Here is a 56,680-nt window from a genome sequence, read left to right as displayed (position 1 = left end):
TCTTCAGGTCGTCGATCGACAGATCGTAGCCGGTGAGGTGCAGCAGGGCGTAGATCAGCATCGAGCCGTGGCCGTTGGACTGGACGAAGCGGTCGCGGTCGGCCCACTTGGGATTTGCCGGGTTGTGGCGCAGATGGCGGCGCCACAGGACTTCGGCGATCTCGGCCATGCCCATCGGGGCACCAGGGTGGCCGGAGTTGGCCTTCTGGACGGCGTCCATGGCCAGCGCGCGAATCGCGCCAGTCAGGGGGTTGAAGACGGGCGGCTTGACATTACGCGAAGAAGACATCTGGGAACCTTCGGCCGGGGAGAGCGGCGCGCAAAGACCGCAATTATCTTTGATTTCCCGGGGCTTGGGTAGCCTTGGCGGCTTGAATCCGCCTGTTGGGCCCGTCACGGCCGGGATGGAAAAACTCCGGCATAATCCCGTACGCCTTACATTTTCTTACATCGCGCCTGCCGATGCGTCTGCTCTCCCGCTGGACCTCCCTGGTCGTCGTCCTTGTCGCCCTGCTGCTGGGCGGTTGCGGCGGCATGAAATACACCGTTGACGATGGCCGCAAGGTCAATGAGACGCTGCTGGGCAACCTGCGTGCCCTGGGCCACGGCGAGCGTGCGCTGCGTCCGGCCATCGTGCGCTCCGCGGCCCTCAAGGACCCGGACTGCAGCCACCAGTGGGAGCTGCCCTTCAGCGTGGCGACGAGCTACGAGTGGGAAGAGGACGACCGGGTGGCGTGGGTGCGCGCGCTGCAGGTGGATGAGCGGCTCACGGTGGTGGCAGCCGCGCCGGACATCGGCCTTGCGCCCGGCGACAAGATCGTCGAGATCAAGGGCTACAAGAAGAACGACGCCAACAAGATGCTCGCCGAGCTCGCCGAACTGCGCGACGACGGCGAGCCTTTCCCCATCAGGACGGCTGCCGGCAAGACGGTGACCATCAAGCCCCTGCAAGTGTGCCGTGGCTATGCCCGGCTGGCGCCGCCGGTGACGCCTGGCTACCAGGATTTTCACTGGCTGATGAGCATCCATCCGCTGGAGATCTTCGGCCCCCAGATCACCCCCGACGAAGCCCTGTGGATGGTGCTGTGGACCCAGGGCCTGTCGGAAGAGGGCGGTGCGCGGATGAAGACGTATCACTACAGCAAGGAGATCGTCTCCACGCTGTTCGAGATCGCGTCCCTTGCCACCGGCCTCAACGCCGCGGCACAGGCCGCCAAGGTGGCGGCCAACCAGGCAGCCCAGGCGGCGGCTGCGGCGGCCGCCAAATCGGCATCCGAAGCGGTCGCCAAGCAGGCGCTGCAGGAGGCCGCCAGGAAGCTGGCCGAACAGGCCGCCCAGGATTACGTCCAGAAGATTGGTGAGGAAGTGGTGAAGTCGGTCGGCCGCCAGGCTGGCAATGTGCTGCGGGACACCTTCATGGCGCGGATGGGGATGGCGGTGTCGAGCCTGTCGTGGGTGGCCACCACCGCTTTCGACGACGCCGACCGCTGGGCCTACGACCGCATCGGCAAGCTTGGCGGCGACCCGCTGGCCGGCGCAACCCTGCATCAGAAGCTCCTCGACCAGAACCGCATCAGCAACGTCTTTGTGCTGGATGAAGAGCGGCTGGCCAAGTTCGTGAACCTCGCCCGCCAGACCCAGCGTGAAGAAATGCTCGCGGCCGTCCTCAAGGGCGCGTCGCTGGAGGCGTTTACCTTGAAGCTCTCCGATCTGCCCAGCGCCTCCGACGAAATCGGCGGCATGGCGCTCGCCTCGGACAGCGAGGAGATCAAGCCGCCGTCGGGCCTTGGCCAGACCGGCCTGATCGATGCCATGCTGAGAATGCCCCTCGAATCGGGCGACGAATGAGTCATGAAGAAGATGCGAATCCTTGATCTGTGCGGTGCCCTGGCCTGTTCGCTCATCACCGCGGCGGTCGCCCAGACGCCGCCGCCGGCTTCGTCGATGCCCGACGACTCCGGCGCCCAGCTGGATTGCCCGGCCGCCATGCAGCAGGCCGAGCTGACCTTCGAGCGCGGCCAGCAGGTGGCCGCCGCCAAGCGCTGGAAGGACGCTCAGCCCCTGCTGGCCGAAGCCAGCGGCGCCTTTCTGAGCATCGCCGCCAACTGTCCGGCGGTGGCGGCCCAGGCCAACAGGCAGGGCGACAAGGCCGCCGCGCTCCTCAAGCAGGCCGAGGCGGCGTCGAGCCATCAGAGCGAATGCCTGCCGCGCCTCGACAAGGCCCTCGACCTGGAGGTCAAGGTGGCCGCGGCCCGCGGCGAGAAGGGCGATCCCGCCCAGATCGAACGCCTGCTGGCCGACGCCGAAAATGTGTGGCGCGAGGCGGCCGACCTGTGCCATCCGCCCCACAAGGAGAAAGCCGAGAAGAGCCTCGCGGCCACGGTGCGCGCCCGCGCGGCCAACGCCGAGCTGCTCAGCTCCGGCCCCGCCTGCGATGCCGCCTGGAAGAGCGCCACGTCGCTCGGCGACTACGCCCGCGTGGCCTGGAAGGACAAGCGCTGGGACGATGCCGCATCCCTCTACAGCAAGGCCGTGCTGGCCTGGGAAGGCGCCGCCGATAAATGCGCCGGCAGCCGTCAGACCCAGGCCATGCGCAAGGTCGAGCAGACCCAGATCGACGCCCACAACGCCGAGCACTGCGGCCCCCTGTGGGATGCCGCCACCGACCAGACCCAGCAGCTGCGCACCACCGGGCAGGCGGTGTCAGCCACCGAGAAGGACGTGCTGTCGGTGAAGGCCGAGGTGGCCTGGCGCGACGCGGTGATCCAGTGCCGCGGCAATCCCCAGAGCCTCGCCCGCACCAACGCCGACGCGATCTCCCGGGAGCGCGGCACGCCGCTGCCCCAGAACGCGATGGCCCTGTACGGCAGCCGCAAGGCGCCGCCGCCGGCCATCGTGACCAATCAGCCGGTGGTAGCGCCGGTGGTCGTCCAGCCGGCGGCCACGGCCGTCGCCAGGCTGCCGGCCGCCGCAGCGGTGACGGCCACGGCTGCTGCCGCGACGACTGCCGCCCCAGCGCCGGCACCGGCACCCAAGCCTGCTCCGGTGGCCGAGAGCAAACCTGCCGCTCCGACCCCGGCCGCTCCGCCGGGCGAAGTGGTGCTGGTGGCGGGCGACACCACGTATCGCGGCGCCTTCACGCTCGAGCGCCAGACCGGCGCGGTGAGCGGTACCGGCACCGTCGAATGGACCAACGGCGAGCGCTACGTGGGCACCCTGGTCAATGGCCGCAAGCACGGCAAGGGGCGCTTCGAGTGGGTGGGCGGCCAGTGGTACGAGGGCGACTGGGTCGATGACCAGGCCGTCGGCTACGGGGTGATCCGCTTTGCCGGCGGCAACCGCTACGAAGGTGCGGTGAAGGATGGTGAGCCCAATGGCCGCGGCACCCAGATCTTCCCCAGCGGCGACCGCTACACCGGCGACTTCGTGCGCGGGGTGTTCCACGGCCAGGGCTCGTACGCCTGGAAGAACGGCAACCGCTATGACGGCACCTGGAACATGGGCCGTAAGCACGGCCAGGGCCGCCTGACCTGGGCCAGCGGCGAAGGTTGGGAGGGCGAATTCCAGAACGACCAGCAGACCGACAAGGGCAAGAACCTCACCGCATCGGTCAAATAAGGCCGGGTGTGGACATGAAACGGGGCAGCCGCGGCTGCCCCGTTGTCGTATCAGGCGCCGGTCACACCCACTGGCGACGGCGCTCCATCAGCTTCCAGATCAGCGGGGTGAGGATCAGCTGCATTGCCAGATCGAGCTTGCCGCCGGGCACCACGATGGTGTTGGCGCGGGACATGAAGCTGCCGTCCACCATCCGCAGCAGGTAGGGGAAATCCACGCCCCGCGGGTCGCGGAAGCGGATGATGACCATCGATTCGTCGGCGGTGGGGATGTCGCGGGCGATGAAGGGGTTCGACGTATCCACCATCGGCACCCGCTGGAAGTTGATGTGGGTGTGCGAGAACTGGGGGACGATGTAATGCACGTAGTCGTGCATCCGCCGCAGGATGGTCTCCTGCACGGCTTCGAGGGAATAGCCGCGGGTTTTCGTGTCCCGGTGGATCTTTTGTATCCACTCCAGGTTGGTGATTGGAACGACGCCGATCAGCAGGTCGGCGTGGCGGCAGATGTTCACCTTGTCGGTGATCACCGCGCCGTGCAGGCCTTCGTAGAACAGACAGTCGGTGTCGGGCGGGATGTCTTCCCAGGGCGTGAAGCTGCCCACCTTCAGGCCGCGGCGGGCGGCTTCTTCGGAATGGTGAAGGTAATGGCGCCGCCGGCCGCTGCCCGATTCGCCGTAGGTGCGGAAGAGCTGTTCGAGGTCTTCGAGCAGGTTGGCCTCGGGCCCGAAGTGGCTGATCCCGCGCTGGCCCTTGTTTTCGGCGTCGATGATGAGTTCGCGGATCTCATCGCGGGTGTAGCGGTGGAAGCTGTCGCCTTCGATGATCGCGGCGTTGACCTTCTCGCGCCAGAAGATGCCTTCGAAAGTGTGCTTCACGGTCGTCGTGCCGGAGCCGGACGAGCCGGTCACCACGACGATGGGGTGCTTCATGGACATGGATTGCTCCAGAAAATGAGTGTTTTTGGAGCAGGCCACGGGGTCATGAACTGTTCCAAAAGCACTCCAGCAACTTTCCGGAGCGTGCGGAGGCTAGCCCAGCAATATCTGTGCCGAGTCTCCTGGGCGCCTCATGCGTGGCTGTGCAGCCAGATGCGCCACTCTTCAAACAGGGCGGGGCTGGCGGCGGCGATCACCGAGCGCTTGATGGCTGGCCCGGCGGTGAGCGGCGTGCCGCCCAGGGTGCTGTAGGCGCCACCGGCCTCGTCGAGGATCAGGCGGCCGGCGGCGTAGTCCCACAGCATCTGACCGCCGTGGATGTACACGTCGAGCCGGCCGGCGGCCACGTAGCACCATTCGAGGGCGCTGGAGCCGAAGTTGCGCTGGGAGTAATACGGCGGGCGCACCGCGAGCTCGTCGCCCAGGTGGTGGCTGATGCGCTTGAAGTCGACGCCGGCGACGGCGTCCTTGAGGCGTGCGGCCGGGCTGCGCAGGGGCAGCGCCACGTCGTTGAGCCAGGCGCCGGCGCCGCGGGCGGCGTAAAAGGCTTCGTCGGTGATCGGGTTGTAGACCACCCCGAGCTGGGTCTTGTGGTCGATGAGATAGGCCACCGCCACCCCGAAGAAGGGAATCCCATTGGCGAAGTTGGTGGTGCCGTCGATGGGGTCGATGACCCACAGGCCGCCCTTGCCCAGGTGCCACACACGTCCCTGCTCCTCGGCGCTCATCTCTTCGCCGAGCACGGCGCCGGGGATGAGCCTGGGCAGGCGTTCGACCAGCGCGGCCTGGGAGGCCAGATCGGCTTCGGTGAGCACGCTGCCATCGGCCTTGTGCTCGCGCACGGCGCTGAGGTAGCGGGGCAGGATGGTTTCCTTGGCCATCTCGCGGACGAGTTCGGCCAGGGCGCGGGCCTGTTCGAGGCGTTGGGCGGCGTTCAGCATGGGGCCCGCCACTTGATGGAGCAGCCGATGCTGGGCGTCTGCTCGGCCGGGCCGTGGCCGGTTTCGGCCACCTGGCGCATCGCCTCGAAAAGCTCGCGGCGGGCGTCGTCGGGCGCCGGGTTCTTGCCCGACGCGTCGAGGCGGCCGCGATACTGCAGGCCGAGCCCGGCGTCGAAGCCGAAGAAATCCGGTGTGCACACCGCGCCGTAGGCCTTGGCGACGGCCTGGCTCTCGTCGAGCAGGTAGGGGAAGGGGAAATCCATGGCCGCGGCGATGCGCTGCATGTTCTCCGGGGAATCCTCGGGGTAGTCGGCTGGATCGTTGGACATGATGGCCACGCAGCCGATGCCGAGCCCGGCAAGCTCGCGGCAGTCGCGCACGAGGCGCGGCAGCACGGCCTTAACGTAGGGGCAATGGTTGCAGATGAACATCACCAGCAGCCCGTTGGGGCCGCGGCAACTGGAAAGGCTGTGGGACTTGCCGTCGACACCGGGCAGTACGAAGTCCGGGGCGGACCAGCCGAAATCGCACAGGGGCGTGGTAAGACTGACCATGATCTTCGTTTGGTTTCAATCCCGTGGAGGCACGCGGATAATAGCATGATGAACCCGCGCTTCTTTTGCCCCGACGGCCTCGTGCCCGATTCCGACATGCCGCTGCCGGCGGCCGTTGCCCATCATGCCGAGCGCGTGCTGCGCCTTGTGGTGGGTGACGCGGTGACCCTCTTCGACGGCCGCGGCGGCGAGTGCGCGGCCACCCTGGTCGCCCTCGGCAAGCAGCCGCTGGCGCGGCTTGGTCCGCGGCTCGATGCCGAGCGGGAGTCGCCGCTGGCGATCACCCTGGTGCAGGCCCTGGCGAGCGCCGACAAGATGGACTGGGTGGTGCAGAAGGCCGTCGAGCTGGGCGTTGCCGCGATCCAGCCGGTGGCGGCCGAGCGTTCGGTGCTCAAGCTGTCGGGCGACCGGGCGGACAAGCGCCTCGCCCACTGGCAGCAGATCGCTGTGTCGGCCTGCGAGCAGTCCGGCCGCAACCGGGTGCCGGAGGTGGCCGAGATCCTGCCGCTGGCCAAGTACCTGGCTCAGGATTTTGCCGGCACGCGGATGATCCTCGCGCCCGGTGCCGCAGGCGCGCTGGCCCGCAAGCCGCGTCCGGCCGGGCCGGTGGCGATCCTGATCGGGCCGGAGGGCGGCTGGTCGCCGGCCGAGCTGGCCCTGGCCGATCGCGCCGGCTGCGAGCCCCTGGCCCTCGGGCCGCGGGTGCTGCGCACCGAAACCGCGGGCCTGGCGGCCATCGCGGCCATGCAAACCCTGTGGGGCGATTTTCCGGGAGACCTTGATGTTTGAGTCAGCCGAGCTGGGCCACAAGCTGTCGAAGGAGGAGTACGCGGCCATCGAGCCGCAGCTGCGCACCGACCTGCTGAACACCCAGTTCGACCTCCTCGAACACAAGGATTTCGCCGCGGTGATCCTCATCAACGGGATCGACGGCGCCGGACGGGGCGAGACGGTGAACCTGCTCAACGAGTGGATGGACCCGCGGCACATCGAGGTGCACGCCTTCGACCAGCCCACCGACGAGGAGCGCCAGCGCCCCCCGCTGTGGCGCTTCTGGCGGGCGCTGCCGGCCAAGGGCAAGATCGGCATCCTGTTCGGCAACTGGTATTCCGAGCCCATCAACGAGCGCAGCTTCAAGCGGATGAAGAAGGCGCATCTTGATCAGCGTCTGTCGGAGCTCAACCGCTTCGAGGCGATGCTCGCCGCCGAGGGCGTGCTGCTCATCAAGTTCTGGTTCCACCTGTCGCAGGCCGGGCAGAAGAAGCGCCTCAAGGCGCTGGAAGCCAATCCGGACACCCGCTGGCGGGTGCGCGAGGCCGACTGGGAAATCTACGAGCACTACGACCGCTACCGCGAGGTGGCCGAGCACGTGCTGCGCCGCACGAGCACCGGCATCGCGCCGTGGGTGATCGTCGATGGCAGCGACCCCCAATACCGGGCGGTGCACGTGGGCAAGACGCTCCTCGAGCGGCTGCAGCGGCGCATCGAGTTCGTCCGCAAGGGCTTCCGCACGCGGCAGACCGCCGCGCCGCTGGTGGCTGCGCCGGACGAGCGCAACCTGCTCAACGCGCTGGTGCTCGACCAGCCGATGGACAAGAAGGACTACGAGAGCCAGCTGGAGAAGCTCCAGGGCCGGCTGGCCCTGGCGGTGCGCAACGAGGCGTTCGCGAAACGCAGCCTGGTGCTGGTCTTCGAGGGCATGGACGCCGCCGGCAAGGGCGGGGCGATCCGCCGCGTCACCGCCGCGCTCGACACGCGCCAGTATCACGTCATCCCGATCGCCGCGCCGTCCGACGAGGAGCGCGCCCAGCCTTATCTGTGGCGCTTCTGGCGGCGCCTGCCGCGGCAGGGCAAGGTGGCGATCTTCGACCGCTCCTGGTACGGCCGGGTGCTGGTGGAACGGGTCGAGGGCTTCTGCTCCGAGGCCGACTGGATGCGGGCCTACGCCGAGATCAACGATTTCGAGGATCAGCTGGTGTCTGCCGGGGCCATCGTCGTGAAGTTCTGGCTGTCGGTGAGCGACGCGGAGCAGCTGCGGCGCTTCAAGGCACGGGAAGAGGAAGCCTTCAAGCGCTACAAGATCACGCCGGAAGACTGGCGCAACCGCGAGAAGTGGCCCCTCTACGAGCCGGCGGTGTGCGACATGATCGACCGCACCAGCACCGAAAATGCCGCCTGGACCCTCGTCGAGGCCGACAACAAATATTATGCACGGGTAAAGATTCTGCGCGTCCTGGTCGATAAGCTCGAATCGGCTCTGAAACACTGACCTGGACAAGCGGATTGCCCGATCACTCCCCAAGGCTGTGGAACATCCCGTGAACTCACCCGACAACTCGCCGGCGCTCGCGCCCAATGATCTTTCCCAGCGCTTCGTCGCCTGGGTGCGGGCGGCTGCGCCCTTCATCCATGCCTTCCGAGGCAAGACCTTCGTGCTGGGCTTTGGCGGTGAGGTGGCCGCCGGCCAGCTCGCCGAGAAGCTCGCCTACGACTGCAACCTGCTGGCCGCGCTGGGCGTGCGCCTGGTGCTGGTGCACGGCGCGCGTCCGCAGATCGAGGCCGAGATGGCCCGTCGCGGCCTCACGCCGCGCTACCACAACGGTCTGCGCGTCACCGACGCTGACGCCCTCGAATGCGTCAAGGCGGCCGTGGCGGTGACCCGCATCGAAGTCGAGGCGCTGCTCTCCCAGGGCCTGCCCAACACCCCGATGGCTGGCAGCTACATGCGCGTGACCGGCGGCAACTTCGTCACCGCCAAGCCGGTGGGCGTGGTGGATGGGGTCGATTACGGCTTCACCGGCGCGGTGCGCAAGGTGATCGCCGAGGAAATCGCTGCCGACCTGGATCAGCAGAACGTTGTGCTGATGTCGTCCCTCGGCGTGTCGCCGGCGGGCGAGCTCTTCAACATGAGCATGGAGGCGGTGGCCGAAGCGGTCGCCATCGCCCTGAAGGCCGAGAAGCTGATCTACCTGTGCGACGCGCCGGGCCTGCTGGACGCGAAGGGTGGGCTCATCGAGGCGATCACCGCCGACGACGCCGAGGCCATGCTGAAGGCCGGCGAGGGGATGACCGAAGACCTGGATCTGTATCTGCCCTGCGCGATCCGCGCGGTGCGCCAGGGCGTCGGCCGTGCCCACCTGATCGACCGGGACAAGGACGGCGGCCTGCTGCTCGAATTCTTCACCCCGCTGGGCGTGGGCACGGTGCTGACCCGTGATCCGCTGTTCCGCCTGCGCGAGGCGACCATCGAGGACGTGGGCGCGCTGGGCGCGGTCATCGCCCCGATGGAAGCCGACGGCACCCTGGTGCGACGCAGCCGCGAGCGCCTGGAAGCCGAGATCGAACGCTTCACCGTCGTCGAATACGACGGCGTGCTGGTGGGCTGCGCGGCGCTGTACCCCTTCATCGACGAGCGTGCCGCCGAGATGGCCTGTGTGGCCGTGGTGCCGGAGCACCGCCGGGCTGGGCTGGGCGAGATGCTGCTCAAGCGCATGGAGTCCCGCGCGCGGGCGATCGGGGTCGAGCGGCTGTTCGTGCTCACCACCCGCACCTCCGACTGGTTCCGGGAGCGGGGTTTCCGGCAGGCGCCGCCCGAGGATCTGCCGCGGCAGAAGCGCGAGATGTACGACGTGAGCCGCCGTTCCAAGGTTTTCATGAAAACGCTGTGAGCGGCATTGCCGCGAAAGTGACTGTGTGAGTTTCCGACTCCTTCGCCTGGTTTTTCCGTTCCGCATCCGCCAGCTGGCTGGCGTTGGCCTGGCCCTCGCGCTGCCGGCCGCACCAGCCTGGGCGGCCCTGCCCGAGGCATTCGCCTCGCCGGTCGTGACCATCTGCGCCGGCCTTGCGGCCATGCTCGGGACGGGCGGTGGCATCTACCTGATGCTCCTGCGTCGCCGGCTTGCCGCCTGCGAGGCCGAACTTGCCGCCCTTCGGGCCGCGCCGGTGGTGCAGCCCACTGCGGGGGCGCTGCTCGCGCCGCTGCCGGCGGAGGGCATCAGCCGGCATTTCCAGCGGGCGGTGGCGGACGGCCTGAATCTCGAAGGCTGGGTCGATCGGGAGGGGCGCTTCTTCTGGGTGAGCCAGGTCATCGAGCGCTACACCGGGCGATCCGCCGCCGAGGTGCTGGCCGGAGATTTCGTCGATCTGGTGGTCTATGAGCGCGACCGGAGCTACTGCCGGGACCAGATCCGCCGGGCGCTGGCCGACGAGCAGATCAGCGAGTTCGAGCTCCGGCTCATCAGCGGCAATCGCGGCGTGCAGTGGATCAGCTGTCACTGGCAGCCGATCCGCGACGGCGAGGGCCTGCTCCTCGGGCTGCGGGTCACGATGAGCGACGTGCAGGCGCGCAAGGAGGCGGAGTTCAAGCTCCTCGAAACCGTGGCTGCCCTGCGCCGCGCCCAGGCGCTTTCCGAACACTATCTGCGCCGCAGCAACGAAGAGCGTTCGCGCCTGTCGGCCCTGCTCGACGTGGTGCGGATGGGCATCCTGTTCATGGACACCGATCGGCGGGTGGTCTATTGCAACCGCGCCCTCTACGAAATCTGGCGGATGAACGACGGCGACGGCTTCGTGGGCGTACGCGACGTGGTGCTCCAGCAGCATGTGCTGCAGTTCGTGGCCGATCCGGTGGCGTTCATGGAGCACGTCAATCACGTGCTGAGCCACCGCATGCCCAGCGAACCCTACGAGATCCTGTTCAGCGACGGGCGGGTCGTCACCGACTTCTCGCGGGTCGTGCCGGGGCCGGACGGCGGGCGCTCGCTCGGGCGGATCTGGGTGTTCGAGGATGTCACCGAGCAGCGCCGCGTGGCTCGTCAGCTGCTGCACATGGCCGAGCGCGATCCCCTCACCAACCTCTACAACCGTCGGCGCTTCCATGAAGAGCTGGCGCGGATGCTGGCCGACAGCAGCCGCCATCGGGAGTGCGTGGGCCTGCTGGCGATCGACCTGGACGGCTTCAAGCCGGTGAACGACCGCTTCGGCCATCAGGCCGGTGATGAGGTGCTGGTGGATCTGGCGAGCGAGCTGGGGTCCGTGGTCCGGCGCAACGAGATGTTCTTCCGGCTCGGGGGCGACGAGTTCGCGATCCTCGTGCCGTCGGCCTCGGCCAGCGAGCTCTCGGAGCTCGCCCGGCGCCTGTGCGCGTGCATCGCCGGCATGAGCTTCAATTTCAACAATCAGCCGGCCGGCGTCACCGCGAGCATCGGCATCGCCCTCAGCGCCCGGGACGGGGACAACCCCGAAAGCCTGATCGGCGCAGCAGACCGGGCGATGTACGTGGCCAAGGCGCTGGGCGGCAACTGCTGGGAGTTTGCCCGGGAGTCCGTCGGTGAAACCGTGGCGTGATGCGGCGCGATCGCCCCGGGGCCGGGCTGACCTATAATCACGGCACCTGCCGGCGAGGGTGAAACCGCGCCGGCATCCCCAACTCATGAGGTGAAACATGGCACGGATGGTCAATTGTGTGAAGCTCGGCCGCGAGGCTGAAGGTCTGGATCTCCCGCCGCTTCCCGGCGAACTCGGCAAGCGCGTCTTCGAGAACGTCTCGAAGGAAGGCTGGCAGCAGTGGGTGCGGCATCAGACGATGCTGATCAACGAAAACCGTCTCAACCTGATGGATGCCCGGGCCCGCAAGTATCTGGCCGAGCAGATGGAGCGCTACTTCTTCGGCGGCGGCGCAGATCAGGTGAGCGGCTACGTTCCGCCCCAGCAGTAAGCATCGCTTGCCGGCCGGCCCAGGGGCTGGCGGCAGTGTCATCGACGGCCCCGTTTCGGGGCCGTTGTCATTTGGGCGGTGGTCGGTTGTCGGATTGGCCGTTCTCGATGGCGTACAGCCAGGCGAGCAGTTCGGCCACAGCCACGTAGAGTTCGGGGGGAATCCGGGCGTCCAGGTCCACCTGCATGAGCAGGGCGACCAGTTCGGGGGATTCGTGGACGTACACCCCGGCATCCTTGGCCCGGTTGATGATTTCGGCGGCGATCAGGCCGCGGCCCTTGGCCACCACGGTCGGGGCGGACTGCCCGGCGGTGTAGGCGAGGGCGACCGCCTCGGCACGCTGCTCGCCGGGGTGCTCGGGGCGGTTCACGGGGTGCTCCGGCGCTCGGCGACGAGGCCGGTGAGGGGCACGTTGGCCGCGGCAAGGGCGTCGGCCAGGCGCTGCTGGCCGGCGTCGAGGGCGTCGCGAGTGGTGTCGCTGTCGGTGATCAGGCGCATGGCCACGCCGGCCGGGGTGAGGTGGAGGCGGGCCTCGACGCCGCCCAGACCCGGCAGGGTGAGGCGCAGGGTGGTGTTCCAGTAGGGCTCGGCGCCTTCTTCGGCTGCGGCGCGATCCTGCTCCGGGTCTTCGATCTCCCATTCCATCATCTGCCCGGGCCACACCTGGCCCTGCCACACCATGTGCTGGGTGGCGATGGCGTCGAGTTGCTGATGGACCAGCGGCAGCAGGCGTTCGGGGATGGGCGACGGGCTGTCGGCGGCGGGGCGCAAGGTGGCAGCAGCGGAGGTGTCGGCCGATGCCGCGTTGCCGGTGCTGGTGGTCGCAGCCGAAGCGCTGGCCTGGGTTGCGGTGAGGCGGCCCTGGGGCTCCTGCTTCAGGCTGGCGGTGTCGATCTGCCCGGAGAGCCAGCGGGCCTGGTGGGATTCGTAGAACAGCCCGCTCTGGCTGACCGCGTTGCCGAGTCTGGCGGCGAGCTGGGCGGCGCCGGTGCCGGCGGTGGGCGGCGATGCGAGCAGGGGTTCGCCACCGGCGAGGCTGGCGGTTTCGGGGGCGGGCTGGCCGGTGAGGAGAAAGCTGATCAGCTTGCCGGCCTGGCTGAGGGCCGGGCGGCTGGCGGCGGCTGCGGCGTCGGGTGTCGGCTGGGCGAGGGTGGCGAAGACGGCCCGGGGCGTGACGTGGCTGACGACCAGCTCGAGGGTGTCGCCGGCCTTGACGGACTGGGGCAGGGCCAGGGTGACTTCGCGCCCGTCGACCCGGGCGAGGAAGGTGTTATCGGCGCTGGTGGCCTGGAGGTTGGCGACGATGCGCTGACCAGGGGTGAAATCGGGGAGGTGGTTCGAGATGCCCTTGACGCGGGCCAGGGGGGCGACGGTGGGTTCGCCCTGAAAGAAACTGGCCTCGGTGAGCATCCGGAGGCGGGCTGCGAGATCGCCGGGAATCATGACGGCCTCGTCAGCCCGCCCGCACTGGATCAGGCGTCGCCGTCGTTGTCGCCGTAGGCGTTGCGCAGATTGCGTTCGCGCACGCCGCCGGAGAGCATCTGGCGGACGCTGTCCATCCACGGCTCGGTGTGGACGCGGACTTCCTTGTCGTCGTCGAGGATGCGCCGGATCAGGGCGATCTTGCGGGCGCGCTCGTCTTCGGACATGCGTCGGGGGCGGCTCGGAAAGGCCAGGGCCTCTTCGACGCCGATGCGGTCGCGCAGGGAGGCGACCTGCTTTTCAAGGCGCGTCAGGCGATCCCAGTCGTTGGCGCGCGCCGCATCCACCATTTCGGTGGAGTAGTTGCTCATCTGTTCCAGGAGGGCGAGGGAACTCATGAAGATGTCTCCGGCAATCTAACGGTCTGCCTGGTCGGAATTGCCGATGGCGGCCCAGGCGTCTTTCAGTTCGGTGAGCAGTTGAGTGACTTCGTCCATCGCGGGCCGGCTGTTGTGCAGGTTAGCGTAGAGAAGTCGCTGCGTCATGTAGTCGTAGAGGGAAGCGAGGCGCTGGGCGAGTTCGCCGCCGGCCTCGTAGTCGAGACTGACCTTGAGTCCGTTCAGGATGATTTCGATGGCCTTCGAGATCGCCGTGCCCTTGCCGGGGACGTCCTTGTTCTCGAGGGCGATGGCGGCCGTCCCGACCTGCAGGATGGCGCCGTCGAAAAGCATGAGGATCAACTTGTGGGGGTCGGCGGTGGAAACGCCGGTTTCGACGCCTACTGCGCTGTAGGCAGCAGCGCCGCGACGGGCCGCGAGTCCAAACGACATGTAGTTGCTCTCCGGTCGGGGTTAGTTGCTGGCCATGCTGCTGAGAAGGCTCAACTGCTGTGACAGGTAACTGCTGGTGGTCGTCATGCTGGTCATGCTGGTGTCGAGCGCGGTGAACTTGGCGCGGTAGGTCTTTTCGATCATGGTCAGGCGCGTCTCGAAGGCGTCGATCTGATTGCCCATGGATTTGATGCTGCTGTTCAGGCCGTCGGTGCGGCTGGCGATCACCCCGTTGCTGGCGAGCAGGTTGGTGGTGGTCGTCTTCATCGTGCTGCCGAAGGCGCCGATCACTGCGGCGGTGGCCGAAAAGTTGGCGCTGGCCGCCTTGTCGAACTTGGCGCTGTCGATCTTCAGGCTGCCGTCGGTCTGAAAGGCGATGCCGATGTCGCTGAGGGTCTTGAAGGTGGCGCCGCTGAGCGAAGCGGGAACGCTGCCGATGGTGTTGCGCACCTGGGACTGGATGCTGCGCAGGGTCGAGTCGCCGTTGAGCACGGCCGCCGTCTTGGTGCTGGCGTTGTAGGCGCCCAGGTTTTTCAGCGAGGTGTTGAGGCTGTTGTAGGCGTTGATGAAGGTGTCGAGCTTGCTCTTCAGGTCGGTGTTGTCGCGGGTGACGGAGAGGGTGGTGGTGCCGGTCTTGGTGAGCTCGAGGTTCACCCCGTCAATGGCGTTGGTGATCGAGTTGCCGCTGGTGGCGATCGACACGCCCTGGATCTTCACCGCCGCGTCGCTGGCGGCGAGGGTCTGGTTGAAGGCGCTGGAGGCGGCGATCGGCGAGCCCGGTGCGGCAGCGTCGATGAAGGTGGCGGTGCCGCCGATGGTCACCGCGTTGGCGGTGCCGCCGGACGTGGCGGTGAGCAGCAGGTTCTGCTTGCCGCTGGTGTCGGTGACGATGGAGGCGCTCACGCCGGGCTCGGCCTTGTTGATGGCGTCGCGCACGGCCGCCAGGGTGTTCTGGCTGCTTTCCAGGGTGACGGTGGTGGTCGTGCTGCCCTTGGTGAAGGTGAGCGTGCGGCTGCTGTCGGTGCCGAAATCGAGCGCCGTGTCGCCGGCGGCGAAGGTCTTGCCCAGCGCGTAGCGCTGGCTGGTGGCCAGGGCGGTGACTTCGAGGGAGTAGCTGCCGGCAACCGCCGAGCTGGTCGTTGTTGCCGTTGCGATGGTCGAATCGGCAAGAGTTGCCTTATAGGCGGACAAAGATGCCGTTGCCGTGCTGCCGGTTGCCGGTGTCAGGGCCTTGGCGGCGGTCTGCAGGGTGGACAGCGCGCTCTTGAGCGTGCCGAGGGCGGAGATCTTCGATTCGTAGCTGCTCTGGCGCGACTGGAGTTTCGTAAGGGGCTGTTTTTCAACAGACATCAGCGAACTGACGAGCGATTCGACGTTGATTCCCGAGCCGACTCCAGCTGATGAGATTGTGGCCATGATGGACCCCTTGTGGTGCGGTGAAGCGATTGACGGAAATTACGACCGCACCCCGGAAAACTTGAGTGTGGTCGCGTGTTGTCAGTTGGAATGCATTAGTCGTGCCAGGTTCAGCTGTCCGGCATGTTGTGGCAAAAAAAATCCCACCTCGAGGGTGGGATCAAATCTGCGCCAGGGGAGGGTCTGGCGGCTTGGGGTGTCCGGATCAGGCCTGCTGTTTGACGAGCAGCCCCTGCAATTTGTCGAGCGCCTTGGCGATGGCCAGCACCTCTTCCGACGGAATCTGCCGGATGAGCTTTTTGGACTCGGTGTCCACCACCTTGACGATGGAGACGCCCAGGTCTTCGTCGATGGAGAACTGCAGGCTGTTGGCGGTCTGCTTGATGACGTCCTGGATCTGCTTGACCGCCTGGTTGAGTTGTTCGTTGCTCGGGGGCGCGACCTTGCCGGTCTGGGCGGTGCTCTGGGATGCCTGAACCGCGCCGGTGCTTGCGGCGTTCTCGGTTGCACGGGAGGCGCCGGCGCCCGTCGAGGCATTGACGGGTGGCACATACTGCGCGCTGCTTGTGCCGACTGGCTGGATGCTCATGCTCATCTCCCCCTTGTGCTGGCGGCGCCGCCGCCCTGTGGGCGGCCGCGCACGTCAGGGTTACGTCTGTATCGCGTTACTGGAGCAGGGACAGCACGTTGTTCGGCATGCTGTTGGCCTGCGAGACCATCGCGGTGCCAGCCTGCTGGAGGATCTGGGCGCGGGTCATGTTGGCGGTTTCCTTCGCGAAGTCGGCATCCATGATCCGGCCGCGGGACGCTTGCGCGTTTTCGGAGGCGACGGACAGGGTCTGCACGACCGAGCTGAAGCGGTTCTGGACAGCACCCCAGGTGGCGCGGGCGGTGTTCAGGTTGTTGATCTGGGTGTCGATGCTCGCAATCGCTGCGGTCGCGGCGCCGACGCTGGAGACGCTGCCGGACACCGCGGCGGACACGCCGGACAGGGTGACCGCGCTGCCCTGGACCGTGATGGTGTCGGTGGCGGCAGTGCCCGCGCCGACCTGGAAGGTCACGGCAGAGGTGAGGTTCAGCACGTTCTGGCCGTTGAAGGTGGTGCCGCCGACGACGCGCTGGATTTCCGACTGCAGCTGCTGGAATTCGGTGTCGAGGTTGGCCTGGTCACCCGAGGTGTAGGTGCCGTTGGCAGCCTGGACGGCCAGTTCGCGCATCCGCTGCAGGTTGTCGGTGACGGCCTGCATTGCCGATTCGGCGGTCTGCGCCATCGAGATGCCGTCGTTGGCGTTGCGGATCGCAACGTCGAAACCCTTGGCCTGGGAGTTCATGCGGTCGGCAATCGCCAGACCGGCAGCATCGTCCTTGGCGCTATTGACGCGCAGGCCGGAGGACAGGCGCTGGACCGAGGTCGCCAGGCTGGCCTGGGACGTGGAAAGGTTGCGTTGCGCATTCAGCGACATCGCATTGGTGTTGATAGTGGCAGCCATTTTGGTTCTCCTTAATTCCGTTCAAGATAAGCGACGAGGCTTAACTTTGGTTCGCCTTGCCCGGTGTGTGTAAGGCAACCGCCGTTGAATTCATTAACGGAGTTGGCTGGCGCTACTTTAGAAGAAATGTTGACATTTTCGTTTTCGTGTGCTTTGCGTTTTTTCTGCGGATTACCGCTTGGCTTTTGATAGCGGCTCAGAAAATCAAAGCTTTAGCACCAAAAATCACGAACCGGCGCGGTTTTCCGGCCGGTTGTCGATATGCTTTCGGGGTGGGGGCGATGCCCTTCAGGGGCCGTAGGCCGCAAACCAGCTTGTGGCGTGGTTTTCGAGGATGTAGCCGTCGCGCACCCAGGCCTGCAGCAGGCGCCCGGCGTGCTGCAGCGCGGCAGGGTCGGCGAGCTGTTCGCGGATCGTGCTGATCCACTTTTCGGGCTCGTTGGGCAGGCGGGTGACCGGGGCGTTCTGGTAGGGATAGATGTCGGTGCAGATCACCGGCCAGCCCATCGCGCCGTATTCGAGCAGGCGCAGGTTGCTCTTGCACTCGTTGAAGGCATGGATCTCGAGGGGGGCGATGGCCAGGTCCAGGTCGAGCCGGGCCAGGGCCTGGGGATAGGTGCGGAAGTCCTGCACGAAGCCGTGGGACTCGCGCACGAAGGGCTTGAGGGGCTCGGGGCACATGCCCATGAAGATCCAGTCCACCTCGTCGGCCAGGGCTTCGACCACCGGGTAGATGAGTTCCAGATCGCCCAGATGCTGCTGGGCGCCGGCCCAGCCGACGCGCGGCCTCTTGCGCGGCAGGCGCGGCGGGGCGACGTCGTTCCAGAGGGCGCCTTCGAGGCAGTTGGGCATGATCCGGATGTCGTCGATCATGTCGGCGCAGATGTCGGCCAGCGGCCGGGTGCTGACCACCAGCCGGTCGGCGAGGCCGAGGGTGCGGCGCAGGCGCGGGCGGGCGTCCTTGAAGCCGGCCTTGTAGAAGGAGTTCTTCTTGGGCAGCGCGGTGATCAGGTCGTCGATGGTGATGATGCGCCGCACCTGGGGCATGAAGCGCTTGTAGGCTTCGAGGGCGTCGGTCTGCGGATCGTCGAGCGGCTGGTGCATGATGATCGCGTCCGGCGCGGCGCGGGCCAGTTCTACGGGCGACAGGATGCGTACCGAGAAGGCCTTGGGCGGTTCGCAGATCATGGTCTGGGCGAGGCCGGCCTGGCCAATGGCGCGCAGCGGGGCGCGCAGGCGGTATTCGCCGGCGCCGCCAGTGAGCGGCACGCCGAGGATGCGGGGCCGGTCGTGGAAGTGGGTGTCCCAGTCGATGGGGGCCACATGCTCGGGCTTGAAGGGATCGGCGAGGCTCAGGTTGCGGTTGTAGGCCGGGTCGTGGGCGAGCTTCGGCAGCCAGCGTTCGAGCAGGCGGTCGTTGGCGGCCATCGCGCCCAGCAGGTCGGCGAGCATGCCGTCGGGCTTGCGCTGGCGGGCCTTGAGGGAGATGGCGTCGAAGTGGACCAGCATCGAGTAGGGCGTCCACACGATCTTGCTGCCGGCTTCGCGGGCGCGCAGGCACAGGTCGAGGGTGCCGTGGGAGAGCGGGAAGCCTTCGACGTCGATGCCGCCCAGCTGCTCGAACAGGCTGCGCCGCACGAGCAGGGCCGAGCCGCACACGGCGCTGACGTTCTGGTCGCACAGGGCGCGGGCCATGTAGCCTGGATCGGTGATCTCGAGGTCGTTGTTCCAGGGGCTGCCGGCGCTGCCGCGCAGGCCGAGCACCCAGCCGGTGTGCTGGACCTTGGCGGTTTCCGGGTAGGTGAGGCGCGGGCCGACGATGCCGACTTCCGGTCGCATGGCGAGGTCCATCATGCGGACGAGCCATTCGTCCTGCACGACGTGGGTGTCGTTGTCGAGGAACAGCAGGTAGTCGCCGTGGGCGGCGGCGGCGCCGGTGTTGGCCCCGCGGGCGTGACTGAACTCGCCGGGGCAGGCCACGACGCGGCAGCGGCCGGCCCAGCGGGCGTCGCTCTCCAGCCCGCGCAGGAAGGCGACGGCGTCGGGGTCGGTGCTGTCGTTATCGACGACGACGAGCTCGTAGTTCGGGTAATCGGTGCGGGTGGCGATGCTGTCGAGCAGCGGGCGCAGGTATTCCTCCCGGTCGCGGGTCTGGATGACGATGCTGACGAGGGGCGCGTCGGCCCAGCGGTATTGCACGCGACGGGTGCCGAAGGAGGCGCCGTCGTGGATCACCGCGTCGAGGCCGTGGCGGGCGAGGTGGTCGGCGAGGGCGGTCTTCTCGGCGGCCGGGTTCATGGTGCGCGCCGAGGCCCGAGGCAGGTGGGCGAGCATCTGGTCGATGTGGCCGATGGCGGCTTCGCCGGCGTGGTCGAGCACCCGCAGGGCGAGGTCGTAGTTTTCGGCGCCGCTGTGGCTGCCGTAGCGGCCGGCGGCCAGGAAGGCGTCCTTGGCGACCACCACGAAGCTGCCGAAGTAGGCCTGGGCGCGCAGCAGGTCGAGGTTGAAGTCGGGTTTGAAGCAGGGCTGGCTGTAGCGGCCGTCGGGTTCGCGGGTGTCCTCGTCGGTGTAGATGAGGCGCCAGTCGGGGCGGATGTTGATGTAGTCGGCGACGACCTGCAGGGTGTGCGGCTCGAAGGTGACGCCCGGCTCGATGCGGGCCAGCCAGCTGCCGGGCGAGGCGGCGGCCATCTCGTCGAGCACGTAGTCGATGTGGGCGGCGTCGCGCAGGGCAAGCCACTGCAGGTTGGGGATGTCACCGAGGCCATCCGGCGTGGGCAGCACGGTGGCGACGGTGAGCAGCCACTCGGGGTAGAGCTGCGCGGCGAGGCTGTCGAGGGTGTCGGCGAGGAGGTTCTCCTCGCCCGGATGGACGGCCATCAGCAGGTGGATGCCCGGGCGGTTCTTCCAGGTGAGCACCATGCGCTCGGCGAGCAGCTGGGCGTCGATCTCCTGCAGCGTGCGGCGGGCGCGCCAGGTTTCGTAGCGTTGGCGGGCTTCGATCTGGGCGGGGCTGTCGGCCGGTTTGGGCGGGCAGGCATGCACCGGCATGGCCTGGGTCTGGGCGACGAAGCGCTCGAGTTGTTGCCAGAAGCGGGTTTCGGTTGCCTGGTAGGTCTGCGCCATGCGGCCGACGGTCTGGCGGGCACGTTCGACCTCGGCCGGGCTGTCGTCGAGGGCGAAGCCGTCGTTGCCGAGTTCCTCGGCGCTCAGGAGGACGCCGTTGAAGTAGGGCGACGGAAGGATGATGGCGGGGCAGCCGCAGAGGGTGGCTTCGAGGGCGATGGCGGTGGATTCGAAGCAGTAAACCGCCTCGCTGCGGCGGAACAGGGCGGCGAGTTCTTCGTGGGTCTCGGGCCAGCTGGCGGTGATGAGCGTGGCGCGGGCGGCGAGTTCGGGATAGCACGCGAGGCCGGCCTGGTGTCGGCCCGGATAAAGCAGCACACCGCTTCGCCGGTGATCGTCGGGGTTGTCGAGGTTGTGGAAGCAGCGGGTGTCGATCGGCGGCAGGAACAGGATGTTCTCCGGATCTGCTCCCGGCGGCACGATGTTGCGCCCATAGCTGAAGACCAGCTCGGTGGATGCGAAGGCATGTTCGCCCCCGATCAGGCCGGCGCGGTTGAGGACGTAACGCACCACCGATCCGGCGTTGCGTGGGTTGCCGGGCACGATTTCGGGATAGACCACGATCGGCTCAAGCCCGGCCTCGCGGTGCTGGGCTTCAATCTCCGGGGAGAGCGTGGGCGTGTCGAGAGCGGGGTTGGTGACGGTCGGGAAGACGAATGCGTTCTCGCCAATCCGGTTGAGCGCGTGACACAGCAGGTGCAGCACCTTGATGCCGGCCGAGGTGCGGCGGTAGGCGGGGGCCTCGATGTAGTAGGGGCGGCGCGGGGTGTCGTAGAGCTTGGGCATGATCGGACTCAGGTGGCGAGGGCTTCGGCGGTCAGGCGGATGGCGTCCGGCAGCGCTGTCCAGGTGTCGAGGCCGAGTTCGCCGCGGGCACGTTGGGTAGCCGGGATGTAGCGGCTGCGGAGGGCGTTGTCGGCGGCCTGCCGGGCGATGCGAACGGGGTGGGGAGAGGCGAGGGTGTGGCGGACGGTCTCGGCGAGTTCTCCGATCGAGATCGCGCGGTCGGAGCCCACGTTGTAGGCGCGCCCGTGTTCGCCGCGGGCGAGTAGCTGCAGGAGCCAGATCGCCAGATCGGCGCCGTACAGGTAGCTGCGTAGCGGCGTGCCGTCGCCAGCCACCTGGATGGGGCGTCCGGCGAGGGCGTCTCCGATGAAATTGCCGATGGCGAAGTGGCCGTCCAGTGGCAGACCGGCGCCGACGAAGGCGAAGCAGCGGGCAACCGGGATGTTGATGCCGTGGGCCAGCCCGAACTGCAGGCTCCACTGTTCTGCCGCACGCTTGGCTTCGCCATAGGCGCTGCCGGGATGGCAGGCGTCGCAGGCGAAGGAGGTGTCTTCGGCGAGGTGTTCGAGATGGGTGGGTTGCGGGCCATAGACGGCACCCGAGCTTACGTAGAGCATCCGCGTTGCGCCGGCACCGTGGCCGTGCGTCAGGGTGTGGCGGGTGCCGAGCAGGATGTCGTCCATGATCGCCAGGGGTTGGCGGTGGGCGTCGGCGTCGGTGTCTGTCGCGGCGTGGAGTACGAAATCGATGGGCGCATTGTCGCGAAAGTCGCGCACGTTGCCTTTGATCCAGCTGAGCCACGGGCGACTGGCGAGCCACGGTGACCGGGCGGCGAACTCGTCCGGATGGCGCGAAAGGGCGCGCACCTTCAGGTCGACGCCGCGCTGGGTGAGGAGATCGAAGAGGCTCAGCAGCCAGTAGCCGAAGAATCCGGTTCCGCCGGTGAGCAACACCGTCCGACCGGCGAAGGCGGCCGCGTCGAGATGCGGTAGCAGCTCGGCGAGGCGGCCTTGGACGGCGGGGTGGCGGGGGTCGGGCAGCATGGCCAGGAACGGGGCTGGAGGGGCTACCGGGGCACCAGGGGCTACAGCCCGCGGCTGAAGATCAGCTTGCGCAGGGATTCGCTCTGGGCGTAGGGGCTGTCCACGTCGTCGATGGTGAGCGGGGAGTCCTTGCTGACGCCCTGGGTGAGCTTGAGCCCGTTCATCGTCTCGCGGCACGACAGCTGCCCCTTCTGCAGCGGGATGGCGAGATAGAAATCCTCCTCGGAGTTCTGGACGTGGAACTCATAGCCGGCGGGCAGATCCCGGCGGGCATAGATGCCGCGCACCAGACCGTCCAGGTATTCGGTCTCTTTCTTCTTGGGCACCCGCTTGGTGGTGCCGGTGCCACCGCACATCTCGATCGCCTTGTGGAAGGCCTTGAACCATTCGTCGATCTGGTGGGGGAGCGAGCAGTAGGGTGAGACCGGAATGCCGTCTTCGGCAATGTCGATGTGGCGCTCCCAGGTGCGGGCCCCCTTGGCGTAGGAGATCAGCATCGAGGAGGTCCAGTCGTGATATTCGTGTGTGGACAGGCCGATGACGTTCTCGGGGTAACGCTGGCGCAGAAAGTCGATCTGGTTGAGCTCCAGTTCGTCGTCTTCGCTGGGGTAGATGGAGACGCAGTGGTTGACCGCCAGCGGGATGTTGCGATTGGCGAAGAACTTCACCATGTCGTCCACATCCTTCTGGGACGAGCCGCCGGTGGAGACGATGACCGGCTTGCGCGTTTCGGCGATGCGCTCGATGAGGAACCAGTCGTTGATGTCGGAGCTGGCGATCTTGATGATCGGCAGGTCGAGTTCGTCGCACAGATCGACCGAAGCTTCGTCGAAGGCGGTGGCCATGGGGATGCAGTTGCGTTCCTTGATGGCCCGCACCAACGTGCGGTATTCGGCCTTGGTGAGCCGGGTGTCCTGGGTCTTCTTGATGTAACGGATGTCGTCGCGGCCGCGGAAATCCTTGTGGATGAAGTGATCCACGTCGCGGAACTGGAGCTTGATTGCCGCTCGCACGTTGTTGAAGCGGACCACCTGGGCGAAGTCGTTGACGATGCGCAGGCCTCTCTCCAGCCGTCCCCAATGGTTGTTGGCGAGTTCCAGGATGAAGAGGTTTTCGAAGATGGCGTTGTTCATGGCGAACCTCAGTACGCGTAAAAGACGGCGTCAAATCCGTTGTGGGCATGGATGCGCAAGCGCAGGCGGTAGTCCAGTCCGAGCCCGGCGATCCACTCGGGGATCCGCCACAGGTCGTCCCAGCGGTGATAGCCGGCGATCGCGAGGAGTGGTCGGTGCCGGCGGATGAGGGCCTCGGCACCGCTCAGTGCGTCGAGTTCGTGACCCTCCACATCGAGCTTGAGATAGTCCACCCGCGCATTGGGCAGGCAGTCGTCCAGCCTGACGACCTGGATGCGGGTGTTGCCTCCAGCGCCGAGTGCGCTGGCTTCTCCGTGTCCGCCGGCAAAGGCGAGCGTGCCGTTGATCGACGAGGCGCCGCAGGGCACGCAGGTGGTCTGGGGCGTCAGGTGGCGGGCACGTTCGGCGAGACGGGGAAAGTTGTCGGCGTCGGGCTCAAACGCCCAGGCCTCGCGCAAAGGAAGATGCCGGGCGGCCGATTCCAGGGTGTCGCCGTCGTAAGCCCCGACGTCCACGAAGCCGATCGGCTCAGTGGCAAGCGCGCACAGGAAGTCGGGAAAATACTGGGCGCCAGCGTCGGGCGCGTTGGGAATGGTGGCGCTCTGCCCGAGCCGGAAGCGCAGGAGGTCGGCGAGCCGCGTGCGGCTCTCGGTGTCGTCGAGCTGCGCGAAGACGCCGGTCAGCGCCTGGTGGTGCGCGGCGTAGGCGCGCCGGTCGGCCAGCCAGTAGCGCCAGCCCAGGGATTCGGCCAGCGTGGCGTAGTACTGCTGGGGCAGCAGCGGCGTTGCAAAACCTGCAGTACGGCAGGCATCGACGATGGCGGCGTAATCCGACACCGCTTCGCGATTGAAGACGCCGATCCACAGTGGGAGATTCGTCCAGCCGGCAGGCAGGCCGGTGAGCGGCGCGACGGGCACGCCGTCACAGGTGCCGGGGGTGCCCGCCGAAACGACGAAGCCGACGACCGGAATGCCGTTTGCCTCGGCGGCAGCGCGCACGTCACGGGCAAAGCCCCCGCAGCCGAAGATCAGCACGCCGTTGCGGCGGGCTGAGGTCGGATCGGTGTCGTCATCGACGTGCAGGGACGGGAAATCAGGCGCGGTCATGATCCTGCTCCGCTCCGCGGCAGCGCGCGGATGGCGGCTGCCTCGGTGCGCACGGCGGCGAGCTCGTCCGGTGGAAGGAATGGGAACATGTCGTCCAGCTCCGGGGTGGCGAAACCGCCTTCCGGGAGCGCCCGCGACTTGATGCGCGGCTCGAAGCCGGGCAAGGGGTCGACCTGGGCGGCGATGAGCACAGGGCCGCGGCGGCCGAGCGCGGCATCGAGGTCGGGCAGGTTGGCGGCGGTGACGCTGACCGCATCCAGCCCATAGGCCTGGGCGATTCGGGCAAAGTCGGGAAACTCGACGCCCGACGCCGGGGTTGCGCCGACGATGCGGCCGAAGAAGTTTTCATGGGTCTGGCGGATCGACGCGTAACCACCGTTGTCGATGAGCACGAGGGCAATATCCAGATCGAGCGTCTTGAGGGTCTGAAGCTCCTGGATGTTCATCTGCAGGCTGCCGTCGCCGGCAAAGCACACGACCCGCCGCCCACCCGCGGCCTGCGCGGCGCCGATGGCGGCAGGGAGGTCGTAGCCCATCGAGGCGGAGCCGGAGTTGCTGAACATGCGCTGGCCGGCCTTCAGTCGGCCCACCTGGAAGGGCAGGATGCAGGCCGATGCGTTGCCACAGACGACGATGTCGTCGTCCCGCAGCTGGCTGAAGACCCGCTCTACGAGGGCATAGGGGTGGAGTTGGGCGCCGTTCGCCGGGTGGCCGCCGGTGGGGTAGCGCCGGGCGATGTCGCGACACCAGGCGGCCCACGGGGAGAAGTCCGGCAGCCCGTCGGTGCAGGCGAGGGTCAGGGCGCCGAGAAAGACGCTGGCGTCGGCGCCGATCCGCAGGTCGGGCTGGACGAAGGGTTTGGCCAGTTCCGCCGGGTCGATGTCAACCTGGGCGACAAACGCGTTACGCGCAAAACTGGCCCAGTTATAGCTGACCTGGCGGATGTTGAGTCGCGAGCCGATGACGATGACGCAGTCGGCGTTCTGGGTGCAGAAGTTGCCCGCCCGGGTGCCGATGGTGCCTGGGCGGCCTGCAAACAGGGGGTGGTCGCTGGCGATGAGGTCGTGCGTCCAGGCCGTTGCGACGGGGATGCCGTGGGCTTCCGCAAAGTCGAGCAGTGCCTTCCCGGCGCCGCTGAGGCGCACACCGGTACCGGCAAGGATCAGCGGCCGATGCGCGGCGCGAAGGCGGGTGGCGAGGGCTGCACAGTGCGCGCTCAGGTCGGGATGAATCGGCGTGGCGGGGGCCGGGGCCGCGGGCAGGGGCGCGCATTCGGCCGATTGCACGTCAAGCGGGATGTCGAGCCACACCGGGCCCGGGCGGCTGTGGGTGGCCAGGGCGAAGGCGCGGGGCAGCTGGTCGGCAAGGGCTTCGGGGCTGCCGACACTTTCGGCCATCTTGGTGACCGGCCGGGCCATGGCGATCATCGGTCCTTCCTGGTCGCCGAGCTGGCGCAGGCCGGGTACCGGGGTGTAGTCGAGGCAGGTGGCCCGCTTGACCTGACCGCTGATCACCACCATCGGAATCGAGTCCGTGTAGGCGCCGAACACCCCATTGAGGGCGTTGATGCCGCCGGGACCGGTGGTGAGCATGACCACGGCGGGTTTTCCGGATACCCGGGCGTAGGCTTCGGCAGCCATCGCACAGGCTTGCTCGTGGTGCATGAAGGTGCACGTGATTCGAGGATGGGTGCCGAGGGCCTGGTTCAGATACATGGCGCCACCGCCTGTGACGGTGAACACCTGCTCGATGCCGTGATCGGCCAGCCAGTCGGCAATGCGTTCGGATGCGTTCATGCTCGGTCGGTGATGAAGTGCGGGATACGAGGGTTGCCCGGTTCGAGGCGTTGCAGCTCTGCCGCGATCTGAGTCGGGTTTACGGCAACGCAGACAAGAACTTGCGCGTCCGGGTGACGACTTAGTCCCTCGGCGGGGGAGACGATGGGTTTGCCAGCGAAAGTGAGGCCCTGCTTGTTGGGGGCGTTGTCGAGGAAGGCGCAGACTTGCTGAATCGGGATGGCGCCCTGTCCGGTGAGGCGCTGGGCCCACGAGCCGGCGCCCCAGACCAGCACCGGGCCGGGGCCAAGGGGGGGCGCAATGCGCCACGCTGATGCGGTCCGCCGCAGGCTGTCGGCGAGATAGTCCCGCAGGCGGGGCAGCATGTCTGGCGCCGGCGCGGCGCCCGTGTCGCCAGTCGCCGCGCCGGCAATGCCGGCCAGGGCCGGATAGGACGTGCCGTCGGCGAGGGTGAGGGGGGGCTCCGTGAAGCCGCGGGGCAGGAGGCCCATCCGCGAGAACAGCCGGGCGAGGGCGTGGGGGCTGAAGTGGTTGATGTGCTCGCTATCGACGTAATACAACGGCGGCCGTTCGCCGCAGCGATAGTGTCGGGGATCGGGGACTTCCACGTAGAGCGTGCCACCGGGGGCGAGTAGTGCGGGCAGATGATCGAACGCGTCGAAGTCGCGCAGATGCTCGGCGACATGCGACATCACGATGAGGTCGAATTGCCGCCCCGCCAGTACCGTGGGCGTTTCGGCGGCAAGCCCGGTGTGCACGGTCAGGCCACGTTGGCGGGCCGCCTGGGCGGCGGCGGGATCGGGGTCGATGCCTTCGGCGTGGGTGTGGCCTCGCCGTTGCAGGGTCTGCAACAGTCCGCCCGCACCGCAGCCAATGTCGAGGACGCGCGCGTCGTGCCGGGGAAGCCAGGCCGTCAGGCGGTCGGCGAGCTCGTCCAGGCGCTGCCGATCCGCCGCGTCGATCCCCCCGCCTGTACCGGTTGGGCCGCCGTACTTGGCCTGGGTCCGGTAATAGGTGTCGTACGCAGACTGGGGCGCCGGGGTGTCCGCGTAGGCGAAATCGCAAGGTGTGCAGGCCACCAGCCGGTAGCCATCCGGAAGCGGCGAGCCGCTGATCTGGGGAAGGTGTATCCAGCCCAGTTCGTCCGGCGTGGGGTTGCCGCACAAGGGGCAGGCGCGGTGGCTGCTGACGACCATGGCGACGTGGGCGCTCAGAAATCGACGCCGATGAAGCGGCGGATCATTTCGGCGGTGTAGTCGAGCTGTGCACTGGTGAGCCCCGGCCACACGCCGATCCAGAAGGTGTCCCGCATGATGCGGTCGGCCACCGGCAGCTCGCCGACGACGCGGAAGTTGCGTCCGGCCATCGAGGGCTGGCGGACGAGGTTGCCGGCAAACAGCAGGCGGGTGCCGATCTTGTGCTGGTCGAGGTATTGCAGCAGATCGACGCGATTGACGCCGGCCTCCGGGCGCAGGGTGATCGGATAGCCGAACCACGACGGATCGCTGCCGGGCGTGGCTTCGGGCAGCACGAGGAGATCCCGCGCGTCGGCGAGCGCATCGGTGAGCCGCGCGAAGTTGCGCTTGCGGGCGGCGATGAAGCCTTCGAGCCGATTGAGCTGGGCCAGCCCGCAGGCGGCCTGCATGTCGGTGATCTTGAGGTTGTAGCCAATGTGGCTGTAGGTGTACTTGTGGTCGTAGCCCGGCGGGAGGCTGCCCAGCTGCCAGCCGAAGCGCTTGCCGCAGGTGTTGTCGCATCCGGGCTTGCACCAGCAGTCGCGGCCCCAGTCGCGGAAGGATTCGGCGATCTGGCGCAGGCTCGGGTCGCTGGTGAGCACCGCGCCGCCTTCGCCCATGGTGATGTGGTGGGCGGGGTAGAACGACAGGGTGGCCAGGTGCCCGAAGGTGCCGACCTTGCGGCCCTTCCAGGTGGAGCCGAGGGCGTCGCAGCAGTCTTCCACCAGCCACAGGCCGTGGGCTTCGCAGAAGGCGCACACGGCGGTGAGGTCGAAGGGGTTGCCGAGGGTGTGGGCGATCATCACCGCCTTGGTGCGCGGCGAGAGCGCGGCTTCGAGCATGCCCACGTCGATGTTGTAGCCGGGCAGGGTGGCGTCGACGAACACCGGCACCGCGCCGTTCTGGATGATCGGATTGACGGTGGTGGGAAAGCCGGCGGCGACGGTGATGACCTCGTCGCCGGGCTGGATGGCCCGCTCACCCAGCTTGGGTGAGGTGAGGGTGGAGAAGGCCACCAGATTGGCCGACGAGCCGGAATTGACGGTGAGCGCGTAGGCGGTGCCGACGAACTCCGCAAGGCGCGCCTCGAAGGCGTCGTTGAAGCGGCCGGTGGTGAGCCAGGCGTCGAGGGCCGCGTCGATCATCGCGTCCTTCTCGGGATCGCCGACCACCTTGCCGGAGGGCGGCACCGGGTCGATGCCCGGGCGCCAGTCGCGGGGCGTGGCGGCGGCGCGGGCGGGGCGGACGATGACTTCGAGTTCCTGCCCGGCGAGCTCGGGGTGGGCGGAGAGATCCAGCTGCAGGCTGCCGTCGGCGCCGGGGGTGAGGGTCTGGCGGATGATGCTCATGGGGTGCTTCCGAAGGCGGCGATTTCGTCGAGGGTGTAGCGGTGCATGTCGGCGCCGTTCTGCCAGGCTTGATACCAGGCGAGGCTGCGCGCCACGGCTTCGTCGGCCCGCCAGTGGGGGCGCCAGCCCAGGCGGACGCGGGCCTTGGTGCAGTCGAGCTTGAGGGTGTGGGCCTCGTGCACCTGGGGCGTGGCGGCGCTGGCCCAGTGGGCGGCCGGGCCCCAGCCTTCGGCGAGCTGCTGCACGACCCAGGCGACGCTGCGGGCGTCGGTTTCGTCGGGGCCGAAGTTCCAGCCGTCGGCGAAGGCGGCGCCGTCATTCACGAGGCGTTCGGCGAGCTGCAGATAGCCGGAGAGCGGTTCGAGCACGTGCTGCCAGGGGCGGATCGCGCCGGGGCTGCGCAGGGTGACGGGCTGCCCGGCGGTGAAGGCGGCGAGCACGTCGGGCACCAGCCGGCTGGGTGTCCAGTCGCCGCCGCCGATCACGTTGCCGGCGCGGGCGCTGGCGAGCGGAATGCCCGCCGCGGCGAGGAACGAACGCCGGTAGCTGGCGACGATCAGTTCGGTGCAACCCTTGCTGGCGGAGTAAGGGTCGTGGCCGCCCATCGGGTCGGTCTCGCGGTAGCCCCAGAGCTGCTCGCGGTTCTCGTAGCACTTGTCGCTGCTGACCACCACGATCGCCCGGATGCCGGCCACGTGGCGGCAGGCCTCGAGCAGATGGACGGTGCCCATGGCGTTGGTGGCGAAGGTGTCCACCGGGGTTTCGTAGGACAGCGGCACCAGCGGCTGGGCGGCCAGGTGGAGGACGATCTCGGGCCGGGCGGCCTGCATTGCCGCGAGGAGCGCCGGGTAGTCGCGCACGTCGCCGATGGTGGAGTGCATGCCGCGGCCGACGGCGGCCACGTCGAAGAGGGCCGGGTCGGTGGCCGGGGCGAGGGCGAAGCCGTGGACCTCCGCGCCCATTTCCTGCAGCCACAGGGCGAGCCAGCCACCCTTGAAGCCGGTGTGGCCGGTGACGAAAACCCGCCGGCCGCGCCAGAAGGCGGCGTTCACCAGGTTTTCCATGGCGCCTCGCCGCTCTGCCAGAGTTCTTCGAGGAGGGTCTTGTCGCGCAGGGTGTCCATCGGGCGCCAGAAACCGGTGTGCTGGAAGGCGGCAAGCTGCTTTCTGGCGATGAGCTGGGCGAGCACCGGGCCTTCGAAGATGGTTTGGTCGCCATCGTTGATGTAGTCGAGCACCTTGGGCGACAGCACGAAGAAGCCGCCATTGATGAAGCCGCCGTCGCCCAGGGGCTTCTCGACAAAGGCGCTGACGCAGCCACCGCTTGCGATCTTGAGGGCGCCGAAGCGGCCCGGGGGCTGCACCGCGGCTACCGTGGCGAGCTTGCCGTGGGCCTTGTGAAAGGCGATCTCGGCGCTGACGTCGATGTCGGCCACGCCGTCGCCGTAGGTGAAGCAGAAGGCGTCTTCGTCCTGCACGTACTGGCGCACCCGGGCGAGGCGGCCGCCAGTCTGGGTGCTGTCGCCGGTATCCACCAGGGTGACGCGCCACGGTTCGGCGTGGCGCTCGTGGATCTCCATGCGGTTGTGGGTCATGTCGAAGGTGACGTCCGACATGTGCAGGAAGTAGTTGGCGAAGTACTCCTTGATCACGTAGCCCATGTAGCCGCAGCAGATCACGAAGTCGTGAATGCCGTGGGCCGAGTAGATCTTCATGATGTGCCAGAGAATGGGCCGACCGCCGATGCCGATCATCGGCTTCGGGCGGTTGACGGTCTCTTCGCTGATGCGGGTGCCGAGGCCACCCGCGAGAATCACGGCTTTCATCGTCGCTCCATGAAGGATGGGGACGATGTTATGCGTGGCGGTGGAAGGGCTTAGGGCGGAACAGGGGGGAAAAGAGGGGGTTATTCTTCCGGCGTGGGATCAGCGCCGGTTGCCCATGGGGGATTCGGGGGGATTGGCGCCGCAGGCGATGTAGTCGTCGTCGCGCATCACCGGCTTGATCTCGCAGGCGCTGGCCACCACCGGCAGGGCCGTGAAGTGGTTGAACCCGGACTCGGCGTTGCGCAGGGTGCGGACCGTGGGCAGGGCGGCGGTGGGCACCTGCACGGGGAGGCTGGCGACCGGCGCGAGCGCGTCGGCGGCGCCATTGACGGGGACTGCGGCCTCGCCGCCGCCGATGCGCCGGTTGGCCGCCTCGAGCCGCTCTTGTTGCCGGGCTTCGAGGTTGGCGCGGCGGATCAGGAGCGCGCTTTCCCGGCCGATTTCCTGAATCGGGAGGTGGGTGGCGGTGGCCGGCACGGCCTGGGCGCTGGCGCCCTGGATGGTGGTGCTGCGCACGGCGACGGGGCGCAGCGGGGCCTCGGTGATGCTGGTCGAGCGGCTCATGCCGCTGCTGCGACCGCCGCCGACGCGCCGGGCGTCGGCGGGATCACTGGCCACGAGGCCGAGGAGCAGGGTGGCGAGGAGCGCGGAGGCGGGGCGGTCGAGTCTGAAGCGGGTCATCGTGAGCTGCACTGGAATCTGCAAATATTTGCAAAGCATGCAAGTCTAGCGAATCTCCGCCGGTAATGCTATTCGGATTCAGTCCGCGAGCAGCGCCGCCAGCATGGCGTCCGGCGTGCCCACCGCGCGCCAGTGGGGCGGCATTTCTTCGGGCGCGATGCTGCCGTAGCCCCAGGTGGCGGCGAGGAAGGGCAGCTGGTTGGCGTCGGCGGATTCGCCGTCCTCGCTGCGGTCGCCGATGTAGATCGAGGTGGCCACCGGGATCTCGTGATCGGCCAGCAGCCGTCCGATCATCGCCGCCTTGTGGGGCAGGCGCGGCGAGAACAGGTCGAGGGCGTAGATGTGGTCGAAATGCCCCAGCCAGCCCAGGTGATCGAGGATCAGCCGGGTGGGGTGGATGCGCTTGTTGGTGGCGATGGCGAGGCTGAAGCCGGCCGCCTTGAGGCTGGCGAGCATCTCGCCGACGCCAGCGTAGGGGGCGGTGGCCTTGTAGCCTTCGGTGTCGTAGCTGGCCTTGAAGCCGTCGGCGAGGCGGTCGATGAGCGCCGCGTCGGTGCTTCCGGCGAGCAGCTGCAGGGTTTCGGTGAGCGGCGGGCCGATGATGCTGTCGTCGATGGGGATGACCGGCGTCAGGCCGGCGCGGGCGAAGGCGTCGCGGAAGCTGGCGAGGATGGCCGGGGCGGAGTCGATGAGGGTGCCGTCGAGGTCGAACAGGATGTGGCTGTAGCGGGGCATGGCGATGGGCGCGTTGGGAAGGCGGGCGTGATTATCGCCCGCTCGGGTATATTTGCGCGCTCGTTCCGCCCTTCCGTTCTGCCGCCATGGAAAACCCCGATCTCTCCGCGCCCGACGACGCCCGTCGCTTTGGCGGCCTTGCCCGACTCTACGGCGATGCCGGCCGGGTCCGGCTGGCGGCGGCGCATGTGTGCGTGGTGGGCATCGGCGGGGTGGGTTCGTGGGCGGTGGAGGCGCTGGCCCGCAGCGGCGTGGGCCGGCTCACGCTGATCGACCTGGACCACGTGGCGGAGTCGAACATCAACCGCCAGATCCACGCCAGCGACGCGACCCTCGGCCAGGCCAAGGTGGACGCGATGCGCGAGCGGATCGCCGGCTACAACCCGGCCTGCCAGGTGGCGGTGGTGGATGATTTCGTGACCACCGACAACTGCGCCGAACTGCTGGGCGCGGGCTTCGACTACGTGATCGACGCCATCGATTCGGTGCGGGTGAAGGTGGCGATGATCGCCTTCTGCCGCGGCGCGGGTGTGCCGGTGGTGACCTGCGGCGCGGCCGGCGGGCAGATCGACCCGACCCAGATCCGCGTGGATGATCTTTCGCGGACGATTCAGGACCCGCTGCTCGCCAAGGTGCGCGGGCAGCTGCGCAAGGGCCACGGTTTCACCCGCGACCCGAAGAAGAAATTTGGCGTGGAGGCGGTGTTCTCCACCGAGCCGCTGCGCTACCCCGCGCCGGAGGCGGCCTGCGAGCTGCCCGCCACGGGCCCGGCCGGCCTCAACTGCGCCGGCTTTGGCTCGATCGTCACGGTGACGGCCTGCGTCGGGATGTTTGCCGCGGCGCGGGCGATCAACGCGCTGGCGGCGGGGTGATGAAGAGCGCCGGGTCCACCGCCGCGCCGTTGAGATAGACGCTCCAGTGCAGGTGCGGGCCGGTGGCGCGGCCGCTCATGCCCGACTGCCCCAGCACCTCGCCCCGGCGCACCGGCTGGCCGGGCGTCACGGTGGTGTCGCTGAGGTGGCAGACCATCGTGACGAAGCCCTGGCCGTGGTCCACGAAGACCGTCTTGCCGTTGAAGTAGAGGTCGTCCACCAGCGTGACGACGCCGTCGGCGGGGGCGCGGATGGGGGTGCCGGTGGGCACCGCCACGTCGAGCCCGGTGTGGGGCGCGCGGGGTTCGCCGTTGAATACCCGGCGCAGGCCGAAGCGGCTCGACAGGCGGCCTTCGGCAGGCAGGGTGAGGTCGGCGCGGGGCACCGGCACGTCGCGGAACTGGCTGCGGATGTCCAGCTGGCGCTTGCGTTCGGCGTCGATGCGGGCCACGTCGGCGGGGTCGGGGGTGACCATCTTGGGGTTCTTGATGGTGAGCTTCTGGACCGGATAGGCCTTGGGCATCACCGGAAAGCTCAGGCTGCGGGCCTGGCCTTCGGGGCCGACTTCGAGGGTCTGGTCGCCGACCGGGGTGTCGAGGGACAGGCCGACCAGCGCGTGCCAGCCGTCGCGCTGTTGCTGGAGGAGCACCGGGCGCCCGCCGAAGCGCACTTCGGGGCGCGGCGAGCCGGCCGGGGCGACATGGATCTCGGCGACACCGCCGGGCACCGCTTCGGGCCGGAACCCGGCGTGGGCATTGGCGATCAGCGATGTGGCGGCGGCAATGAGGGCTATAACTTTAGTCATGAATTCAGTGGCAACCGGGACTATTTCACACGCGGCTGCAGGAAGTTGGGCGGGAACGCGGATTTGAGCATGGACAAGCCTTTGCACGGTTTAACATCTTGTAAAGACTGGTCTGCTTCCAGCGAGGGCGTTGTCGCCCTTTGATGCTGGTCCGAAAGGACTGGTCAGGTTGATCGATGGTCTGTGCCGGCAAGCCGGCCAGACTCGGGAGTGATGGATGTCGCAGGAAGCAATCGTACTGTTTGCCCACGGGGCGCGTGATCCGATCTGGGCCCTGCCGGCCCAGCGGGTGGCTGAGGAGGTGCGTCGGCTGCGTCCGGGCACGCTGGTCAGCGTGGCGTTTCTCGAACTGATGACGCCGACCCTGGCCGAGGCCGTGGAAGCGGCGGCGGCCTCGGGCGCGGAGGTGGTGCGCGTGGTGCCGCTGTTCCTGGCCCAGGGCGGGCACCTGAAGCGCGACGTGCCGGCGCTGATCGAGGCGGTGCAGGCCAAGCATCCGGCGTGCCGGATCGAGCTGGTCACGGCCGTCGGCGAGGATGCCGGGGTGGTGCAGGCGATGGCGGTTTATGCGGCGGGGGCTGGCGGTGTTGCGTCGGCCGACTGAGACAGGGGAGGTCTGGGGTTCGATGGCGAGTCGCATCTGGCTGGTGGGGGATAATCCCCAGTTGGCAGGGCAGATCGAGGCTTGGCTGGCGCCGGCCGGGTACGAGTGCAGGCCGCTGGCCTGTCTCGAGGCGTGCGTGCGCCTCACGGACGAACTGACGCTCGGCGATCGGGTGATCGTCGATGTGTCGTCGGACGAGTGCTCGCTCGCGCTGCTGGCCGTGCTCAAGGATGCCGGCGTGCAGGTCACCCTGCTGCTGGAGGCCGAGGATCTGCTGGCGGTGGAGACCGGGCTGTACGCCACGGTGTCGGGTTTCCTGGTCAAGCCGTTCGAGCGTCAGGCGCTGGTGGCGGCGCTGGCCCTGCCGTGGGGTGGCGTGAGCGCGCCGGCGGGTGGCTATTTCCCGTTCCGTACCCTGGAGGATGTCACCGGCCTGTCGCAGCTGGTGGCGGGGCTGTGCCCCGAATCCGAGATGGTGCAGATCGCCCTTTCCGAGCTGATGCTCAACGCCGTGGAGCACGGCAACCTGGGGCTGGGCTTCGTGCGCAAGGGCGAGCTGATGAGCTGTGGCGCGTGGCGTAACGAGGTCGAGCGCCTGCTCGACACGCCGGCCTATCTCGAACGTTTTGCCTACCTGCGGGTGGAGCTGCGCCCGCGGGAAGTGCGCTTCCTGATCCGCGATCAGGGCAACGGTTTCGATCCGGGGCCTTATCTCAACCTCAATCCGGCGCGCTCGGTCGAGCCCCACGGGCGCGGCATCGCGATCGCCCGGATGCTGGCCTTCCCCGATCTGGTCTTCCTCGAAGGCGGTCGCTGCGTGGAAGGGGTGGTGCGCCGGCTGGCTGCACTCGATCTGGCGGCCTGAGGCCGCAGTTTGACCGGCGGAGGCCCCGCCGGCTTGACGGAACATAATATAAGCGTATTCTTATATTATGTTCCTATACACTTCTCTCCGTCTTTCCGGTGCGTCCGGCCTGCTCGCGGCAGTGCTGGCGCTGTCCCCTGTTGCAGCTCCTGCCGTCCCGACGACGGCCGACGTGCCCACCGTGCGCATCGGCCTGCAGGCCCACGCCCAGACCTACGCCAGCGAGGCGACCATCGAGGCGATCCGTCAGGCCACCGTGGCCGCCCAGGTGCAGGGGCGGGTGCTGGAGGCGCGGGTCGATGCCGGCGCCCGGGTGCGTCGCGGCGACGTGCTGATGCGCATCGACACCCGCGAGGCCGATCAGGCCGTGGCGGCGGCCACCGCCAACGTGGCGGCGGCCCAGGCCCGGGTGGTCGAGGCCAGGGCCAGCCTTGAACGCACCCGCAGCCTGAAGGCGCGCAATTTCATCAGCGCCGCGGCGGTGGATCAGGCCCAGGCGGCCTTTGATTCGGCCGCGGCCCAGCACAAGTCGGCCGAGGCGGCCCGGGCCCAGCTGGATGCCTCCCGAGGCTTCGCGACGGTGACTTCGCCCATCGACGGGGTGATCGCCCAGCGCCTCACCGAAGCCGGCGAGATGGCCCAGCCGGGCCGTCCGCTGATGACGATCTACGAACCCGGCGGCCTGCGGGCGGTGGTGGATGTGCCCCAGTCACGCCTTGCCGAACTGGGCAAGGCCGGCCTGAAGGCGAAGGTGGAATTCCCCGAAAGCGGCCGCTGGCTGGATGCGGCGGCGATCGTCGTGCTGCCTTCGGCCGATCCGCGCACCCACACCGCGCGGGTGCGGGTGAGCCTGCCCGCCGACGCTGCCGGCGTGGTGCCGGGCATGGCGGCGCGGGTGCATTTCGTGGTGGGCGATGCGCCGCGGCTGGCGGTGCCGGCGGGGGCGATCCTGCGCCGGGGCGAGATCACCGGCGTCTACGTGGCCGACGGCAAGGGCGGCTTCAGCCTGCGCCAGCTGCGGGTGGGCAGCCCGCTCGCCGACGGCAGCGTCGAGGTGCTGGCGGGGCTCTCCGGCGGCGAGCTGGTCGCCCTCGATCCGGTGCGTGCCGGTCTGCTTCGTCAGGCGCGCTGAATCATGGGGATCGCTGGTCGTATTGCGGCGCTGTTCCAGCGCAACGCGCTCACCCCGCTCCTCGCCCTGGTGCTGATGCTGCTGGGCGTCTTTGCCACCCTCGTCACGCCCAAGGAAGAAGAGCCCCAGATCGACGTGACCATGGCCGACGTGATGGTGGCCTTTCCCGGCGCCTCGGCCAAGGACGTGGAGGCGCTGGTCGCCCGCCCGGCCGAGCAGGTGCTGTCGCGCATCGCCGGGATGGATCACGTGTATTCGGTGTCGCGCCCGGGCATGGCGATCATCACCGTGCAGTTCAAGGTGGGCGTCAAGAACCAGGACGCCATCGTGCGCCTGTACGACACCATCCACAGCCACCGGGACTGGATCTCCCCCGAGCTGGGGGTGGCGGAGCCGGTCATCAAGCCGAAGGGCATCGACGACGTGCCCATCGTCGCGCTTACCCTTTGGACGCGTGATCCGGCCCGCTCGGCCTTCGACCTGCAGCAGGTGGGCCGCGCGGTGGAAGTGGAACTCAAGCGCGTCAAGGGCACGCGGGACGTGAGCACCATCGGTGGCCCGGACCACGTGCTGCGGGTGTTGATGGACCCCGGCCGGATGAACGCCTATGGCCTCACGCCCCAGGATCTGAAAGGCGCGCTGCTGCTGGCCAATGCCTCCCAGCCGAGCGGCAAGCTGATCGACCAGAACCAGGAGGTGCTGGTGCAGACCGGCACCTACATCGAGAGCGCCGACGACGTGCGTCGGCTGGTGGTGGGCGTCTCCGGAGGCCGGCCGGTGACAATGGCCGACGTGGCCACGGTGGTGGATGGAGCGGATCAGCCGTCGCGCTACGTGTGGCACGCCCTCGGCAAGGGCGCGGGGGATGCCGCCGCCAGCGGCGAGCGCTTCCCGGCCGTGACGCTGTCGATCTCCAAGAAGCCGGGCGAGAACGCCGCCGACGTGGCCGACGGCCTGATCCGCCGGATCGATCAGCTCAAGGGCAGCATCGTGCCCGACGGCGTCGAGGTGACGGTGACCCGCAACTACGGCGAGACGGCCACCGAGAAGGCCGACAAGCTGATCGGCAAGCTGGTGTTTGCCACCTCGGCGGTGGTGCTGCTGGTGTTCTTTGCGCTGGGCAGGCGCGAGGCGGTGATCGTCGGTGCGGCGGTCACGCTCACCCTGGCGGCTACGCTGTTCGCCTCGTGGGCGTGGGGCTTCACCCTCAACCGGGTGTCGCTGTTCGCGCTGATCTTCTCCATCGGCATCCTGGTGGACGACGCCATCGTGGTGGTGGAGAACATCCACCGCTGGCACACCCTTGAGCCGGCCACGCCCCTGTGGCAGCTGATCCCGAAGGCGGTGGATGAAGTCGGCGGGCCGACCATCCTGGCCACCTTCACGGTGATCGCGGCGCTGCTCCCGATGGCTTTCGTGTCAGGCCTGATGGGGCCGTACATGAGCCCGATCCCGATCAACTCGTCGATGGGCATGTTCATCTCGCTGGCGGTGGCCTTCATCGTCACCCCGTGGCTGGCGGGCAAGCTGATGGCCGGTGGCGGGCACGGCGCAATGCCGGCCGACCACGGGCCGGACAAGTTCACCCAGCGCCTCGAAGCCCTGTTCCGCCGCATCATGACGCCGCTGCTCGACCCCAGAACCGGCGGCCGGGCGCGGATGAAGCTGTGGCTGGGCGTGGTGCTGGCGATTGCCCTGTCGGTGTCGCTGGCGGTGGTGCAGCTGGTGGTGCTCAAGATGCTGCCCTTCGACAACAAGAGCGAGTTCCAGGTGGTGCTCGACATGCCGGTGGGCACGCCTGTCGAGACGACCACCGAGGTGCTCCGGGAGATCGGCGACGAGCTGGCGAAGGTCGATGAAGTGACCGACTTCCAGACCTACGCCGGGACCGCTGCGCCGATCAACTTCAACGGGCTGGTGCGTCAGTACTACCTGCGTGCCCTGCCCGAGATGGGGGACATCCAGGTCAATCTCGTGGACAAGCACAAGCGCAGCCGCAAGAGCCACGAGATCGCGGTGTCGGTGCGCGACGTGGTGGCCTCCATCGCCCTCCGGCACGGCGGCAACGCCAAGGTCGTCGAGGTGCCCCCTGGCCCGCCGGTGCTCTCGCCCATCGTGGCCGAGGTGTACGGCCCGGACTACGCCGGCCAGGTGGCGGTGGCTGGCACGCTGCGCAAGGCGTTTGAAGCGACGCCGGACATCGTGGGCGTGGACGACACCGTGGACGAGGCTGCGCCCAAACTGGTGCTGCGGGTCAATCAGGCCAAGGCGGCGCGCCTCGGCGTGGCCCAGGCCGACATCGTCGAGGTGGTGCGCCTGGGGCTTGGCGGCGAGAACGTCACCCCGGTGCATGGCGGCGACAACAAGTATGAACTGCCGGTGCGCCTCACCCTGCCGCCGGAGCGGCTGTCGTCGGTGGAGCAGATCCTCCAGATGAAGGTGCGCGCGCGGGCGCCGGAGGCCGGCGGCGCGCTGGTGCCGGTGTCGGAGCTGGTGCAGGTGCAGCCCACCCGCCGCGAGCAGGTGATCTACCACAAGGATCTGCTGCCGGTGGTCTACGTGACCGGCGACATGGGCGGCAAGCTGGATTCGCCCCTCTACGGCATGTTCGACATCCGCAGCAAGGTGAAGGATCTGCCACTGGTGGGCGAGGGGCTGGCGGGCGTGCTGGGCGAGTGGTTCATCCACCAGCCCGACGACCCCTATGCCGCCTACGCCATCAAGTGGGACGGCGAATGGCAGATCACCTACGAGACCTTCCGCGACATGGGTGCCGCCTACGCGGTGGGCCTGGTGCTGATCTACGTGCTGGTGGTGGCGCAGTTCAGGAGCTATCTGGTGCCGCTCATCATCATGGCGCCGATCCCGCTCACCATCATCGGCGTGATGCCGGGCCATGCGCTGCTGGGCAGCCAGTTCACCGCCACCAGCATGATCGGGATGATCGCGCTGGCGGGGATCATCGTGCGCAACTCGATCCTGCTGGTGGATTTCATCGACCAGCAGGTGGCGGCCGGCACCAGCCTTGCCGAAGCCACCATCCACGCCGCGGCGGTGCGCGCCAAGCCCATCGGGCTCACCGGCCTGGCGGCGATGATCGGTGCGTTGTTCATTCTCGACGACCCGATCTTCAACGGGCTGGCGATCAGCCTGGTGTTTGGCGTGCTGGTGTCCACCCTGCTGACCCTGGTGGTCATTCCTGTCCTGTATTACGCGGCCACCCACAAGCGGCGCGCCGCAACCGAAGGAGAAGTCTCATGAAGCTCACCGTCAACCAGTTCGTGCGCATCTTTGCCGGTGCTTTCGTGATGATCTCGCTGGCCCTCGGCGTGGAGGGAAGCCCGCTTTTCGTGAGCAGCAAGTTCCTGTGGTTCACCGCCTTCGTGGGGGGCAATCTGTTCCAGAGCGGCTTCACGCGCTTCTGTCCGCTCGAGAACATCCTGCGCAAGTTTGGCGTGAAGGACAGCACCGGCTGCGCCTGATGCGGCGTTCATGACGAAGCTTGAGGCGAGCCCTCAAGCTTTATGGCGCGGGGCCGTTCACCTCGGGCAATGAGCCCGCGACACCCTCCTTTTTCGAGATTTGACCGGGCCCTCCGCTCACAGGGTGCATCGCCTTTGCTGGAGGGCCGCTGGTTCGTTGCGGCCTTCGCGCTGGGAATGCTCATCACTGCGCTGGTGTGGGCCCATCTGCGCGACCACGAGCGCGATCTCGAAAAGGCCCATCATGCGGCGGCGGCCGACCGGCTGGTGCATCAGCTCAACGAACGCCTGGGCAAGGTGGATTTCATTCTGCGCGGGGTCGCCGGCCTGTTCTCGGCCCAGAATCTCGTCGAGAAGCGCGAATTCGAAACCTACGTAGCCGGCCTCAAGCCCACCGAGACCCTGCCCGAGGTCGTGGCGATCGGGCTGGTTCGGCGAGTGGATGTCGCCCGGGTGCCGGCGGTCGAGGCGCTGCTGTCGGCGGCCTACGAGCGGGATATCCGCATTACGCCGCCGCCCGACGCTGCCCGCGCCGGGGTGACCTATCCGGTGGTTTATGTGTGGCCGCTCGATGCCCAGACCACGCGGGCCATTGGTTACGATGGCTATTCCGAGCCGCTGCGCCGCCGGGCCATCGACGACGCGCTGCGTCTTGACGGCATGGCGATGACCGAGCCGATCGCCATGCGTGCGCTGGGGGATGCCCAGCGCGGTGCCGCCGTGATGCTCTATCGGGTTGCCCGCTCGGCGGACGACCTGAGTCCGAGCGAGGCCCAGGATGGTCTGGTTGGCCTCGGGATCGATGTGAGCCGGATGTTCGACGGGCTCGCAGAGTCGGCCATCGCCGGCTATCGGGTGCGCGTCGACGATGTGTCCGACAGTGATCCGGCGCTGCTCTACAGCAACATCGACAACGCCACCGCGCCCCTGGCCGAAGTCCGCACCGCCAGCTTTGGCGGGCGGGTGTGGCGCCTGTCCCTGGCGGCGCCGCCGCCGGCCGAGCTGATCGCGGTTTCGTCCCTGGTGGCAATGGGCGGGGTGGCTGGCAGCGGCCTGCTGGCGTTTCTGCTGGCCAGCCTGTCGGGGCAACAGAAGCGTGCCCGCGAGCTGGCCGACCTGATGACTTCCGAATATCGGGCCAGCCAGATGCGTTTCGAACTGGCGGTTTCCGCCACCGAGGAAGGCATCTGGGAATGGCAGGCCGGGCAGACGCGGCTGTTCCTGTCACCCCGCTGCGACACCCTGCTCGGCTATCCAAAAGGGGGCCTGCCGCGCAACGTCCGGGGCCTGCTGCGCCATCTGGCGCGGCCGATCCGGCGGGAATTCCTGATTTCGTTGCGGACCCACCTGGCCGGCAAGGGCGCCCTCGACAGCGTGTTGCCGGTGACCCGGATCGATGGCAACGTGGGCTGGTTCCACGTGGCCGGCAAGACCGAGTTCCACGCCGGCGGCCGGCCGGAGCGCACCGCCGGCGCCATCGCCGACGTGACCGGGCTGCGCCGCGCCCAGCAGGAAGTGATCGATTCCCACGCCCGGCTCGACGCGCTGTACCGCCACGCCTCCCTCGGCATGGCCATGGTGGACGGCAAGGGGCGCTATCTGCAGGCCAACTCGGAATTCTGCCGGATCGTCGGCTACAGTGAAGATGAGCTGTGCTGCGACCAGCCGCCGATGCTCACCCCCGCCGAATACGCGGCGCGGGATGCCCGGGCGGTGGTGGATACCTGCCTCGGTGCCCGGGGCAAGGCCTATGAGAAGGAACTCCTCCACCGCAGCGGGAAGCGGGTGCCGGTGATGGTGATGACGACCGTCGTGGGCGGCAGCGATGGCTCCCACCGCTGGATCGTCGTCGAGGATGTGACCGAACGGAAGCGGGAGCAGCGGGCCGTGCAGGAGGCCAACGCCACCAACGAATCGCTGATCGCCGCCATGCCTGACATGCTTTTTCAGCTCGATGGCGACATGCGCATCGTGCGCTACCACGCCGACAAGCCGGATCTGACGGTGCCGCCGGAAGCCTTCATGGGCAAGCGGCTCGATGAAGTGCTGTCGGCCCGCACGGCCCGGGCCTTCTTCAATGCGGTGCATGCCGCGGGGCGCAGCGGCCAGTTGCAGCGGCTGGAGTATTCGTCCCGGCGCGGCGCCGATCGCCTGCGCCATTTCGAGGCCCGGCTGCGCATGGTGCCCACCGGGGGGGCGCTGGTGGTCATCCGCGACATGACCGACCAGAAGGAAACCGAGCTGGCCCTGCGGGAGAGCGAGGCGCGCTGGCAGTTCGCCCTCGACGGCGCCGGCGACGGGGTGTGGGACTGGAACATCGCCGAGAACCGGGTGTTCCGCTCCGACCGCTGCAAGACCATGCTCGGCTACGCGGTGGACGAGTTGCCCGACGACCACGCCAGCTGGGCGGCGCTGGTCCATCCGGAAGACCTGCCCGCGCTGCTGGAGGCCCGGCGCATTCATCTCAAGGGCGAATCGCCGATGCTCGCCATGGAGGTCCGGACGCGCGCCAGATCGGGGCGCTACAAGTGGGTGCTGGTGCGGGGCCTGGTGGTCGAGCGGGATGCCGACGGCCGCGCGCTGCGCATGATCGGCACCCATTCGGACATCGACGACGCCAAGTCGCGCGAGGCCCAGATCCTCGACCACAACCTCAATCTGGCGACGCTGGTGGATGAGCGCACCAAAGACCTGCAGGCCGCCAAGGATGCCGCCGAGGCCGCCAACGAGGCCAAGTCGGCCTTCCTTGCCAACATGTCCCACGAGCTACGCACCCCGATGCACGGCATCCTCGGCTACGCCAAGCTGGGCGAGACCCGGGTGGCCAGCGCCGGGCACGAGAAGCTGCGCAACTACTTCGGCCGCATCCGCCTCTCCGGCGAGCGGATGCTGTTGCTGGTGAACGATCTGCTCGATCTCTCCAAGCTGGAAGCCGGGCAGATGGTGCTCAACCTGGAAACCGGCGCCTTGTCCGAGGTGGTGTCGGAAGTGATCGCCGAGTTCGACCTGCTGGTCCAGGCCCGGCGGCAGTCCATCGAGCTGTCGGTGGATAAGGCGCTGCCCCCGTGCCGCTGCGATCGGGCCCGGATCGGGCAGGTGGTCCGTAACCTGCTTTCAAATGCGGTGAAGTTCACGCCGGAGGGGCGGACAATCCGCGTCCGGCTCGGGGCGGGCATGCTGCCCGATGCCCGGCCGGCGCTTGTCCTGGGCGTGTCCGACGAAGGCGTGGGGATTCCGGCCAGCGAACTGGAGCTGGTCTTCGACAAGTTTGTACAAAGCTCGCGCACCCGGACGGGCGCGGGCGGAACGGGACTCGGCCTGGCGATCTGTCACGAGATCGTCGAGGCGCATCACGGGCGTATCACGGCCCGGAACAATGCCGTCTGCGGAGCGGAGTTCATCGTCGAGTTGCCGGCCCTGGGCCGGACCGAAGAGATGGCGCCCGCCCTTGCGGCACAGGGAGAAGCTTGATGAGCATGGCAAAGATACTGGTCGTGGATGACGAGCCGTTCAATCTCGACATCGTGGCTGAATACCTGGACGGGATGGATTTCGAGCTGGTGATGGTCGAGTCCGGCGAGGCCGCGTGGGCCGAGCTGGAACAGCCCGATTCCACCTTCGATCTGGTCCTGCTCGACCGCATGATGCCGGGCATGGACGGCATTCAGGTGCTCACCCGCATGAAGGCCGACCAGCGCCTGCACTCGATCCCGGTGATCATGCAGACGGCGGCCACCTCGCCCGAGCAGATCCGTGAAGGCCTGGCCGCCGGCGCCTTCTACTACCTCACCAAGCCCTTCGAGGGCGAGGCCCTGCAGACCATCATCCGCTCGGCCCTCGACGACATGCGGACCCGCCGGGAGTTGAGCGCCAACCTGGCCGATCACGCGGTGGCGCTGGGTTTCCTGGGCGAGGGCGAGTTCGTCATCCGCACCCTCGACGAAGCCCACAAGCTCGCCTCCTTCGTGGCGCTCCTCGGCCCGCAGCCGGAAACCCTGGCGATGGGCCTGTCCGAGCTGCTGGTCAATGGCATCGAGCACGGCAACCTGGGCATCGACTTTGCCGAAAAGAGCCGGCTGCGCGAGGCCGACCGCTGGGAAGACGAAGTGGATCGCCGGCTCGCGCTGCCCGAGAACCAGAAGCGGGTGGTGCGGCTGCGCGTCCTGCGTGATGAGGACCGCTGGGTGTTCGAGATCTCCGACGATGGCCCGGGCTTCGACTGGCGGCGCTTCCTCGATTTCGACCCGGAGCGGGCCTTCGCGCCCAATGGCCGGGGCATCGCCCTGTCGCGCCAGCTGTCGTTCTCGAGCCTGACCTACATTCCGCCCGGCAACGTGGTCATCGTGACCGTGCCCCGGGTGCACCGCGACAAGGCGGCCAGCCAGTAATGGCCCCGACGAACCGGAATCCGGCATGCCGCGAGGCGTGCCCCCGATCGAACTTCCAGGCGGCGGCGAGCGTCCGCTGCCTGCCAACGGTAGAGTGCTGCTGATGGCTGAAAATCCACTCCGGGTGCTCGTCGCAGACGACATTGCATCCAACCGAACCATCGTGGGGGCTTTCCTCGCCCACCTGAACTGCACGCCCATCTACGCCACCGATGGCGTCGAGGCGGTCGAGCTGTTCCGCATGGAATCCCCCGATGTGGTCCTGATGGACCTGATGATGCCGCGCATGGATGGCTTCGAGGCCATCAAGCAGATCCGCGCGATGGCCGACGACCACTGGGTGCCGATCATCATCCTGTCGGCCCTGTCGGGCGAGGGCGACATCGTGCATGGCCTCGAGATCGGTGCCGACGACTATCTGGCCAAGCCCTTGTCGTTCCCGGTGTTTGCCGCCCGCTTCAAGGCCCTGCGCCGGCTGCTCGACATGCAGCGCCGGCTCGCCGGATCGCTGGAGCAGGTGCGCGCAGTGGCCAACGGCGTGATCGACGGGATCATCTCGGCGGATGAGAAGGGCACGATCCTCTCCGTCAATCGTTCTGCCACCCAGATCTTCGGCTACACCGCCAACGAGCTGGTCGGCCAGAACCTGCGGATGCTGATGCCCAACCCCCACCGGGACAAGCACGACGAATACCTTGGCCGCTACCTGAGCACCGGCGAGAAGCACGTGGTCGGCCAGATCCGCGAGCTCTCCGGCGTGCGCAAGGACGGCACCGAGTTTCCGCTGGAGCTGGGGGTCTCCGACATCACCCTGCCCAACCGCCGGATGTTCATCGGCGTGGTGCGCGATGTCTCCGAGATGCGCCGCATCCAGCGCCAGCTGGCCGAGGACGCGGCGCGGCTGCAGCGCTACCACGACGAATCCGAGCGCGAGCAGGAGCTCGCCATGGCGATCATGGAGCGCCAGGTGCGCAGTGACTGGCTGCGCGACGGCGCCGTGCAGTACGCGGTGATGCCGGCGCGCAACTTCTCCGGCGACGTGGTGGCCGTGGCCCGCTCGCCCCAGGGCGCGCTCTACGCCATGCTGGCCGACGCTACCGGTCACGGCCTGGCGGCGGCGGTGAGCGTGCTGCCGGCCCTCGGCGCCTTCTACCGGGGCGCCGCGGCCAACCAGTCACTCACCGAACTGGTGACCGAACTCAACGGCCTGCTGTGCGGCCTGCTGCCCAAGGGGCGTTTCGTGGCCGCATCGCTGGTGCGCCTCGAGGCGGGCACCCACAAGGGCCAGATCTGGGTGGGCGGCGTGCCCGACGTGCTGCGCATCGACGACGGCGGCAAGGTGGTGCAGCGCTTCATCTCCCGCCAGCTCCCGCTGGGCATCCTCCCTTCCGAAGAAGCGGGGATCAGCCACGAGGAGTTCGTCTGGAGCGAGGTGTCGCAGATCGTGCTGTGTTCCGACGGCCTCACCGAGGCGGAGAACGCCAGCGGCGAAGCCTTCGGGATGCGTGGCCTGGAGGCGACGCTGCAGGGCTCGCCGCGCAGTGGTCGGGTCAGCCGGTTGCGTCAGGCGCTCACCCGTCACCTGGGGCGCCAGGCCGCCGGTGACGACGTCTCGGTGCTGATCCTCGACTGCGCCGTGTAAGCCCCCGCCGTCGGGCGGCGCAGCGCAGGGCCGAAGCTGGCGTGCTTTTTGCTGAGGTAAGTCGGTACTCTTTAAGGTCCGAATTCCCATGCTACGAGTGCTGGTTGTCGATTCCTCCCGCGAGCGCGCCGCCGACGTCTGTTCGGCCATCGCGCTGGCCGGTCATCAGGTGGCGGCCGTGCTTTCCAGTGCCCTGGAGCTGTCCGATCAGGTGCTGAACACCAAGCCCGACGTGATCTTCATTCAGGCCGATTCCCCCAGCCGGGACACCCTGGAACACCTCGCGATCATGAACCGGGACTGCCCGCGCCCGGTGCTGCTGTTCTCCCAGGATGCCGATTCCGAGATGATCCGCCGCGCCGTGAAGGCCGGCGTGTCGTCGTATGTCGTTGATTCCGTGTCACCTGCGCGCCTGGACGCGGTGGTCGAGGTGGCCATCGCCCAGTTCGAAGCCTTCCAGCACATGCGCGCCGAGCGCGACGACGCCACCCGCAAGCTCTCCGAGCGGATCACCATCGACCGGGCCAAGGGCGTGCTGATGAAAGCCCGCGGCCTCGACGAGAACGCGGCCTATCACGCGCTGCGCAAACTGGCGATGGAGCGGGGCCGCAAGCTGGCCGACGTGGCCCAGGACGTGATCGACATGTCTAACCTTTTGCTGTGACGTAATCCGAAAGTGGTAGTTGCCCCGCGGGCGGGGCCTTGATTCGGGGCGGAGGCGCGTTGGCGGCTCTGCCCCGAATCCCTTTGAAACGCCCGCCGCGCCCAGGAGGCTGCCGTGCGTTGCGGCCGGATGATCCGGCGTGGTGCGAAACCGGCGGGTGTTGCACTGCAACAGTGCATCAGAAAGGGGTGATTCAACTACCCAAAAGGGGGTAGGAATTCACCCAAAACAATCTTTGTTATACAAATCAATGAATTAAAAATACTGGCACGGTCCTCGCTAAATGTTGGTTGTCGGACCAACGGCGGCCCGACTTGATCAGGCGATCTCACTTGGACAAGGGCGTCCATCCCCTCGCGGGTTATTGCGGGGAGATGTGGCGCCCGTTTTTTTTTGAATTTTCGATTTCACGATCAGGGGCGAGCGATGAGCAAGCAATTCGACGACAAGTTTCTTTCCCGCCGCGGCTTTCTCAAGGCTGGGGCTGGCCTCGGAGGTATGGCGGCAATGGGCACGATGATTCCTGCGGGTGGTGTGTGGGCTGCCGGTTCGGACAAGCCGGAGATCGAGGAGGTGAAGATCGGCTTCATCCCGCTGACCGACTGTTCGTCGGTGGTGATGGCCTCGGTGATGGGCTTCGACAAGAAGTACGGCATCAAGATCACCCCCAGCAAGGAAGCCTCCTGGGCCGGCGTGCGCGACAAGCTCGCCAACGGCGAACTCCACGCCGCCCACGTGCTGTACGGCCTGGTGTATGGCCTGCACCTGGGCATCGGCGGCCCCAAGAAAGACATGGCCGTGCTCATGACCCTCAACAACAACGGCCAGGCCATCACCCTCTCCAACGGCCTCAAGGACAAGGGCGCGGTGGATGGTGCCTCCCTCGCCAAGGTGATCGCGAAGAAGGAAAAGGAATACACCTTCGCCCAGACCTTCCCCACCGGCACCCACGCCATGTGGCTGTACTACTGGCTGGCCGCCCACGACATCGACCCGTTCAAGGACGTGAAGAACATCGTCGTGCCGCCCCCGCAGATGGTCGCCAACATGCGCGTCGGCAACATGGACGGCTACTGCGTGGGCGAACCCTGGAACCAGCGCGCCATCGTCGACAAGATCGGCTTTACGGCCGTGACCACCCAGGACATCTGGACCGACCACCCCGAGAAGGTGCTGGGTTCCACCGCCGAATTTGCGGCCAAGTACCCCAACACCGCCCGGGCGATGATCTGCGCGATCCTCGAAGCCTCCAAGTGGATCGACGCCAGCGCCGCCAACCGCTCGAAGACCGCCGAGACGGTGGCCGCCAAGAGCTACGTGAATACCGACGTGGATGTGATCCGCAGCCGGATGATTGGCCAGTACGAAAACGGCCTGGGCAAGAGCTGGTCCGAAAAGAACTACATGAAGTTCTACAACGACGGCCAGGTGAACTACCCCTACCTGTCGGACGGCATGTGGTTCCTCACCCAGCACAAGCGCTGGGGCCTCCTCAAGCAGGACGTGGATTACCTCGCCGTGGCCAAGGCCATCAACAAGACCGAGCTCTACAAGCAGGCCGCCAGCATCGTCGGCGCGCCGGTGCCCAAGTCGGACTTCCGCACCTCCAAGCTCATCGACGGCGTGGTGTGGGACGGCAAGGACCCGAAGAAGTACGCCGCCAGCTTCAAGATCAAGGCCTGACCGGCGGGCGGGCCGGCACCACCGGCCCGCCACCCCAAACCCCGATTCAATCCCGCACGCAACCCGACAGGCTCACCCGCCGTCACGAAGATCACGGAGATCACCATGACCACTGCATCGCTAACGTCCGGCCTCGTTGCCGTCCGGCCCGAAGCCGAGTCTGCCCCGGTCGTCCGGGGTGAAGTCACCAAGACAGAGGATTCCAAGATGGGCGCCACGACCCACACCGACAAAGCCGCCGCCGCGCCCGCCAAGGCAGACGATTCCGTCTCCTTCGGCACCCACCTGGGCAACTTCGTCCGCAAGGTCATCCCGCCGCTGCTCGGTTTCGCGCTGGTGATCGGCGTGTGGGCGCTGGTGTCGATGAAATCCGCCGACTTCCCCGGCCCCGGCAAAACCTGGGACGCCGCCGTCGTGCTGTTCTCCGACCCCTTCTACAGCAACGGCCCCAACGACCAGGGCATCGGCTGGAACATCCTGTCGTCTCTCAAGCGCGTCGCCATCGGCTTCGGCGTGGCCGCGCTGGTGGGCATCCCGCTGGGCTTCATCATCGGCCGCTTCGCCTTCATGAACAGCATGCTCGAGCCGATCATCAGCATCCTGCGTCCGGTCTCGCCGCTGGCCTGGCTGCCCATCGGGCTGATGGTCTTCAAGGCCGCCGACCCGGCCTCGACATGGACGATCTTCATCTGCTCCATCTGGCCGATGATCCTCAACACCGCCCAGGGCGTGCAGCGCGTGCCGCAGGATTACCTCAACGTGGCGCGGGTGCTCAACCTCTCCGAGTTCAAGATCATCACCAAGATTTTGTTCCCCTCGGTGCTGCCCTACATGCTCACCGGCATCCGCCTGTCCATCGGCACCGCCTGGCTGGTGATCGTCGCGGCCGAAATGCTCACCGGCGGCGTCGGCATCGGCTTCTGGGTGTGGGACGAATGGAACAACCTCAAGGTCGAGCACATCATCATCGCCATCTTCGTGATCGGCATCGTCGGCCTCCTGCTCGAACAACTCCTGCTGCTGATCGCCCGCCGCTTCAGCTACGGCGCCAACTGATCCCCACCCGAGGAGAAATCAAATGAACGCCATCGTCAAAGTCGAAAACGTCGGCATGAGCTTCGACACCAAGAAAGGCCGCTTCATCGCCCTGCAGAACGTCAATCTGCAGATCAAAAAGGGCGAAGTCGTCTCGCTCATCGGCCACTCGGGCTGCGGCAAATCCACGCTGCTCAACCTCATCGCCGGCCTCACCCTGCCCACCTCGGGCGTGATGCTGTGCAACGGCCGCGAGATCGCCGGCCCCGGCCCCGAGCGGGCGGTGGTCTTCCAGAACCACTCGCTCCTGCCCTGGCTCAACTGCTTCGAGAACGTCTACCTCGCCGTCGAGCGCGTGTTCGGCACCAAGGAAGGCAAGGAAAAGCTCAAGGCCCGCACCAACGAAGCCCTCGAGATGGTGCACATGAGCCACGCCGCCCAGAAACTGCCCCACGAAATCTCCGGCGGCATGAAGCAGCGCATCGGCATCGCCCGCGCCTTTGCGATGGAGCCCCAGATCCTGCTGATGGACGAACCCTTCGGCGCCCTCGACGCGCTCACCCGCGCCTCGCTGCAGGACGAACTCATCGGCGTGATGGAAAAGACCGGCGCCACCGTGGTGATGGTCACCCACGACGTGGATGAAGCCGTGCTCCTCTCCGACCGCGTCGTGATGATGACCAACGGCCCCGCCGCCACCATCGGCGAGATCCTCGAAGTGAAGCTCCCCAAACCCCGCGACCGCCTCGCCCTGGCCCACGACCCCCACTTCGTCGAATGCCGCGCGGCGATTCTGGAGTTTTTGTATCAGAAGCAGATGAAGAAGGCGGCTTGAGGGGGGCGGGCTTTTTCGGCCTGATGCAAGCCATGCAACCAAGCACAACGCCGGCCCGTAGGGCCGGCGTTGTTGCGTTTACACGCTGGGCATTACGGCGATGGTATCGGGCTCGAACGGCTGTGAACGACAAACTAATCGGAAGGCATTGCGCAATGCCTCCACGGCTTCAAACGAAGCCGGCACGGGCCGACGACGATCCGTCACGAGAGTGAAGAAGAGGGGGATCCGAGAACGATGGTGCGTCGAGAGCATATTGAAGGTGTTGAGTTACGCTGCGCTAACCCGATCTACTCGGAATGGAATTCATGAGAGTTGCATTGCTGAATGCATCTTGATCTCATACGTAACGTCCGGGCGTCTCGGAGTAATGACTTCGTCGAACACTTCTTGGATGAACGGAGCGACCCAATACTGCGAATCTTCCTCTGGCTCCATACCGCACTCTAGGGCATCCAGATGATCACTGGACATCATGTAATGGTCGTTTAAATAAAAGATGTAGCCGATGTGCTGGATGAATATATCTCTTGCGTCCTCAGAAAATCGATCAAGCCACCAGTCGCGATCTTTTATGTGCACTCTGTCGTCATTTAGCATCGCATGCCGAAAAAAATTGTAATGGGTGTGATCGTTGCACCTCTCACGAAGGTGTTTGTATCGGTCATCTACGCCAAACACAGCGGTGATCGGTTTGAGTGTTGGGGAGGCTTTGATGTATCGAGACATCACCCGGTACTCCGGCAGTGTTTCCTTTCCCTGAAGCCAATTAGTGATCTTCTGAACGACGAAGTTTTCGATGCTGAAATTATCGTGGAGGTAGAGGTTCGAGTAGACGTTGATTATCGTCGAGTCGTAGTACTTCCTTAGTAACGCGTATGCGTCATTGATCCGCCCCGCAAGCAGAATTGTTTTTATTGAGTCAATCGTGCCTTGAATCGAGGAGTAGACGTAGGTGTCGATATTGCCGATTGCCTTGGTACCCAAGGTAGCGAAGGAGAATACCGACGTCGCAAGGTGCTCATAAAATTTCATGTATTGCTGAAGTTCAGCGAATACACGATGTTCCTGGTATGCCTTGTCGGTGACCTGCACTGGAGACGCCTCGCTTAGATTGATGTCCTACGTTAACTGTCGGGCGCAGTGCGGGTCGGAAATCGAGACAAACGCCTGCGTGAGCGGCATCAAGGACCGATGACCTTTAGTATCAGCGCTGCCAGTAGCGAGGTTGCGCCCAGGAAGAATGTGCAGATCATGACGTTGTAACTGATGTACGCGTTCTCATACCAACCTTCTGGTAGCGGACGTTTCTCCAGTGGAAGCCCGGAACGTTGCTCCAACCTTCCAACGGCAAGTGCTTGATACACAATGGCGCCCAGCACCGCGATCAGAAAAAAGGCGGAGGCCATGACAAGAACCAAGTTCGGCCAGAAGTATTTCGCGTCACCTGCGACAAATACCGAGACTGCTAAAGCAGCAGTGGCAGTTTGCGAGTAGGACTTGGCTGCATCGATGTAAAAAGCAACGATATGCGCATCTCGTTCGTATTGGTCTTTTGCCACGGTGCATCCTTGGTGGGTTACTGACGCATAACGTGAAATGGAAGACAAATGTTGCGTCCCGTAGGGTAGAAGGCAGTCGTCTACCCCACGGATTTGCTCTAACCAACTGTTTTAATCAAGCAGTGCAGGATCCATTGCGTCAGGCTGTCGCCAATCCTCCTGCCGTCCTCCAGCACTGTATGCCGTAGCAATCTACCGCGCGTCGCTTCCGGTCGCAAGCATGTCGTCTGCCTGCTTCGGTGGATCGGATGACATTGGGCGAAAGAAGGAACACAGCCCGAAAGCCCCACAGCACTCCCGGGCCTTACCTCAACCCATCAACCCTTGTCAGCAGCCTTGGCGCTGCGCTTGGGGCGGCTGCGTTCGGATTTCTTCTTCATCCCCAGTGCGGCGATCTGGTCGGAGTCGGGGCCGAAGAGGACGACGGCTTCGTCTTTTACGCCCATCGCGATCTTGTGGACGGCGTTGCGGTCGGTGAGGAGGGCGCTGCGGGCGGCGGCGAGGGTGTTCTCGGCGAGGATGACGGCGGTTTCCGATTTGTCGAGTTGCTCGAGCGCGACCGTGGCGGATTCCAGGCTGTAGGCGGGGTTGTGCGGGGTGTAGCCGTCGATGCCCGAGAGGGCGCGGATCAGTTCGATGTCGTTCTTGAGTTGCTGCGGGGAGATGCGGGGGATAGCGCCGGTGGTCATGTTTCCTCCTGGGTGACGGCTTGCCGGATGGCGTTATAAAAATGTCATGATATCCAAAACAATGCCATCGGGGAATGTTGTATGAGTTTGATGGCGGCAGGCGCGGGTTGTGTGGAGGAGGATGAAGCCGATGCGTGGGGTGGGCGAGGGATGGTCAGGGCGGCGGGAGGCGTGCGCAATGCGTGCGTGAAGGTGTTGCCGCGTGGCGGGAGGTGTTTCGAGGGGGTAGGTCGGGTTAGCGCAGCGTAACCCGACATTCCACGGGCGGATTGGGGGCATGCGCCGCGCGGGGTTCGACCGTATCGAATGCGGTTTCGATGTTTCCCGAGCGGGTTGGGCGGGGGCGTTGTCGGGCTACGCTGCGCTAACCCGATCTAGCTTCTGCGCGGGGTGTGATTGCTTCTCGCAGGGCTGAGAGAAGCATTCGCAGGCCTGCGAGAAGCAATCGCAGGCGTGTGTGAAGGATTCGCAGGGCTGAGAGAAGCAATCTCAGGGGTGCGTGAAGCAATCTCAGGGCTGTGAGAAGCAAACTCAGGGGTGAGAGAAGCAATCTCAGGCCTGCGTGAAGGATTCGCAGCCTTGCGAGAAGGATTCACCGCCCTGGTTGTAGGTCGGACTTCAGTCCGACACGCGGTCTGCACCCCCGTTGTCGGACTGAAGTCCGACCTACAGGGGGGTGCGGCTTATTTGAGGGGGAAACCGCGGGCGTTGAGGGCTTCGACCAGCCGGTCGCGGCCGGTGAGGGCGGCGGCGTCGCGGATGCGCTTGGCGGAGTGGTTGGACCAGGTGCCGCGGACCTTCATGCCCTGGCTGGCGTAGAAGGCGGTCATGGCGCCGTCGTATTCGGCGAGGCCGGCGGCCTGGGCCGGGAGGGAGTAGGTCTCGTGGTGCAGCACCACGGACTGCGGCGGGCGCGGTTTGACGGCCGCCGGCTGGGCGGGGTCGGGCGTGCCAACGCACAAACCGAACACTGCCACGGTGCGGGGCGGGAGCTGCAGCTCGGCGGCCACGGCTTCGGGCTGGTTGCGGATGCCGCCGATGTAGACGGTGCCGAGGCCGAGGGATTCGGCGGCGGTCACGGCGTTCTGGGCGGCCAGGGAGGCGTCGATGAAGCCCACTTGCAGCATCTCGAGGTAATCCAGCGCGGCGTGGGCTTCGCCTGCGGTGGTGGCGACCTGTTCGAGCCGGGCGAGATCGGCCAGCCAGACGAGGAAGAGGGGGGCTTGGCGGATGTGGGGCTGGTCGCCGGCCATGATGGAGAGGCGCGCCTTGCGCTCGGGGTCGCGCACCGCGACGACGCTCCAGGCGTGCAGGTTGGAGGAGCTGGCGGCGGACTGGGCGGCGGCCACGATGGCGGCCAGCTGGTCATCCGAGACCGGATCGGGCAGGTAGGCGCGCACCGAGCGGTGGGCCAGCAGGTGGTCGATGATCGGCGAGCCGGCGGCGGGGACGGCTGGTTCGGGCGAGCCGTAGCGGGCCTGGTAGAGGGCCTGTTGGTTGGGGGTGGGGGCGTTCATGGCGTTCCTGACGTGTGACCCGGCAGGGGCGGGACGCCGCCTGCCGTCAAGTCCGTGATTTTAGCGCCAGGAACGCCGGGGGGATCAGCCCTCGCGGGTGCGGCGGCTGCGGGCGGGGGGTGCCACTTCGACCTTCTCGGCCGGGTCGGCGTCGCCGGCGAGGGCTTCGGACACCTGCCGCACCTGCTCCTCGACCATGTCGGTGCTCTGGGCGGCGGCATCGGCGAGGCCGTTGAAGCCGGATTCGGCCTGACGCAGGGCTTCGCGGGCGTGGTCGATCAGGGCTTCGCCGGTGGCGTCGGCGGAGAGGGCCGCGCGGTCCATCTGACGCTGCAGCACGGTGTCGAACACGGCCACCTGATCCTTGGCCATCTGCAGCAGGGCCTGCTGGGCGTCGCCGAAGATCTCGAAGCATTCGCTCACCAGCCCGGCGGATTCGCCGCGCCATTCGGCGAGGCGTTCGAGGGGCAGGGTGTCGAAGCGGAAGCTGCGCGCTTCGGCGAGCTCTTCGAGCTGGTCGCGGCCTTCGTCCAGGGCCAGGCGTCCGGCGCGCAGGGCGAGCTCGGACAGCCGCTCGGTGGCCTCGACCCAGGCGCGGGAGGCGGCGTGCAGGTTGTCGATGGTGTGGATGCGGGTGTGCTGGATGTCGCTGGGCGAGATGTACATGGCTGTCTCCGGATGGGTGGGAGGGACGGCCAGCTTAGGCCGCCCCCGTTGCAGCCGGATGACATCGGCGCGCGCTGCTCAGGGCGTGAGGCGCTCCATCATGCGCACCAGATCGGGGATGGAGGCGGCGCCCATCTTGCGCATCACGTTGTGGCGATGGACCTTGACGGTCATCTCGGTGACGCCCAGCTCGGCCGCGGCCTGCTTGTTGAGGGCGCCCTTGATGACGTAGGCGATCACCTCCTTCTCGCGCGCCGTGAGGGACGCGTATTTGCGCCGGATCTCGTCCACCTCGCCGTGCTCCTTGCGGGCGGCGCGGGCGCGGGTGAGGGCGGTGTCGATGGCGCCGAGCAGGTCTTCGTCGCGGAAGGGTTTGGGCAGGAACTCGGCCGCGCCTTCCTTCATCGCCCGCACCGCCATGGGGATGTCGCCGTGGGCGGTGATGAAGATGATGGGGATGTCGTCGCCGGCGCGGGCGAGGGTCTGCTGCAGCTCGGTGCCGGTCATGCCCGGCATGCGCACGTCGAGCACCAGGCAGGCCACGCCGGGCTCGCGCGGAGCGGCGAGGAAATCCGCCGCCGACGGATAGGTGCGCACCGCCAGCCCCACCGAACGCAGCAGGCTGCTGAGGGCTTCGCGCACCGAGAGGTCGTCGTCGACGACGTGGACGAGGTCGGGCTGGGTCATGGAAATCCGGTTTGGCATCGCTTGACGATAAAGTCTGCAGGTCGGACTTCAGTCCGACACCCCATGTTGATCCTGCGCCGGGCTTGTCGGACTGAAGTCCGACCTACAGGGGGGCTATCGACCAATGGGGGCTTTTTCTCTGGCGTCATGGGTGTAGGCGGGTGGTGTTCAGGCATCGGGGAGGGTGAACACGAAGCACGCGCCGCCGGGTTGGGTGCGGTCGAGCCACAGGCGGCCGCCGTGGTTCTCGATGATCGAGCGGCTGATGGCGAGGCCCATGCCCAGCCCGTCGGGCTTGGTGGAGAAGAAGGCGTCGAAGAGCTTCGCCTCGCTCTCGGGGCGGATGCCGGGGCCGCTGTCGTGCACCGCGATGCGCACGCCGCCGGTGGGTTCGGCGCTAACAATGATCGCCAGCGCGCGGGCGCCGGCGGGCGTGTCGCGCAGGGCATCCACCGCATTGACGATGAGGTTGAGGATCACCTGCTGCAACTGCACCGCGTCGGCGGTGAAGGCCGGCGGCGGGTCGGGCAGCTGGACGCGCACCTGCACGCCGTTGTCGGTGAGCATGGCCTGGAGCATCTGCAGCAGCTCGTCCAGCAGGCGGGCGATGTCGATGCCCTCGCGGCGGAGCTCGCCGGCCCGCAGGAACTTGCGGATGCGCGCGATCACCTCGCCGGCCAGGGTGGCGTCGCGATTGACCCGGTGCAGCGCGGCGGCCACCTCGTCGAGGTTGGGCGTGGCCAGTGACAGCCAGCGCAGGGCGGCCTGGCTGTTGGTGATGACGGCGGCGAGGGGTTGATTCACCTCGTGGGCGATGGAGGCCACCAGCTCGCCCATCGCGGTGAAGCGCGACACCCGGGCGAGTTCGGCCCGGGTGGCGGCGAGGGAGCGTTCGGCCTCCATCCGCGAGGTGATGTCCTCGACGATCACGGCCAGCATCGGGCCGTCCTCGGCCATCGCCGGGATGCGCGAGGCGGACACGTTGGCCCACAGGTAGCCGCCGCCGCGCCGCTCGTAGCGCTTTTGCGTGTGGTAGGCCGGCAGCTCGCCATCGACAAGGCCGTGCACGTTGCGCGCGGTGGTGGCGCGCTCGGAGGCCTCGGTGATGGCGATCAGCGACACGCCGGCGATGTCGTCGGGCCCGTAGCCGAGCATGTGCTGCAGGGCCGGGTTGGCGGAGAGGATGCGGCCGTCCCGGTCGGCCAGCGCGATGCCGACGGCGGTGTTCTCGTAGAGCCCGAGCCAGCGGCGGTCGGCCACCTGCAGGGCGGTGAAGCTGCGCTGCAGGGATTTGCGGCTCTCCACGAGCCCGGCGGTGAGCTCCCAGATGTCCGAGGCCTGGGTCTGCAGCTCTTTCTGCAGGATGTCGACGGTGCGCTTGACGGTGACGAGGTTGTGCACCCGGGCGCGTAGCTCCTGGGGCGAGAAGGGTTTGGTGAGGTAGTCCTGGGCGAGCTCTTCGAGCAGCCGTTCGCGCAGCGCGTCGTCGGCGCGGGCCGAGAGCACCAGCGCCGGCACGTTGGGGAAGTCCGGCCGGCTGCGCAGGGTGCGCAGAAAGGTCTCGCCGTCGCAGCGGGGCATCATCAGGTCGGTGACGATGAGGTCCGGCGGGTCGGCGAGGGCCGCTTTGATCCCGTCGTCGCCGTCTTCCTCGAGGGTGACGTTGTATTCGTCCACCAGCACGTCGTGGAGGAAGTGGCGCAGGTCCGGGTTGTCCTCCACCACCAGCACCCGCGGCTGGCCGGGGCGGAAGGCCGGCGTCGGGGCGAGCTCGGGCGCGTGGAGGGCCGGCGCGGCGGCGTCGGCGGGCAGG

General features: G+C 67.2%; 50 protein-coding genes (1 of these 50 cut by a window edge). 20 read left to right on the top strand and 30 right to left on the bottom strand.

Annotation, left to right across the window (positions count from 1 at the left end; genetic code table 11):
* Window positions 1-289, bottom strand: partial view of a transketolase gene (tkt, locus tag QQK25_RS06555; protein WP_284187211.1) — the 5' portion only. 1,742 nt of this gene lie to the left of the window's left edge; the window shows 289 of its 2,031 coding nt (coding positions 1-289); its start codon is at window positions 287-289; its stop codon lies beyond the left edge, outside the window.
* A gap of 173 nt (window positions 290-462) precedes the next feature.
* On the opposite strand from tkt, the gene QQK25_RS06550 reads away from it, so the two are divergent.
* On the top strand, window positions 463-1,848 hold the full coding sequence (locus tag QQK25_RS06550) for a hypothetical protein (RefSeq protein ID WP_284187210.1): 1,386 nt from the start codon (window positions 463-465) through the stop codon (window positions 1,846-1,848).
* Between the two features lie 3 nt (window positions 1,849-1,851).
* Window positions 1,852-3,618, top strand: coding sequence for an MORN repeat-containing protein (locus tag QQK25_RS06545; protein ID WP_284187209.1), 1,767 nt, complete (start codon window positions 1,852-1,854; stop codon window positions 3,616-3,618).
* 61 nt (window positions 3,619-3,679) lie between these two features.
* Here QQK25_RS06545 and QQK25_RS06540 read toward each other — a convergent pair whose 3' ends face one another.
* The 3 genes from QQK25_RS06540 to QQK25_RS06530 form a co-directional block, all read right to left on the bottom strand.
* Window positions 3,680-4,555 carry a phosphoribulokinase gene (locus QQK25_RS06540; protein WP_153159989.1) on the bottom strand — a complete coding sequence of 292 codons (876 nt, stop codon included), beginning with the start codon at window positions 4,553-4,555 and terminating at the stop codon, window positions 3,680-3,682.
* Between the two features lie 131 nt (window positions 4,556-4,686).
* Window positions 4,687-5,496: an inositol monophosphatase family protein gene (locus QQK25_RS06535; RefSeq protein ID WP_284187208.1), complete on the bottom strand. Its 810-nt coding sequence runs from the start codon at window positions 5,494-5,496 to the stop codon at window positions 4,687-4,689.
* On the bottom strand, window positions 5,490-6,050 hold the full coding sequence (locus tag QQK25_RS06530; protein ID WP_284187207.1) for a thioredoxin family protein: 561 nt from the start codon (window positions 6,048-6,050) through the stop codon (window positions 5,490-5,492). Before QQK25_RS06530 ends, QQK25_RS06535 begins: the two co-directional genes overlap by 7 nt.
* A 48-nt stretch (window positions 6,051-6,098) precedes the next feature.
* On the opposite strand from QQK25_RS06530, the gene QQK25_RS06525 reads away from it, so the two are divergent.
* The 5 genes from QQK25_RS06525 to QQK25_RS06505 all read left to right on the top strand — a co-directional run bounded on the left by QQK25_RS06525 (window position 6,099) and on the right by QQK25_RS06505 (window position 11,766).
* The gene (locus QQK25_RS06525) at window positions 6,099-6,839 is read left to right on the top strand and encodes a 16S rRNA (uracil(1498)-N(3))-methyltransferase (protein ID WP_284187216.1); all 741 of its coding nucleotides are present in this window, start codon (window positions 6,099-6,101) and stop codon (window positions 6,837-6,839) included.
* Window positions 6,832-8,319: a polyphosphate:AMP phosphotransferase gene (pap, locus tag QQK25_RS06520; protein WP_284187206.1), complete on the top strand. Its 1,488-nt coding sequence runs from the start codon at window positions 6,832-6,834 to the stop codon at window positions 8,317-8,319. Before QQK25_RS06525 ends, pap begins: the two co-directional genes overlap by 8 nt.
* A 49-nt stretch (window positions 8,320-8,368) precedes the next feature.
* Window positions 8,369-9,718, top strand: a complete 1,350-nt coding sequence (gene argA / locus QQK25_RS06515; RefSeq protein ID WP_284187205.1) for an amino-acid N-acetyltransferase — start codon at window positions 8,369-8,371, stop codon at window positions 9,716-9,718.
* 25 nt (window positions 9,719-9,743) lie between these two features.
* A complete protein-coding gene (locus QQK25_RS06510) occupies window positions 9,744-11,396 on the top strand; it encodes a sensor domain-containing diguanylate cyclase (RefSeq protein WP_284187204.1) in 1,653 nt (550 codons plus the stop codon).
* Between the two features lie 97 nt (window positions 11,397-11,493).
* On the top strand, window positions 11,494-11,766 hold the full coding sequence (locus QQK25_RS06505) for an oxidative damage protection protein (RefSeq protein ID WP_284187203.1): 273 nt from the start codon (window positions 11,494-11,496) through the stop codon (window positions 11,764-11,766).
* A 67-nt stretch (window positions 11,767-11,833) separates the two neighbouring features.
* Here QQK25_RS06505 and QQK25_RS06500 read toward each other — a convergent pair whose 3' ends face one another.
* The 18 genes from QQK25_RS06500 to QQK25_RS06415 all read right to left on the bottom strand — a co-directional run bounded on the left by QQK25_RS06500 (window position 11,834) and on the right by QQK25_RS06415 (window position 31,739).
* Window positions 11,834-12,136, bottom strand: coding sequence for an EscU/YscU/HrcU family type III secretion system export apparatus switch protein (locus QQK25_RS06500; protein WP_153159996.1), 303 nt, complete (start codon window positions 12,134-12,136; stop codon window positions 11,834-11,836).
* Window positions 12,133-13,209 (bottom strand): flagellar hook-length control protein FliK, encoded by a 1,077-nt coding sequence (gene fliK / locus QQK25_RS06495; protein WP_284187202.1) that lies wholly within the window; start codon window positions 13,207-13,209, stop codon window positions 12,133-12,135. Before fliK ends, QQK25_RS06500 begins: the two co-directional genes overlap by 4 nt.
* Before the next feature lie 29 nt (window positions 13,210-13,238).
* A complete protein-coding gene (locus QQK25_RS06490; protein WP_284187201.1) occupies window positions 13,239-13,586 on the bottom strand; it encodes a flagellar protein FliT in 348 nt (115 codons plus the stop codon).
* A gap of 18 nt (window positions 13,587-13,604) precedes the next feature.
* A complete protein-coding gene (fliS, locus tag QQK25_RS06485; protein WP_153159999.1) occupies window positions 13,605-14,018 on the bottom strand; it encodes a flagellar export chaperone FliS in 414 nt (137 codons plus the stop codon).
* 21 nt (window positions 14,019-14,039) lie between these two features.
* Window positions 14,040-15,434 carry a flagellar filament capping protein FliD gene (gene fliD, locus QQK25_RS06480; protein ID WP_284187200.1) on the bottom strand — a complete coding sequence of 465 codons (1,395 nt, stop codon included), beginning with the start codon at window positions 15,432-15,434 and terminating at the stop codon, window positions 14,040-14,042.
* Window positions 15,435-15,639: 205 nt separating this feature from the next.
* Window positions 15,640-16,023 (bottom strand): flagellar protein FlaG, encoded by a 384-nt coding sequence (locus QQK25_RS06475; RefSeq protein WP_153160001.1) that lies wholly within the window; start codon window positions 16,021-16,023, stop codon window positions 15,640-15,642.
* A 76-nt stretch (window positions 16,024-16,099) separates the two neighbouring features.
* On the bottom strand, window positions 16,100-16,924 hold the full coding sequence (locus QQK25_RS06470) for a flagellin N-terminal helical domain-containing protein (RefSeq protein ID WP_284187199.1): 825 nt from the start codon (window positions 16,922-16,924) through the stop codon (window positions 16,100-16,102).
* 288 nt (window positions 16,925-17,212) lie between these two features.
* Window positions 17,213-20,836, bottom strand: coding sequence for a glycosyltransferase (locus tag QQK25_RS06465; RefSeq protein ID WP_284187198.1), 3,624 nt, complete (start codon window positions 20,834-20,836; stop codon window positions 17,213-17,215).
* An 8-nt stretch (window positions 20,837-20,844) separates the two neighbouring features.
* Window positions 20,845-21,879 (bottom strand): NAD-dependent epimerase/dehydratase family protein, encoded by a 1,035-nt coding sequence (locus QQK25_RS06460; RefSeq protein WP_284187197.1) that lies wholly within the window; start codon window positions 21,877-21,879, stop codon window positions 20,845-20,847.
* A 41-nt stretch (window positions 21,880-21,920) separates the two neighbouring features.
* A complete protein-coding gene (locus QQK25_RS06455) occupies window positions 21,921-23,012 on the bottom strand; it encodes an N-acetylneuraminate synthase family protein (protein ID WP_284187196.1) in 1,092 nt (363 codons plus the stop codon).
* A gap of 8 nt (window positions 23,013-23,020) precedes the next feature.
* Window positions 23,021-24,118, bottom strand: a complete 1,098-nt coding sequence (locus tag QQK25_RS06450; RefSeq protein WP_284187195.1) for an FkbM family methyltransferase — start codon at window positions 24,116-24,118, stop codon at window positions 23,021-23,023.
* Entirely contained in the window at window positions 24,115-25,914 is a 1,800-nt protein-coding gene (locus QQK25_RS06445) for a thiamine pyrophosphate-binding protein (RefSeq protein ID WP_284187194.1), read from the bottom strand. The genes QQK25_RS06450 and QQK25_RS06445 overlap by 4 nt, the downstream gene beginning before the upstream one ends.
* Entirely contained in the window at window positions 25,911-27,110 is a 1,200-nt protein-coding gene (locus QQK25_RS06440; protein WP_284187193.1) for a class I SAM-dependent methyltransferase, read from the bottom strand. The genes QQK25_RS06445 and QQK25_RS06440 overlap by 4 nt, the downstream gene beginning before the upstream one ends.
* 14 nt (window positions 27,111-27,124) lie before the next feature.
* On the bottom strand, window positions 27,125-28,498 hold the full coding sequence (gene rfbH, locus QQK25_RS06435; RefSeq protein WP_284187192.1) for a lipopolysaccharide biosynthesis protein RfbH: 1,374 nt from the start codon (window positions 28,496-28,498) through the stop codon (window positions 27,125-27,127).
* Complete coding sequence (gene rfbG, locus QQK25_RS06430) at window positions 28,495-29,562, bottom strand: CDP-glucose 4,6-dehydratase (RefSeq protein ID WP_284187191.1); 1,068 nt, start codon at window positions 29,560-29,562, stop codon at window positions 28,495-28,497. The genes rfbH and rfbG overlap by 4 nt, the downstream gene beginning before the upstream one ends.
* Complete coding sequence (gene rfbF, locus QQK25_RS06425; RefSeq protein ID WP_284187190.1) at window positions 29,547-30,323, bottom strand: glucose-1-phosphate cytidylyltransferase; 777 nt, start codon at window positions 30,321-30,323, stop codon at window positions 29,547-29,549. Before rfbF ends, rfbG begins: the two co-directional genes overlap by 16 nt.
* Before the next feature lie 99 nt (window positions 30,324-30,422).
* Window positions 30,423-31,004, bottom strand: a complete 582-nt coding sequence (locus tag QQK25_RS06420) for a hypothetical protein (RefSeq protein ID WP_284187189.1) — start codon at window positions 31,002-31,004, stop codon at window positions 30,423-30,425.
* Between the two features lie 78 nt (window positions 31,005-31,082).
* A complete protein-coding gene (locus QQK25_RS06415) occupies window positions 31,083-31,739 on the bottom strand; it encodes an HAD family hydrolase (RefSeq protein ID WP_284187188.1) in 657 nt (218 codons plus the stop codon).
* An 86-nt stretch (window positions 31,740-31,825) separates the two neighbouring features.
* Between QQK25_RS06415 and tcdA the strand changes: the two genes are divergently transcribed.
* Window positions 31,826-32,611, top strand: coding sequence for a tRNA cyclic N6-threonylcarbamoyladenosine(37) synthase TcdA (gene tcdA / locus QQK25_RS06410; protein WP_284187187.1), 786 nt, complete (start codon window positions 31,826-31,828; stop codon window positions 32,609-32,611).
* Here tcdA and QQK25_RS06405 read toward each other — a convergent pair.
* On the bottom strand, window positions 32,589-33,416 hold the full coding sequence (locus QQK25_RS06405) for a peptidoglycan DD-metalloendopeptidase family protein (RefSeq protein ID WP_284187186.1): 828 nt from the start codon (window positions 33,414-33,416) through the stop codon (window positions 32,589-32,591). The genes tcdA and QQK25_RS06405 overlap by 23 nt on opposite strands.
* Before the next feature lie 217 nt (window positions 33,417-33,633).
* Here QQK25_RS06405 and QQK25_RS06400 point away from each other — a divergent pair, with 217 nt between their 5' ends.
* From QQK25_RS06400 to QQK25_RS06345, 12 genes are all read left to right on the top strand, one after another.
* Window positions 33,634-34,020, top strand: a complete 387-nt coding sequence (locus QQK25_RS06400) for a sirohydrochlorin chelatase (protein WP_284187185.1) — start codon at window positions 33,634-33,636, stop codon at window positions 34,018-34,020.
* A gap of 22 nt (window positions 34,021-34,042) precedes the next feature.
* The gene (locus QQK25_RS06395) at window positions 34,043-34,885 is read left to right on the top strand and encodes an ATP-binding protein (protein WP_284187184.1); all 843 of its coding nucleotides are present in this window, start codon (window positions 34,043-34,045) and stop codon (window positions 34,883-34,885) included.
* 67 nt (window positions 34,886-34,952) lie between these two features.
* Window positions 34,953-36,017: an efflux RND transporter periplasmic adaptor subunit gene (locus QQK25_RS06390; RefSeq protein ID WP_284187183.1), complete on the top strand. Its 1,065-nt coding sequence runs from the start codon at window positions 34,953-34,955 to the stop codon at window positions 36,015-36,017.
* Window positions 36,018-36,020: 3 nt separating this feature from the next.
* Window positions 36,021-39,278 carry an efflux RND transporter permease subunit gene (locus QQK25_RS06385; RefSeq protein ID WP_284187182.1) on the top strand — a complete coding sequence of 1,086 codons (3,258 nt, stop codon included), beginning with the start codon at window positions 36,021-36,023 and terminating at the stop codon, window positions 39,276-39,278.
* Entirely contained in the window at window positions 39,275-39,499 is a 225-nt protein-coding gene (locus QQK25_RS06380; protein ID WP_284187181.1) for a YgaP family membrane protein, read from the top strand. The genes QQK25_RS06385 and QQK25_RS06380 overlap by 4 nt, the downstream gene beginning before the upstream one ends.
* Window positions 39,500-39,676: 177 nt before the next feature.
* The gene (locus tag QQK25_RS06375) at window positions 39,677-42,970 is read left to right on the top strand and encodes a PAS domain S-box protein (RefSeq protein ID WP_284187180.1); all 3,294 of its coding nucleotides are present in this window, start codon (window positions 39,677-39,679) and stop codon (window positions 42,968-42,970) included.
* Window positions 42,971-42,975: 5 nt separating this feature from the next.
* Window positions 42,976-43,887, top strand: a complete 912-nt coding sequence (locus QQK25_RS06370) for an ATP-binding response regulator (RefSeq protein ID WP_153160026.1) — start codon at window positions 42,976-42,978, stop codon at window positions 43,885-43,887.
* A 103-nt stretch (window positions 43,888-43,990) separates the two neighbouring features.
* Window positions 43,991-45,529, top strand: a complete 1,539-nt coding sequence (locus tag QQK25_RS06365; protein WP_284187179.1) for a SpoIIE family protein phosphatase — start codon at window positions 43,991-43,993, stop codon at window positions 45,527-45,529.
* 88 nt (window positions 45,530-45,617) lie between these two features.
* Window positions 45,618-46,193 (top strand): ANTAR domain-containing response regulator, encoded by a 576-nt coding sequence (locus QQK25_RS06360; RefSeq protein ID WP_153160028.1) that lies wholly within the window; start codon window positions 45,618-45,620, stop codon window positions 46,191-46,193.
* Window positions 46,194-46,619: 426 nt separating this feature from the next.
* Entirely contained in the window at window positions 46,620-47,876 is a 1,257-nt protein-coding gene (locus QQK25_RS06355; protein WP_284187178.1) for a CmpA/NrtA family ABC transporter substrate-binding protein, read from the top strand.
* Window positions 47,877-47,981: 105 nt separating this feature from the next.
* A complete protein-coding gene (gene ntrB, locus QQK25_RS06350) occupies window positions 47,982-48,932 on the top strand; it encodes a nitrate ABC transporter permease (RefSeq protein ID WP_284187177.1) in 951 nt (316 codons plus the stop codon).
* Window positions 48,933-48,954: 22 nt separating this feature from the next.
* Entirely contained in the window at window positions 48,955-49,746 is a 792-nt protein-coding gene (locus QQK25_RS06345; protein ID WP_284187176.1) for an ABC transporter ATP-binding protein, read from the top strand.
* 306 nt (window positions 49,747-50,052) lie between these two features.
* Here QQK25_RS06345 and QQK25_RS06340 read toward each other — a convergent pair whose 3' ends face one another.
* From QQK25_RS06340 to QQK25_RS06310, 7 genes are all read right to left on the bottom strand, one after another.
* The gene (locus tag QQK25_RS06340; protein ID WP_284187175.1) at window positions 50,053-50,841 is read right to left on the bottom strand and encodes a hypothetical protein; all 789 of its coding nucleotides are present in this window, start codon (window positions 50,839-50,841) and stop codon (window positions 50,053-50,055) included.
* An 89-nt stretch (window positions 50,842-50,930) separates the two neighbouring features.
* Window positions 50,931-51,308 carry a hypothetical protein gene (locus QQK25_RS06335; RefSeq protein ID WP_284187174.1) on the bottom strand — a complete coding sequence of 126 codons (378 nt, stop codon included), beginning with the start codon at window positions 51,306-51,308 and terminating at the stop codon, window positions 50,931-50,933.
* A gap of 317 nt (window positions 51,309-51,625) precedes the next feature.
* Window positions 51,626-51,997, bottom strand: a complete 372-nt coding sequence (locus tag QQK25_RS06330) for a hypothetical protein (protein ID WP_284187173.1) — start codon at window positions 51,995-51,997, stop codon at window positions 51,626-51,628.
* Between the two features lie 683 nt (window positions 51,998-52,680).
* Window positions 52,681-53,514 (bottom strand): NADPH-dependent oxidoreductase, encoded by an 834-nt coding sequence (locus QQK25_RS06325; RefSeq protein WP_284187172.1) that lies wholly within the window; start codon window positions 53,512-53,514, stop codon window positions 52,681-52,683.
* An 84-nt stretch (window positions 53,515-53,598) separates the two neighbouring features.
* Complete coding sequence (locus QQK25_RS06320) at window positions 53,599-54,180, bottom strand: hypothetical protein (protein ID WP_284187171.1); 582 nt, start codon at window positions 54,178-54,180, stop codon at window positions 53,599-53,601.
* Window positions 54,181-54,258: 78 nt separating this feature from the next.
* The gene (locus QQK25_RS06315; RefSeq protein WP_284187170.1) at window positions 54,259-54,867 is read right to left on the bottom strand and encodes a response regulator transcription factor; all 609 of its coding nucleotides are present in this window, start codon (window positions 54,865-54,867) and stop codon (window positions 54,259-54,261) included.
* Between the two features lie 168 nt (window positions 54,868-55,035).
* A partial coding sequence (locus tag QQK25_RS06310) for an ATP-binding protein (RefSeq protein ID WP_284187169.1) occupies window positions 55,036-56,680 on the bottom strand: 1,645 nt, incomplete at its 5' end.

This window comes from Zoogloea oryzae, assembly GCF_030161255.1.
GTDB lineage: Bacteria > Pseudomonadota > Gammaproteobacteria > Burkholderiales > Rhodocyclaceae > Zoogloea > Zoogloea oryzae.
Note: the sequence above shows the minus strand (reverse complement) of the source record. Positions and strands in the feature narration are given on the sequence as shown.

Excerpts from the sequence above, each read along its gene's own strand:
- QQK25_RS06470 (WP_284187199.1), bottom strand. The coding sequence starts at position 16,924 with ATGGCTGCCACTATCAACACCAATGCGATGTCGCTGAATGCGCAACGC.
- QQK25_RS06530 (WP_284187207.1), bottom strand. The coding sequence starts at position 6,050 with ATGGTCAGTCTTACCACGCCCCTGTGCGATTTCGGCTGGTCCGCCCCG.
- fliS (WP_153159999.1), bottom strand. The coding sequence starts at position 14,018 with ATGTCGTTTGGACTCGCGGCCCGTCGCGGCGCTGCTGCCTACAGCGCA.
- QQK25_RS06450 (WP_284187195.1), bottom strand. The coding sequence starts at position 24,118 with ATGACCGCGCCTGATTTCCCGTCCCTGCACGTCGATGACGACACCGAT.
- QQK25_RS06325 (WP_284187172.1), bottom strand. The coding sequence starts at position 53,514 with ATGAACGCCCCCACCCCCAACCAACAGGCCCTCTACCAGGCCCGCTAC.
- QQK25_RS06355 (WP_284187178.1), top strand. The coding sequence starts at position 46,620 with ATGAGCAAGCAATTCGACGACAAGTTTCTTTCCCGCCGCGGCTTTCTC.
- rfbH (WP_284187192.1), bottom strand. The coding sequence starts at position 28,498 with ATGAGCATCATCCGCCAGACCCTCACCCCCGGCGCCGACGGCAGCCTG.
- QQK25_RS06445 (WP_284187194.1), bottom strand. The coding sequence starts at position 25,914 with ATGAACGCATCCGAACGCATTGCCGACTGGCTGGCCGATCACGGCATC.
- QQK25_RS06545 (WP_284187209.1), top strand. The coding sequence starts at position 1,852 with ATGAAGAAGATGCGAATCCTTGATCTGTGCGGTGCCCTGGCCTGTTCG.
- QQK25_RS06385 (WP_284187182.1), top strand. The coding sequence starts at position 36,021 with ATGGGGATCGCTGGTCGTATTGCGGCGCTGTTCCAGCGCAACGCGCTC.
- QQK25_RS06490 (WP_284187201.1), bottom strand. The coding sequence starts at position 13,586 with ATGAGTTCCCTCGCCCTCCTGGAACAGATGAGCAACTACTCCACCGAA.
- QQK25_RS06505 (WP_284187203.1), top strand. The coding sequence starts at position 11,494 with ATGGCACGGATGGTCAATTGTGTGAAGCTCGGCCGCGAGGCTGAAGGT.
- QQK25_RS06400 (WP_284187185.1), top strand. The coding sequence starts at position 33,634 with ATGTCGCAGGAAGCAATCGTACTGTTTGCCCACGGGGCGCGTGATCCG.
- QQK25_RS06405 (WP_284187186.1), bottom strand. The coding sequence starts at position 33,416 with ATGACTAAAGTTATAGCCCTCATTGCCGCCGCCACATCGCTGATCGCC.
- QQK25_RS06420 (WP_284187189.1), bottom strand. The coding sequence starts at position 31,004 with ATGACCCGCTTCAGACTCGACCGCCCCGCCTCCGCGCTCCTCGCCACC.
- rfbF (WP_284187190.1), bottom strand. The coding sequence starts at position 30,323 with ATGAAAGCCGTGATTCTCGCGGGTGGCCTCGGCACCCGCATCAGCGAA.
- QQK25_RS06525 (WP_284187216.1), top strand. The coding sequence starts at position 6,099 with ATGAACCCGCGCTTCTTTTGCCCCGACGGCCTCGTGCCCGATTCCGAC.
- QQK25_RS06375 (WP_284187180.1), top strand. The coding sequence starts at position 39,677 with ATGCTCATCACTGCGCTGGTGTGGGCCCATCTGCGCGACCACGAGCGC.
- QQK25_RS06415 (WP_284187188.1), bottom strand. The coding sequence starts at position 31,739 with ATGCCCCGCTACAGCCACATCCTGTTCGACCTCGACGGCACCCTCATC.
- QQK25_RS06550 (WP_284187210.1), top strand. The coding sequence starts at position 463 with ATGCGTCTGCTCTCCCGCTGGACCTCCCTGGTCGTCGTCCTTGTCGCC.
- QQK25_RS06365 (WP_284187179.1), top strand. The coding sequence starts at position 43,991 with ATGGCTGAAAATCCACTCCGGGTGCTCGTCGCAGACGACATTGCATCC.
- QQK25_RS06315 (WP_284187170.1), bottom strand. The coding sequence starts at position 54,867 with ATGACCCAGCCCGACCTCGTCCACGTCGTCGACGACGACCTCTCGGTG.
- QQK25_RS06460 (WP_284187197.1), bottom strand. The coding sequence starts at position 21,879 with ATGCTGCCCGACCCCCGCCACCCCGCCGTCCAAGGCCGCCTCGCCGAG.
- QQK25_RS06345 (WP_284187176.1), top strand. The coding sequence starts at position 48,955 with ATGAACGCCATCGTCAAAGTCGAAAACGTCGGCATGAGCTTCGACACC.
- QQK25_RS06395 (WP_284187184.1), top strand. The coding sequence starts at position 34,043 with ATGGCGAGTCGCATCTGGCTGGTGGGGGATAATCCCCAGTTGGCAGGG.
- QQK25_RS06360 (WP_153160028.1), top strand. The coding sequence starts at position 45,618 with ATGCTACGAGTGCTGGTTGTCGATTCCTCCCGCGAGCGCGCCGCCGAC.
- QQK25_RS06440 (WP_284187193.1), bottom strand. The coding sequence starts at position 27,110 with ATGGTCGTCAGCAGCCACCGCGCCTGCCCCTTGTGCGGCAACCCCACG.
- QQK25_RS06390 (WP_284187183.1), top strand. The coding sequence starts at position 34,953 with ATGTTCCTATACACTTCTCTCCGTCTTTCCGGTGCGTCCGGCCTGCTC.
- QQK25_RS06455 (WP_284187196.1), bottom strand. The coding sequence starts at position 23,012 with ATGAACAACGCCATCTTCGAAAACCTCTTCATCCTGGAACTCGCCAAC.
- pap (WP_284187206.1), top strand. The coding sequence starts at position 6,832 with ATGTTTGAGTCAGCCGAGCTGGGCCACAAGCTGTCGAAGGAGGAGTAC.
- rfbG (WP_284187191.1), bottom strand. The coding sequence starts at position 29,562 with ATGGAAAACCTGGTGAACGCCGCCTTCTGGCGCGGCCGGCGGGTTTTC.
- QQK25_RS06370 (WP_153160026.1), top strand. The coding sequence starts at position 42,976 with ATGGCAAAGATACTGGTCGTGGATGACGAGCCGTTCAATCTCGACATC.
- fliK (WP_284187202.1), bottom strand. The coding sequence starts at position 13,209 with ATGATTCCCGGCGATCTCGCAGCCCGCCTCCGGATGCTCACCGAGGCC.
- fliD (WP_284187200.1), bottom strand. The coding sequence starts at position 15,434 with ATGGCCACAATCTCATCAGCTGGAGTCGGCTCGGGAATCAACGTCGAA.
- QQK25_RS06540 (WP_153159989.1), bottom strand. The coding sequence starts at position 4,555 with ATGTCCATGAAGCACCCCATCGTCGTGGTGACCGGCTCGTCCGGCTCC.
- QQK25_RS06465 (WP_284187198.1), bottom strand. The coding sequence starts at position 20,836 with ATGCCCAAGCTCTACGACACCCCGCGCCGCCCCTACTACATCGAGGCC.
- QQK25_RS06320 (WP_284187171.1), bottom strand. The coding sequence starts at position 54,180 with ATGTACATCTCGCCCAGCGACATCCAGCACACCCGCATCCACACCATC.
- QQK25_RS06475 (WP_153160001.1), bottom strand. The coding sequence starts at position 16,023 with ATGAGCATCCAGCCAGTCGGCACAAGCAGCGCGCAGTATGTGCCACCC.
- QQK25_RS06330 (WP_284187173.1), bottom strand. The coding sequence starts at position 51,997 with ATGACCACCGGCGCTATCCCCCGCATCTCCCCGCAGCAACTCAAGAAC.
- ntrB (WP_284187177.1), top strand. The coding sequence starts at position 47,982 with ATGACCACTGCATCGCTAACGTCCGGCCTCGTTGCCGTCCGGCCCGAA.
- QQK25_RS06380 (WP_284187181.1), top strand. The coding sequence starts at position 39,275 with ATGAAGCTCACCGTCAACCAGTTCGTGCGCATCTTTGCCGGTGCTTTC.
- tcdA (WP_284187187.1), top strand. The coding sequence starts at position 31,826 with ATGGAAAACCCCGATCTCTCCGCGCCCGACGACGCCCGTCGCTTTGGC.
- QQK25_RS06535 (WP_284187208.1), bottom strand. The coding sequence starts at position 5,496 with ATGCTGAACGCCGCCCAACGCCTCGAACAGGCCCGCGCCCTGGCCGAA.